This is a genomic window from Modestobacter excelsi (genome assembly GCF_005930495.1).
Classification (GTDB): Bacteria; Actinomycetota; Actinomycetes; order Mycobacteriales; family Geodermatophilaceae; genus Modestobacter; species Modestobacter excelsi.
Genome location: NZ_SJEX01000032.1, coordinates 1 through 48,913, shown reverse-complemented (window position 1 = coordinate 48,913; position 48,913 = coordinate 1). Strand labels below are relative to the sequence as shown.

Genomic DNA, 48,913 nt, shown 5'->3' with positions numbered 1-48,913 from the left:
GGATTCGCGACGGCGGCGGACGGGCGGAACGAGCGTGGCCGCTACACGGGCCGACTCCACAGCCACGCCGAGCGCGCCTACTCCCAGGCCGGCTGCGCCATCACATCGCCGCACGCGTCAGCGCCCTCCGCCGTGACACAAGTGAGTGACGTCGAACGCGTGCCATCCAGGTCTCCTGAGCTGAGCTGGCGCCGGCAGTGTGACGACGACCTGTCGTGACACTCCGCCCACGGACACCGGGCTCCGCCGGCGTCGGTCACCGCAGGCAGGTCGGTGCGCTGCCGACCGCAGCGCGCCGGCCACAGGCTCCGCCCGGCGGCCGACTTGCGCGCGGCGGGAGTGCACGTCCGCGATCCGCGCGCGGGCGTCGGCCCGCTCTCGGCGGTGGTAGGTCTGCAACATCATTCCGTTGGTCGACAGTTCAGCGCAAAGTGCCCTCAGGCGCGCCGAGGCAGACCGTCACGTTCCGGCACGAGCAGCAAGGACCCGACCTGCCGCCTCGGGGGCGTCGCGGGTGAAGCCCGCGCGAACGGATCTTGCTTCGCTCGTCGGCGAGGCAGCTCGGACCACGCTCCCCCCGACGTCGGAGCAACACGACCGTCGCCCCGAGCCGCATCTCGTGAGCCGTCGCGATCGAACCCGAGGTAGTACTGGGACGGCAAGACCCGCCCGCGAACCCTCTGGCAGTCCCGCACGGACGACCCACCACCGACGACGGCACTAGTCCGCAGCGACCCTCATTCGTGCACGCTCGGTACCCGCTGGTTGTGCAGCCGGTCACGCGCTGCACGACCAGCGGGATGTCACCAGGATGGCTCGCGGCCAGCCACGGCACCCTTCCCCTGTCACGGATGCTGCCGCTCAGGAAGCAGCCCCCTGGGTGCTCAGCGTCGGTACAGCTTGTCGCGCAGCGTTCCGCTGCTGTAGTTCCGCTGCATCAGACCCCGCTCCTGCAAGACGGGCACCGCCTGCTCGATGAAGTCGTACGTGCCCTGCACACCGTCGAGGCAGCTCAGGTTGATCCCGTCAACGCCAGCTGCGCGCCACTTTTCCAGCTCGTCAGCGACTTGCGGTGGGGTGCCGATGAATCGCATCGTGCCGATGCGCGAGACGACGTCGCGGAACGTCCAGGTCTTGTCGCTGGCAGCCTCCGCGAGCATTTTGAAAGACCCCTGCAGCCCGTCGGTCTTGAAGTCCCCGATCGGCTTGTCCAGGTCGATCTGCGACAGGTCGGTGCCCATGGTCGAGCTGTTGAACGCCAGCGCAGCCTCCGAGCTGAGGTGCTCATCCAGCTCCTCGTTCTTACGCTTCACCTCGTCCTCCGTGCTCGCGACGCTCATGCTCAGGTACTGGAACGCCAGCAGGTCGGCCCGCGTGCGGCCGTTCGCCTCCAGCCGGCCAGCCATGTCGTTCAGCAGCTTCTCGGCGCCTTCCGGGCTGCGCGAGCCGACGAAGATGGCCTCGGCGTTGCGAGCGGAGAAGTCGCGCCCATCGTCTGACGTCCCGGCCTGGACGACGACGGGCATGCGCTGCGGAGAAGGCTCGGTCAACGCGATGCCAGGGACTCGGAAACGCTCTCCGGCATGCGCGATCGGGTGGACGAGGGAGGGGTCCGCGTAGACCCGCCGCTCGGTGTCCCGGACGACGGCCCCGTCCTCCCAGGACTCGGTCAGCAGCTTCCGGACGACATCGATGTACTCCTGCGCACGACCGTAACGGTTGGCGTGCGCCTCGAGAGAATCGAAGCCCAGGTTGCGCCAGGCGGATTGTTGGTAAGAGGTGACGACGTTCCACGCCACCCTGCCCTTCGTGAGGTGGTCGAGCGTCGCGACGCGTCGAGCGAACGCGTACGGGTGATCTTGGATGATGTTCGAACTGAACGCGAAGCCGAGGTTCTCCGTCGCGCCTGCGAGAGCAGCGGTCAGGATGAGCGGGTCGCCGAGGGGAAACTGCACGGCTTCCCGAATCGCGGTGTCGGGCGAACTCTTGTAGATGTCGTGGACCCCGCTGAAGTCCGCCCAGAAAATCGCGTCGAAGCATGCGACTTCGAGGGCCTGCGCCAGCCTTGTCTGGTGGTCGAGGTTGAGGTAATCGAACCCCACCGCCCCAGGGTGGTGCCAGGGTGCGCCCACGGGTCCACCTGGGGTGAAGGCCGTGAAGAGGAAGAACCTCAAATCGGGTCGCTGCGTCGTTGTCATCGTTGCTCCGATCCGTGCTTGTTGGACATGTCCTCGTGCGCCTCGAGCGGCGTACGGTTGTCACGATCTGGGCCGTCAGGCACCAGCGCGGTGCTCGTTGTCTTCGTGCTCGAGCACCGCGAACCGGCTGGCTCTGCGTCCGAGCCCCGGGTGCTGAGGACGCGGGCTCGCGCCTCGCGGGTCGATGCCTCGACATAGCCCCTGCGGAGGATGTCTGGCCGTTGTCCTGCGCTCGGGCGGCTGGTCCTGGCGCAGGTCGGGAGCAGGGGCGCCCCAGACGTGCAGAGGGCTCGCCGACGCTCGTAGCCATGGCGACTGGGATCCGGCCTGCCGCGAGCTCGACCCGCCATGATGTGACAGCCAAAACTCTTGATGTCCCATCCCCACCGGCGCTCCGCGGCCCGACGGACGTCCCTGTCCTGGGTCACCGGGCGTGGTCGCCAGCTCGTCGAGGCCGCTCCTGCAGGAGGAACCGGCGCTGCACGGCCTCCCATGAGCCCCCCCCGTGCGGGTCGTATCGCCGATGTGCTGCAAACAGGCTACCATTTGCGGTCAACATGCGCACCAAGGAGGAAGCACCTGATGCGACGCGTGGTCGTAGGGACGAACGAAGAAGGCAAGTCGCTCGTGTTGAGCGAATCCGTGGTGGGTAGCGCGGACGGTCCGGCCGCCTTCCGCGTCGGTGGTGGTCTGCCGAACGTCAAGGTCCCCGGCATCCCCGAGGAGATCCGCACCGAGGACGTACTGATCGTCAACCTGTGGAAGAGCGGCAGCTCGGCCGCGGCCGACGTGGCCGTCGACGAGGCGTCTGATGCGACCGACTTCGCCATGGAACCCGGAGCCGGCGGGCTCTACTGGAGGTACCACGTCTGGGGGGCAGGTCACACCGCCGAGCCGCACAAGACCAACACCCTCGACCTGATGCACGTGCTGAGTGGAGACATCACGCTGCGCCTGGACACGGGGGACGTCACCCTCCAGGCGGGAGACGCCCTCGTCTTGCAAGCTGCCCAGCACGGCTGGAAGGCCGGGGACCAGGGCTGCACGTTCGTGCACCTGATGCGCGCACTGGAGTGACGGCGCGCTGCAACAGAGCGGAGTGGGAGGGCTCGACGCTGTCTCTTACGTCTTCGCCTCCACGCGGTCCGAGCGGGGCGAGATCCACCCGGCGCCGTGAGGACGATGGTCGGCGGACCGTTGCTCGGTCCTCCCCAGCGAGGCGGACCGGGCGCGTGCGTCCTTGGATCCTCGTACGGCGACTGACGACTCGGGCGCCGCTGTGGCCGCGTGGAGGACCGTGGTCAGAACCCGTGATCTGCGGGGTCGGCCGGGTTTCGTGCCTGTAGGGCCCCAGCACGGCGGTCGTCAGCGGGATCGGCCCCCCGGAGCGCGGGCAGTCCGAGCCGATGAACCGCTCCGCGCCCAGAGTCGGCAGGCACACCGGGCGGAGACCTCGTGCCTGTGGGATCAGCACCGGCTCGCCGTCCCCTCGGCGCCCAGCGGCCTCTCGGGGCGAGCCGTCGTCGCGCATGACCGAAGCCGTACGAGTCCCCTGAGGGCGCTTCGTGCTCGCCCAGCACAGGACACCCGTTGCCCAGTTGCGCTGACAGCAGCACCGCTCACCGCGGAGGTGGACCGGGGTGACCTCCGCGCAGTGGCGGCATGCGCACGGGCCCTAAAAGGGACGTCCCGACCCCTCACCAGGACGCTTCGTAGATCGGATCGTCTGGAGCGGCCGCCGAGTGTCGCGCCTTCTCCATGCCGAAGGACTTCCACGCCGGCTCGTACGGCGTCAAAGACGACGTGTCGTACACGACGGTCCGGTGGAGGACCCGCCACTCCCCGTTGCGCTTCTCGAAGAGGTCGCGGTATCGACCGGTGAGCGTGCCGAGCGCCAACCCCTCGTTCCACTCTCGGGTGCAGACGTACAGGAAGTAGGACTCGACCTTGGCTTGGTGACCACCCACGAACTCGACGGATGCGGGGCCGAGGTTGTGGTACGCCGTCAGGATCCCTCGGGGGTTCGCGAGCACGGATGCCAGGAAGCCCTCCGCGGAGCCCTTGTGCAGGCCGTGGTCGTCGGTCCCCTCCTCCCAGAAGATCGTTCTGCTCAGCTGCGGATCCCTGCGGTCGATGAGTCGCGCATAGCGCGTCATGACGTCCTGGATGGCCTGTTTGTCCAGGAGCTCGCGGAGGGCCGTCACCTCGGTCGCGGACAGTGAGTCGGTCATGGTCGCCCTTTCGTTGATCTTGGTCGTTCTTGCTCGTCGTCTGTGCACCCGCGGGCGTGAGCGGGTCATGTCGCCCATCCAGTGCTGCCCCTCGCCAACGCCCCTGGTGGACAGGTCGGTGACGACACGGTCGGGAGGTGGGACCTGGGCCCCGTCTGCGCGTCCGGGTGCAGCCCGTTCCGCGACGGATAGGAAGCCGGCCCGGGCCTCACTGCGACGTGCTGGCACCCCGGTCGTCCGAGCGCGGTGTCTCCCGCGCGACGTGGGCATCGGCGTCCAAGTATTCGAGGATCGCCCGTGCCCCCGAGTGCACGCTGGGGTGGGACTCGAAGTAGCCGCTTGCCTTCCCGGTGGTCGCCAGGACGGCCGCAACCTGGTGGATGGCCGTCATCGAGGCCTCGAGGAGTTCCGTCGGGTGGATCACCATCGAGAACCCGATGGTGGTCATGTCCGTCGCCGTGTAGCCCTCCGGCGGGGCGGTGGTCGCCAACGGGCCGTCGATCGCCGTGGCCAGCTCGGCCAGGATCTCCATCTGGCGGTCGGGCGCCAGGGACCGCCGTGCTCGGCCTTCGAACGTCTGCATGATGGGAAGGACCACCTGCGCGCCCGCCGTCAGGTAGAGGTTGCACCGCTCGACGACCTCGTCCAGACCCAGCTCGTCGGCGTCGGTCCGGGCGATCACGAGGAACTCCTCGTCGTCAGCGGCGTCGACGACGGTGGCGACCCGGTCCACCCCCTCCGACCGCGAGGTGACGATGCGTCCTGGGAGCACGGGGCAGCGCTTGGGATTGGCTTGGTCCTCCACCTGGAGGCCGGCCGCACCGGCGCGATGCACCTCACGGGTGGTCCGCCACACGTTGTTCAGTCCGCCGAATCCAGCGTCGATGTCGCAGAGCACCGGCAGGTCGACCGCCGAGGTGATGCGAGACAGCTGTCCGACCAGTTCGGTGCACGTGACCAGTCCGACGTCCGGCGCCGCCAGCTGGGAGGCCTCCAGGGCGAACCCGGAGAGGAACGCGAAGTCCATCCCGACGGTCTCCACGATCTTCGCCGTCATCGCGTCGTAAACGCCGGCACCGTGCACACCCTCCCCGAGCCGTGAGATCAACCCCGGGGAGCGCGGAGCCCGTCCTGCAACGTCATCGGTCCGTATGCCCACGACTCACCAGTACCCATCCCGGGCGACAGCCCGAACGATCGTGAGCCCAGGTCTCCTCCGGCGAGGTGCCGTCCCCTGGGCAGGACGGTTCGTGCCCCGCCGCGGCCCTGCTGGCCGACGACGATGGCTGTGACGACCCGGCTCACCCAGGCGGTGTGGCGGCTCGCTCATCAGCAGAGAGCGCCTCGGACAGCTCGTCCTGCAGCCTCTGGAGCAGATCGGTCTTCCTGATCTTCGTGGCCGACATCGGCCACTCCGTCGTGAACCGCAGGTGTCGCGGCACCTTGTAGCGCGCCAGCTCCCGCCGGCAGTGCGCCAGGATTTCCTCGGGGTCCACGACCGATCCGGGCACCAGTTCCACGAAAGCAGCGAGCACATGGCCCAGTCGCGCGTCGGGCACGCCCACCACGGCCGCCATGTGGACCGCTGGGTGGGACACCAGGACGGTCTCCACCTCCAGGGCGGCGACGTTCTCCCCGCCGACCTTGATCATGTCCTTCAGTCGACCGGTGAACGTGAGTCGCCCGTCGTGGTCGACCACGCCCAGGTCACCGGTACGCACGAAGCCCTCCGGCGTCCGCACCGACGCAGTCTGGGCCGTGTCTCCCCAGTAGCCGTCGAAGGTGCTCCAGCCTCGGACGGCGATCTCGCCGACGGCACCCTGGTCGAGGACCTCTCCGGTCGCTGGGTCCAGGACGACCAGTTCCACGCCGTCCAGAGGTCTGCCCTGGGTGACCATCCGGCTCTCCACGTCGTCCTCGAGCTCGCTGACGACGCAGACCCCGCCCGTCTCGGTGCTGCCGTAGCACCCGATGACGGTGGATTCGGGCATCTCGTCCTGCAGTTCACGCATGGTGCTGGGGTTCGCGACGGACAGCATGACCCTCAGGTCCGCGAACAGCGACGGGTCCTCCCGCCGCGCGCGCACGATCGCGTCGTTGAACGCGGGGAAACCCGCCCACGTGATCGTGACCTGCTCGCGGACCAGGGCCGCCACCGCGCGCTCGGGCACGAAGTGCGACTGGGTGACGATCGCGGCGCCCGCTGAGAAGGCGCCCACCATCGGGATGAAGAACCCGATGTGGAACACCGGGAGCGGGGCCCAGATCCGCTCGTGCTGCTGCACGCGCAACCGACAGGTGCCGATCGACGTCGCCGTGCGGACCACAGCCTCGTGGCTGATCGAGCAGCCCTTCGGCAGTGCGGTGGTCCCGGACGTGTAGATCATGATCGCGGAGGATCGGACCGGCACCCGGGCACGCGCCGCATCGACGCGTGCGCGCAGTTGCGGCGAGAGGTCGCGCACGTCCATGCGCAGTTCGCCGAAGCCGTGGTCGGAGGCGCGACCGATGACGAGCACCGGCACCGAGAAGTCGGCGGGCAGGGCCTCGCGGACCTGGCGCTCGAAGTCCACGCGGTCGTTCCGCATGCCGGACACCAGGACGACGTCGGGGCGGGAGTCGGTGAGGACATGCCGGAGCTCTCGCGCCGCGAACCGCGTGTTGACCACGACGGTCAGGGCGCCGACGAAGGCACTGCCGAAGAGCACCTGGACGGCCGCCAGGGAGTTCGGCGCCACGACGGCCACCCGTGAGCCCGGACCGACACCCGCGTCCAGGAGCTGGTCGGCGACGAGCTCCGCGGCGGTGACAAGTTCCGCGTAGGTGCTGCGCGAGGTGTCGTCGACCACGGCAAGCTCGTCGGGCCACCGGTTCGAGGCCTCGACGAGGACGTCGCCCAATGTCGCGACACGGCTCCACGCTGGTCTGGGGGACACGGCGGACTCTCCTGTGGTCTCGGCTGTGGTGTGGGGCGTGCGGTGGCTCGGATGCACCAGCGTGGCGTCGGCAGGTCAGGACACCGGCTGGTCAGCCCGCGGCCCACGACGACTGACCTCTGCGGCGCGGTCTACCTGCGCCTGCTCTCGGCCGGAGACCCGGTACGGTCCCGGGCCGGTTTCCCGCATGCACACCACCGTGCCGGCCTTCACCGACCCTCGCCCGAGTGGCTGGCCGCCGCGGGCCGGGGAGCGGGGCGTACGGATGCCCCGTGTGACGACCCCCCGGCACCACACAGGTCCATTCCGCAGGCGGGCAGTCAGTGCGCGGGGGAGGGGCGGTCATGAGTCACTCCGTCGGATCGGAACAGGGGCCTATTAAAGGTGACCGTGATGGTGATGTCCAGCCCACGCCGTCCTGCCGCTCGTCGGCGATGGGTGCCTGAGGCGTCTGTCCGAAGTGGTGTCGGCCGCCGCGTCGCTGGCGGACCCGCACGTCGAGCGCGCCACTGCCGCGGCCGGGGAGGATCCCGAGTCGACACGTCTCGGGCCGCCGGCCGTGGTCTATTCTCATGACGACATGGGCAGCCCCGAGGCGTCAGCCGGCAACGGATCGGATGGAGTTGCGCCCGTGGTGCAGAGAGTCCCCGACGAGCGGTCGCACGATCTGAAGCTCGGCGAGGAGATCGCCATGCGAATCGAGCGGGACATCGTGGCCCGCGGGTGGCCCGTCGGTGAGCTGTTCGCGACCGAGGCCGAGCTGCTGGAGACTTACGGCGTGAGTCGGGGTGTCCTGCGCGAAGCAATCCGGCTGCTGGAGCACCATCGCGTGGCCCGGTCACGTCGTGGGCGTGGCGGGGGACTGATGGTCACGGAGCCGGACTCCTACAGCGCGGTCCGCTCGCTGGCACTCCTCCTGCAGTACCAGGGCGCGAGCATCGCCGATCTCTTCGAAGCGCGTAAGTCCATAGAGGTGACCGCGGTGGAGCTCGCAGCCAGCCGCATCGACCCCGCCGGCGCGGCCCGCTTGAGGGAGGCGGTGTCGAGCGAGCAGCAGTACGCCGACGACCTGGAGCGTCGGCAGGTGGGTGGGCCCAGGTCCCCGGGGTTCCACGACGTCCATGTACTGATCGCCGAACTCAGCGGGAACCCGATGATTCGGCTCTTCGGCGACGTGTCCGCCCGGATGTTCAGTGACCTCCTCTTCACCTGGGCCGCCGGACACGGCGCCGAGGAAATCCGTGACGCCAGCGCCGAGGGCAGCCACGTGCACGAGCGCATCGTCGAGGCGATCATCGCCGGCGACGCCGAGGTGGCGCGGCGTCGCATGCTGCGTCACCTGGACGCACAGGAGCGGTTCTTCCTCTCGGCGGACTGGTCGCGGTTCGAGAGCTGGCTCCCGCTGAGCGAGGTCCGGACAGCCCGCTAGTCCCCACGCGCGGTAGCGGTCGAGGGTCCGTCGACCAGCGCCGCTCGGCCGGATACGTGGGTGCTCGTCGCCCCGTCGGCGCATCGTGAGCCGGTGACCCCGCGGCGCCGGCGGCGTGCGGCCCGCCCGCTGCCGGCGGTTCACCGGGTCGCCGCTCCGCGGTCGACCTCGTCGGCGTCGGTGTGCGGGGGCCGCCGCCCTCGTGTTGTCGGGGTGGTGGACACCGCATAGTTCATGGTCTTTAATAGGAGTCTATTCACGACCGGACCTGAGAGGCGTGCCTGGCACACGCGCTCGACGGCCGGTACGTGGAGTCCGGCAGTACGTCCGTCGGCCGAGCGAGGCCGGCACCTGCGAGCCGTGCCGGGCCCGATCCTGCGTCGCTGCGGCCCTGATCGTCCCCCCGGTGCCACTGCCACTCGGTAAAAGCACCCCACCGTCACTTCTCGAACCCATCGACTGCCCACGAGAGCGAGCCCATGGTCAACGACGTGCGCGCACTCGTCTCGGAGCTGGACACCCGAGGCGAGATGTTCCGAGAGAACCGCGAGTTCATGCTCGACCGCCTCGAGGGGCTGCAGGAGCTGTTGGACCAGGCCGCGCTCGGCGGGGGCGTGAAGGCACAGCAGCGGCACGCGGCCCGGGGAAAGCTGTCGATCCGGGAGCGCATCTCGCTGGTGCTCGACCCGGGCGCACCCTTCCTGGAGATCAGCCCACTCGCGGCGTGGGAGTCGCCCTACGCCATCGGCGGCGGGTTCGTCGTCGGCATCGGTGTGATCGCCGGCGTGGAGTGCGTGATCTGCGGCAACGACCCCACGGTGGTGGGCGGCGCACTGCAGCCGTACTCCACCAAGAAGTGGATGCGCGCCCTGGAGATCGCGCGCGCGAACCGCATCCCTTACGTGAGCTTCGTCGAGTCGGCGGGGGCGGACCTGCGCCGGGGGGGTGGCGCGGACCCGGGCTCGGAGATCAGGACGAGTCACTTCGCCGAGACCGGGCGCTACTTCCACGACATGGCACAGCTGTCCAAGTCCGGGATCCCGACGATATGCGTGGTGTTCGGCTCTGCGACCGCCGGCGGCGCCTACCAACCGGGGATGTCCGACTACACGATCCTGATCGAGGGAAAGTCCAAGGCGTTCCTCGCCGGTCCTCCCCTGGTCAAGATGGCGACCGGCGAGGAGTCCGATGACGAGACGCTGGGCGGTGCCCGGATGCACGCGGAGGTCTCCGGCCTGGCCGACTACCTCGCCAAGGACGAACCCGACGCGATCCGGATGTGCCGAGAGGTCGTGAGTCACCTCAACTGGCGCAAGCAGGGCCCCGCGCCCATCGCCCAGGCAGAGGCACCGCGCTCAGATCCCGAAGAGTTGCTCGGCCTGTTCGGTGAGGGCCTGGCGACGCCGGTGGAGGTCAGGGACGTCATCGCGCGGATCGCCGACGGATCCCGGTTCGAGGAGTTCAAGCGCGAGTACGGGTCCACGCTGGTGTGCGGGTGGGCCACCATCCACGGCTACCGGGTGGGCATCCTGGGGAACAACGGGGTGATCCTGCCCGACTCCGCGTCCAAGGGCGCGCAGTTCATCCAGCTGTGCAACCAGGTGGACGTCCCGCTGGTGTTCTTGCAGAACCTCACGGGGTTCATGGTCGGACGCGACTTCGAGCGGGACGGCATCATCAAGAAGGGCTCGCAGCTGGTGAATGCCGTCTCGACCTCGGCGGTCCCGCACGTCACCGTCATCATCGGTGCCTCCTACGGCGCGGGCACCTACGGGATGTCGGGCCGGTCGTTCGGCAACCGCTTCACCTTCCTGTGGCCCTCGGCCCGGATCGGCGTGATGGGACCGAAGCAGATCGCCGGGGTCATGTCCATCGTGCGCCGTGAGCAGGCTGCCCGGGCCGGTCGGCCGTTCGACGAAGACGAGGACCGTCAACTCGTGGCGGCCGCCGAAGCACGTCAGGAACGGGCTTCGCTGGCCCTCGAGGCCACCGGCGCGGTGAGCGACGACGGAATCATCGACCCCCGGGACACCCGGGACGTCATCGGCATGTGCCTGTCGGTCAGCGCGAACGCGGCTGTCGAGGGCACCCGGACCTACGGGGTGTTCAGACTGTGATGATGAAGCTCCTGATCGCCAACCGCGGAGAGATCGCCCGCCGCATCATGCGCACGGCGCGTGAGATGGGCGTGAGCACCGTGGCCGCCTACGTCGACGCCGACGCCTCGTCCCCCTTCGTGCGGGAGGCGGACGAGGCCTACCGGTTGACGCGTGGCTCCTACCTCGACGCCGAGGAACTGGTGGGGATCGCGGTGGCGGCCGGGGCGGACGCCGTGCACCCCGGCTACGGCTTCCTGTCCGAACGACCGGGGTTCGCGACCGCGGTGGTCGAGGCTGGCCTGACCTGGGTGGGCCCTGAGCCGGCGGTCATCTCCGCCATGGGCGACAAGATCCGGGCCCGTGAGCTCGCCGTGGCGGCCGGTGTACCCGTGCTGCCTGCCGCGTCGTCGGCGGACGACGTCAGCTCGGTCGGTTTCCCGGTCCTGGTGAAGGCCTCCGCCGGCGGCGGCGGCAAGGGCATGCGCATCGTCTGGACCCCCGACGAGCTCCAGGACGCGGTGGCCGCCGCCCAACGGGAGGCGAAAGCGAGCTTCGGCGACGAGACGGTGTTCGTCGAGCGGTACGTGGCGCGCTCCCGGCACATCGAGATCCAGGTCCTCGGTGACCAGCACGGTTCGGTGGTCCACCTGGGCGAGCGTGAGTGTTCGATCCAGCGGCGACACCAGAAGATCATCGAGGAGTCGCCTGCCGCACGGCTGCACCCCGACACACGCGAGCGGATGATCGACTCGGCGGTCAGCCTCGCCCGCTCTCTCGGGTACACCTCTGCGGGCACCGTCGAGTTCCTGGTCGAGGACGACGCCGAGTCGGAGGGGCCGCAGGAGTACTACTTCCTGGAGGTCAACACCCGTCTGCAGGTGGAGCACCCCGTGACCGAGGCGGTCTTCGGCGTCGACCTGGTCCGCGAACAGCTGCGCATCGCCGACGGCGAGCCGCTGGGGTATGAGCAGGACGACCTGGTGCAGCGCGGCCACGCGATCGAGGCCCGAATCTATGCCGAGGACCCGCGCAACGAGTTCCTGCCGGCCACCGGCACGCTCGTGGGCTGGCAACCGGACACCGACGGCATCAGGTGGGATTCGGGTGTGGAGGAGGGCTTCGTCCTCAGCACGCACTTCGACCCGATGCTGGCCAAGGTCATCGCCTACGCACCGACGCGGACGGCGGCGGCCCTGCGGCTGGCGCGGGCCCTGGCCCACTCGCAGATCGCCGGCGTGACGACGAACCGGGAGTTCCTGGTCGACACCCTCCGGCAGGACGCCTTCCTGGCCGGGGACACGACCACGGACTTCATCGAGCGGATCGGTCCCGCGCCGCGGCTCGCGCTGCGTCCGACCGATCTGCGGAACGCCGCGTGCGCGGCGGTCATGTGGGAGCAGGAGCGCCGACGCCGGCAGCAGCCGGTGCTCGGGTTCATGCGGCCGGGTTGGCGGAACTCCAGCATGGGACCCCAGCGGACCCGCTTCAGCGTGGACGACGAGACACTGGAGATCGCACACACCACCCAGCGGGACGGGTCCGCCCGGCTGGAGGACGGCACGACGGTGCGGGTGCTCGTGACCGACGACCGCTCCATCACGGTCCAGGTCGGTGACGAGCTGGTCCGGGCCAGGATCGCCGTGCAGGACGACGTGGTCCATGTCGACGGGGGCGCCGGCCAGGTGGTGCTGCGGACCGTCAGCCCGTTCCCCACCGGGGAGTCGTCCCAGTCCTCCGGGGCGGTGCGCGCCCCGATGCCCGGCTCGGTCATCGGGCTCCTCGTGGGCCCCGCCGACCCGGTGGAGAAGGGCCAAGTGGTCGCCATCCTCGAGGCGATGAAGATGGAGCACCGGCTCAAGGCCGGCGCTGCCGGGGCGGTCACGGCCGTCCACGTGTCGGTCGGCGACCAGGTCGAGCTGGGTTCGCTGCTGCTGGAGGTCGCTGCGGACGAGGTCGCCCAGTGACAGGGGCGGAGAAGCGCCCCGTCCGGATCGCGAACTGCAGCGGCTACTACGGGGACCGCTTCGAGGCCGCTCGGGAGATGGTGGACGGCGGGCAGATCGACGTCCTCACCGGCGACTGGCTCGCCGAGCTGACGATGTTCATCCTGTCCCGGGATCTCAAGAAGGACCCCCGCGGTGGGTATGCGCGCACCTTCGTGCGGCAGATGGAAGCCGTCATGGGCACGTGCCTCGAGAAGGGCATCAAGGTCGTCAGCAACGCCGGTGGGCTCAACCCCCAGGCATGTGCCGACGCGTTGCGCGAGGTCGCGGAACGGCAAGGGCTCTCGCCACGCATCGCCGTGGTCGCAGGCGACGACATCCTGCCGCGGATCGCAGATCTGCAGGCCGACGGTCATCCGCTGGCGCACATGGACACCGGTGCACCCTTGGGCGACGTCGTCCCCGTCAGTGCCAACGCCTACCTCGGAGGATGGGCCATCACCGAGGCCCTGGGGCGGGGTGCGGACATCGTGGTGACGGGGCGGGTCACCGATGCCGCGGTCGTCATCGGTCCGGCCGCCTGGTACCACGGGTGGGAGCGGTCGGACTGGGACGCGATGGCCGGTGCGTGCGCCGCGGGTCACGTCATCGAGTGCGGCTGTCAGGCCACCGGGGGCAACTACGCCTTCTTCACCGAGGTGCCGGGGCTGGAGCGGCCGGGCTTCCCCATCGCCGAGATCGCCGCCGACGGATCCGCGGTCATCACCAAGCACGAGGGGACCGGCGGCGCCGTCACGGTGGGGACGGTCACTGCGCAGTTCCTCTACGAGATCGAAGGGCCCCGGTACCCCAACCCGGACGTCGTGGCCCGCTTCGACACGGTGGTGCTCGAGCAGGAAGGACCTGACCGGGTCCGGATCAGCGGTGCCCGGGGTGAGCCGGCGCCCCCGGACGTGAAGGTCTCGATCAACCGTCACGGCGGGTACCGGTCAGGTGCCACGTTCGGGATGATGGGCCTGCAGATCGAGGAGAAGGCGGCGCTGGCCGAGCGTCAGATCTGGGCTGCCTTCGACGGCGGCACCGACCACTTCGACGTGGCGGGCTCGCGCCTGCGGTGGGTCTCCGACCGGACGGGGGAGTTCGGCGACATCCCCAGCGCCCAGTTGTCCCTGTACGTCAAGGACGCCGACGCGGCGAAGGTGGCGCGCTTCGTCCGCGTGGTCAACGAGATGTCCTTGTCGACGTACGCGGGGAAGTTCACCCAGAGCGCCCCGAGCAAGCCCACGGCGTACGCGGTCCACTGGCCCGCCCTCCTCCCGGCGACGCTGTGCTCCGCGCAGGTGGAGTTCGACGGGGAGACCTTCGAGGTCTCCGCGGTGACCCCCGCGGTGACCGCAGGGGAGATCCCCGCAGGTTCGCTCCCGCCCCGGGAGGACCACGGCCCGACGCGACCCAGCCCGCTGGGGGCCATCGTCGCGGCACGGTCGGGGGACAAGGGGGGGAACGCCAACCTCGGCCTCTGGGTGGGCCGGGACGAGCAGTGGGCCTGGTTGTGCCACACCCTGACGACCGAGGCCTTCGTCGAGCTCTACCCGGAGTTCGCCGGCTACCCGATCGACCGATTCGTGTTCCCCAACATCCGCGGGCTCAACTTCGTCATCCGGGGTCTCCTCGGCGAGGGCGTGGCCTCCAGCGTGCGCTACGACCCGCAGGCCAAGAGCCTGGGAGAGGTCGTGCGGGCGCGGGTCCTGGACATCCCGGTCGAACTGCTGCCCGAGGGGGGTCCGGCATGACCGGTCCTGATGCGTACGCCGGCCTGCTCGACGACCTCCGGGCCGAGCAGCAGGAACTGGCCGTCGTGCTCGACGGCCTCGACGACGAGCAGTGGGCACGCGACACGGCCGCCGAGGGCTGGAAGGTCCGCGACCAGGTCTTCCACCTCGCCCGGTTCGACGAGCTGGGCGCGCTGTCGGTCACGGACCCGGTTGCCTTCCGCGAGCGCCGTGACGCCTGGCAGGCCGACGTCGCCGGCTCCCGGTCCCGGGAGCTGGTGCTGGCCGAGCAGGCGTCCCGCGTGCAGACGCTGAGCTGGTGGCACGCCAACCGCGGGTTGGTCCTGGACACCCTGAGGTCGCGTGGCCCCAAGGACCGGATCGAGTGGTGGGGGCCCTCGATGTCGGCCCGCTCGTTCGCGACCGCCCGGCTCATGGAGACCTGGGTCCACGGCTGGGACGTCCAGCAGGCCGTGGGGGTGTCTCTCCCGGCGACCGACCGGCTCAAGCACACCGCGCAGCTGGGTTTCATCACCCGGGCGTGGAGCTACGCCAACCAGGGCCGGACGGCACCGGACACCCCCGTCCGGGTCCGTTTGACCGCACCCTCGGGAGCGGTGTGGGACTGGGGCCCGGCGGACGCGCGCGAGTCCATCGCGGGGTCCGCTCTCGACTTCGCCCTGGTGGTGACGCAGCGGCGGAACGTCGAGGACGTGGACCTCCAGGTGGTCGGTGCGGACGCCCACGAGTGGATGAGGATCGCCCAGTGCTTCGCCGGTCCGGCCACCACGACGCAGAGAGGACGATGATGGCTGACGAGGTCTTGATGTCGGTGGAGCGAGGGGTCGCCACGCTGACCCTGAACCGCCCCGACCAGCACAACACGCTCAGCATCGGGCTGGTCAACCTGCTGGGCGACTTTTTGGCGCAGTGCCGCGACGACCCGCGTGTCAAGGTGGTCGTCATCACGCACGCCGGGCGGACCTTCTGCGCGGGCGCGGACCTCAAGCGGTCCGCGACCGACGGCGAGGAGCGCCGGCACCGGGTGGTCGACGTCATCTCGACGATCATGGACTACCCCAAGCCGACGGTGGCCCGCATCGGGGGCAGCTGCATGGCCGGCGGCATCGGGATCGCTGCAGCGTGTGACATCTCCGTGGCCGTGGAGAGCGCCAAGTTCGGCTTCACCGAGGTGCGCATCGGCGTGGCCCCCGCGATCATTTCCGTGGTCTGCTTGGAGAAGCTCAGCCGGGCCGACGCCCTGGACCTCTTCCTGACCGGCCGACGGATCGATGCCACGCGGGCCGCCGCGATCGGGCTGATCACCGAGGCCACCGATGCTGAAGAGCTCGACGGCCGGGTCGACGCCGTCCTCACCGACTTGCTGGCGGGAGGCCCGTCCGCGCTCATGGCCGTCAAGGAGCTGGTCCGGGAGGTCCCGCGCCGAAGCCGCGAAGACGCCTTCGAGTGGGCCGCCGACCTGTCGGCGCGGCTGTTCAGCTCGGAGGAGGCCCGGGAGGGCATGCAGGCATTCCGGGAGAAGCGGCCCGCACCGTGGACCACCACCGCGACGGGTCAGGAACGAGGAGCGACGTGATCCGTCCCGAGACATACCAGGCCATCGAGATCGACAAGAGGGCGAGCGGCGTCACCGTCGCAACGCTGAACAGGCCGCACCGGCTCAACGCGGTCGATGCCACCATGCACTCGGAGCTGGCCCGGATCGCCCGTGAGGCACACCTGGACAGCGAGGTCCGGGTGCTGGTCCTCACCTCCGCCGGCCGCGCGTTCAGCGCGGGCGGTGACGTGAGCCCCGACGGCGGGCTCGACACCTCGCCCGGATCGGTGCTGTGGAAGGAGGTGCGCCTGATCGTCGACGACTTCCTCGGGTGCGAGAAGCCGATCATCTCCGCCGTCCGGGGGCACGCCCTCGGACTGGGGGCCACGGTGGCCCTCCTCGCCGACGTGGTCTACGCCGGCAGATCGGCGGTGTTCGCCGACACACACGTCAAAATGGGCCTCGGGGCCGGTGACGGTGGTCAGTTCCTGTGGCCGTTGCTGATCGGACCCAACCGCGCCAAGTACTACCTGATGACCGGTGACCCGGTGACGGCCGACGACGCCCAGCGCCTCGGGTTGGTCAACTTCGTCGTGGACGACGACGACCTCCTGGATGCCACCCTCGCCCTGGCCGAGCGGCTGGCACGCGGATCACAACAGGCCATCGCCGCCTCCAAGGTGGGGGTCAATGCCCAGCTGCGAGCCATCGCCAACCTCGTGATGCCGGTCGCGGTTGCGGCGGAGTCCGCCACCATGCAGGGCGCAGACTACGCCGAGGCGGCACGGGCGTTCGCGGAGAAGCGGGACCCACGATTCTCTTGATCGCTCTCACTGCCCGGTGAACGTCGGCGGACGCTTGTCCTGGAAGGCCGCGACACCTTCCGCGTAGTCTGCGGTCTGCAGCAGGACCACCTGCGTGGCCGACTCGTACTCGAGTGCTTCGTCCAGGCCGGGCAGCGCTACCGAGTTGATCGCACGCTTGGTCGCGGCGATGCCCATGACCGGCCCGGTGGCGAAGCGGTGCACGACGGTCGCGGCTTCCTCGAGGAACCGGTCATCGGGCCACACCCGGGCGACGAGGCCGAACCGTTGGGCGTCGTGAGCCGGGAGCCGGTCCCCGAGCAGGGCGTACTGCATGGCCCGGTGCCGACCGAGGCTGACCGTGAGAAAGGCCGTGGCCCCACCGTCGGGCATGATTCCCAGCTGGTCGAACCCCAGCTTGAGGAATGACGACTCGGCGGCGAGGACGAGGTCACAGGACAGCGCCAGGGCTGCGCCTATACCGGCCGCCGGCCCGTTGAGCAGCGCGATCACCGGCTTGGGAGCCCGGGCGACCGCCCGGGCGATGCGGCTGGCTGCCGCCATGGCGTCCACGCCCGCCGGCTCGGTGCTGTCCACGTCGTTGAACCCGACGAGGTCCGCGCCCGAGCAGAAGCCGCGGCCGGCGCCGGTGATGACGATGACTCGGCAGTCGTCGTCGGCGCTGGCCCGCTCGACCTCATCGGCGAGAGCTCGCAGCAGCCCGTTGGTGACCGCGTTCAGACGATCGGGTCGGTTGAGGGTGAGTCGAGTGGCCCCGCCGTCCCGATCCACCAGGAGGTGCTGGCGACCAACCCCTTCGTGGTGGCTCATCGGCCTGCTCCCGCGGCGTCCGCGAACTGGTCGGCGAGAGCCCCCCGCAGTTGCTTCATCAGGGTGGCCACATGGAGCAGGTCAGCGCTCTGCAGGACCGCGGACGGGCGGGCGCCAGGAGGGGGTGGGATCACATCGACTCCGATGACGTGCTTGTCGCGTGCTCGGGCGAGCGTCAGGACGCGCTCGTATGACTGGGTGATGACCGGCGAGTCCATGTCGACCCCGAGGTCCACGGAGAGGTCGCCCGGGCCGAACTGGACGTGGTCGATCCCATCGACATCGAGGATGGCCTCGAGGTTGTGCACCGCGAGCTCAGACTCGACGATCGGGATCACGAGGACCTCTGCGTCGACGAGGCGGCTGTGCTCCTCCCAGCCCTGACGGGAGAAGCCAGCAGCACGGATGGACGAGCACCGTCCGCGTGACCCCGCCCGGGGCAACCGGAGCGCTGCTACGGCTGCCTCGGCGTCGGCGGCCGTCTCGACGTGGGGGACCACGACGGCCTGAGCGCCGACGTCGACCGCCTGCTGGATCAGGACGGCCCGGTTCTCCGGGACGCGCACCATCGGGATCGTCCCGCGGGCTTCGGCCGCCCGGACGTGCGCCACCCACTCGGCCGGCCCGAGAGGGGCGTGCTCGCCGTCGATGACGACGAACTCGTAGCCGGCCAGCGCGACTATCTCGGTGAGGGCAGGGTCCGACGAGCTGACGATCATCCCGGCGGGCACGTTCCCGTCCTCGCGCGACCTCTGCAAGGGGGAGCGAGCTCCAGTACCCAACATCTCGACTCCCACCGGCGTGCTCCGACATCCGACTCAACACTAGGCAAGTTAACGAGGATGGACACGTAACACAACCAAGAACCGAGGAAGGCATCACCAAATAAGACCTCAATAGGCTCGTAGTTAACGAGTGTTGACATGCTGAAGGCCAGGGTCTTAGCCTCGGGAGAGAAGACGTGCGGGTCGACGTGCGTCCCCCAGGTGTCGGCGAGCCGGTGCTGCCACTGCGGCCCCGGGCAGACGAGTGAGGACAGTCCTGATGTCCGTACGTGCGCAGAGTGCACGGGAGATCGAGCTCCCGCGGTTCACCGTCACGGTTGACCGGGAGGAGCTGCGCCGCTTCGCCCGCGCGACCGGCGACGACGACCCGCGGTCCATCGACGTGGAGGCGGCGGCCGCCGCGGGTCACCGCGACCTGCCCCTGCCCTCGACCTACCTGTTCTCCCTTGAGCTGCGCCGGCCCGATCCGTACGCCGTCCTCGACGTGCTCGGTCTGGACCGCGGACAGATGCTGCACGGCGAGCAGTCCTTCACCTACCTCGCGACGTGCGTCGCGGGGGACACCCTCACCTTTTCGCCCCGGATGACCGACGACTACGTCCGCAAGGGCGGCGCCCTGCGGTTCCTCGAGCGCGAGACGACGGTGGAGCGAGACGGGGGGACCGTCGCCGTGCTCCGCAACGTGCTGGTCGTCCGACAGGCGGTGTCCGCGTGACGGCCCCTGGGGAGGTGCCCCTGCAGCCCGGTGAGGTTCTGACGCGTGTTCGCGGGCCGGTCATCACCCGCGAGGTGATCGCCGAGTTCGCGCAAGCCTCCGGGGACCACAACCCGATCCACCTGGATCGGGACGCGGCGGTCGCCGCCGGCCACGACGACGTGATCGTGCACGGCATGTACGTCATGGCCCTGGTCGGCAACCACCTCCGCCGCGTCGTTGATCCGTCCCTTATCCGCGCTTTCACGGTGCGGTTCGCCGCCGTGACGTCGGTCAACTCGTCGCTGGACGTCACGATCACGGTGGCCGACCGGTCGGTCGGCGAACCGGAAGACGTGGTGGAGCTCGCGGTGGACGCCACCCGCGATGACGGGACCAGGGTGGTGGTGGGGACCGCGCGCGTCGCGGTGCCCGTCGGAGATGGCAGGTCGGCAAACGAGACTGCGCTAAGAGGAGCGAGATGACATCAGGTCTTGAAGGGGCGGCGTTGAGCGGTCACGTCGCGCTGATCACCGGAGGTGGCGGCGGACTGGGACGCCAGGCGGCACTGACGCTGGGGTCGCAGGGCGCAGCTGTCGTCCTGGCGGACGTGGACAAGGAGCGGCTGGAGACGGTCGTGCAGTGGCTTGCGACCGAGGGTGTCACCGCCGAGGCGCGGGTTGTCGACGTCTGCGCCTCCGGCAGTGTCGACCAGGCGGTCGACGAGGTGCTGGCCCGTCACGGTCGGCTCGACGTCGTCCTCACCAGCCATGGGTTTCCCAAGGACGCGCGGCTGGTGGACATGTCCGACGCCGATTGGGCGTCGGTGATCGACGTCTGCCTGACCGGCACCTTCTACACGCTGCGCAGCGCGGCGCGACCCATGATCGAGGCCGGGTACGGGCGCATCATCACCCTTGCTTCCCGCGCGTGGCACGGGAATCCGGGTCAGGCCAACTACTCGGCGGCCAAGGCCGGTGTGGTGGGGCTCACGCGCTCGGTGGCCAAGGAGCTGGGCCGGTACGGCATCACCGCGAACTCCCTTGCCCCGGGACTGGTGGACACCGAGTCCCTCCGCAAGCTGCCGACGTTCGAGTCCATTCAGGACCGGGCGATCAAGGCCTCGAGCATCAAGCGACTGGGGACGGCCGACGACGTCGCCGGAGCAGTCGCCTTCCTCGCATCACCCACCTCGGGCTTCATCACCGGTGAGGTCATCCACGTCTCAGGGGGACGTTTTGCCTAGCACGATCTCGAACGGCGGCGGCTACGGGCCGCTGGGTCTGCTGGACAGCGACACCACCGCGTTCACCAAGGACGTCCGGTCCTACCTGGACAAGAACGTGGCGCCGCTGATCGCCGAGGCGGAGCGGACAAAGACGTTCCCCGTAGACATCTTGCCCGGTCTGATCGAACTCGGGTACGTCCGGGGTGGCCTGCCCGAGAACGACGGCGGGTACGGCATGTCGCACCTGCAGTCTGCCGTCCTGATGGAGGAGGCGGGCCGCTGCTGGGGCAGCCTTCGCACCACGCTGAACATCCTGTCGATGGTCGCCGAGCTGCTCTCCAAGCACGGCACCGACGACCAGAAGGAGCGGTTCCTGGCCCCTCTCCTGGAGGGACGGCGCCGCGGCTGGTTTGCGCTCACCGAACCGGAGTCCGGATCGGACGCGGGGGCGCTGAGGACGCGCGCCACCGAGCGCGAGGACGGCTCTTGGGTGCTGAACGGCCAGAAGGTGTGGATCACGAACGCGTCCTACGGCGACTTCGGGGTCGTGCTCGCCACCGTCGACCGGTCGCTCGGGCACAAGGGGATCGGCGCCTTCCTCGTGGAGACCTCGACGCCGGGTCTCGAGATCAACGAGATCCCGCACATGCCGGTGCGGGCGAGTTCGAGCTGCGAGGTCGTCCTCACCGAGGTGGTCGTGCCCGCCCAGAACCTGCTCGGGCAGGTCGGGCGCGGCCTCTCGGTGGCCATGTCGGCCGTCAACGGCGGCCGTCTGAACATCGCCGCCGGCGCGGTGGGGCTGATGCAGGCGGCCCTGGAGGCCGCGCAAGGACACGTGCTTGCCCGCGAGCAGTTCGGCCGGCCACTGGCGGGCTTCCAACTCGTCCAGGAGCTCATCGTCAAGATGGCGGTGCAGACCCAAGCCGGTCGCCTCCTGTACCAGAACGCTGCGAGCACCCTGGATGCCGGTCAGCCCGGTCGGCTGGAGTGCTCGATCGCGAAGTACTTCTGCAGCGAGGCCGCCGTGGTGGCGACGAGTCAGGCCATCCAGCTCTTCGGTGGATCCGGACTCATGGAGGAGTTCCCGGTGGAACGACTCTTCCGGGACGCACGCGAGAGCACCATCCCAGAAGGCACCTCGGAGATCCAGGTGCTGCAGATCGGTGACGCGCTCCTCGGCGTCTCGGCACTCCGGTAGGGGGAGAGATGACCACTGACAAGAGTGTCGCGCTGACCCGGTTCAGCGCCTACGTGCCCAAGTACCGCGTCTCGCGCGCCCAGATCGGCGCACTGGTCGGTCAGTCCGGGCGCGGGAAGCGCGCCATCGCGAACTTCGACGAGGACTCGACCACCATGGCGGTCGAGGCCGCGGCGCCGATCGTCGCCGACGGGACGCAGCCCGACTCGCTGTGGTTCGCGACGACGTCGCCGGCCTACGTGGACAAGGTCAACGCCACAGCTGTGCACGCGGCACTCGGCTTGCCGAGCGAGACCGCGGCCTACGACCTGGGGGCCAACTTCCGGTCCGGCTTCGCGTCGATCCTCGCCGCCAGCCGGTCCGGTGGGCTCGCGGTGATGGCCGACGTCCGGGAGGGCAAGGCCGGCGGGCCCGACGACAAGGACAGCGCGGACCTCGCGGCGGCCTTCTCCTTCGCCCCCGACGACGGCGACCCGGCCGCGACCGTCCTCGCGACGGCCTCTCGGTCCGCCGAGTTCCTCGACCGGTGGCGGCTGCCCGGATCCATGACCGGGACGACCTGGGAGGAGCGCTTCGGTCAAGGCGTCTACGGCGGCTTGGGCGATGCGGTGGTCCGCGACGTGCTCGAGCGCGCCGAGGTCGCTCTCTCCGACGTCGCCGCGGTGGTGGTGACCAGCCCCAACGCGCGGGCTGCGCGCCAGTACGCGGCCGGCTTGCAGAAGCGGGTCGGTGGCGCGCGAAGCTCCTCGGACCTGCTGGACCTGCTTGGCAACTCGGGGACGGCACAGTTCGGCGTCGAGTTGGTCGACCAGCTCGAGCGGGCGTCGGCGGGCGATCTGGTCCTGGCCGTCTCGCTCGCCGACGGTGCTGATGCCCTGCTCCTGCGGGTGGGAGAGCGGTCGGCGTCCGCTTCCCTCCCCGTCCGGCAGCAGCTGGAGCAGGTGATCGAGGTCGACTACGCCAAGTACCTGCTCTGGAGGGGGCGCTTCGCGGGGGAGTCGGCGCGGCGCCCGGACCCCACGCGTCCGTCCTCGCCGTTCGCGTCGCGCAACGTCGACTTCAAGTTCGGCCTCCAGGGAGGACGCTGCCGGAAGTGCGGGACGGTGCAGTTCCCGCGGCCGAGGGTCTGCCTGTCCTGCAAGGCGATGGACGACTTCGACGACGTCTCGACGGCCGGCCGCACCGCCACGGTCGCGACGTACACCATCGACCGCCTGGCATTCACCGCCAGCCCACCGCTCGTCGGCGCGGTCCTGGACCTGGAGGGCGGCGGTCGACTCCAGTGCGAACTCACGGATGTGGACGCGAACAGCATCGCCGTCGGCAACGTCGTCCAGATGACGTTCCGGCTCATCAACACCGTAGAAGGCATCCGCAACTACTTCTGGAAAGCCCGCCCGGCGGACGCCGTGGCGACGACTGAGGAGTCCTGAATGGCCACGCACTCGCTCAAGGACCGGGTCGCGATCATCGGTGCGGGGTGCACGCCCTTCGGTGAGCACTTCGACAAGAGCATCGATGACCTGATCGTCGACGCGGTCACCGAAACGCTGAAGGACTCGGGTCTGGACTTCGCCGACATCGACGCCTACTGGATGGGCACCTACATCTCGGGCATCAGCGGGCTCACCCTGTCCCGGCCGCTGCGGCTCGAGGGCAAGCCCGTCACCCGGGTCGAGAACATGTGCGCCACCGGATCGGACGCATTCCGCAACGCCGTGTACGCGGTGGCCTCCGGCGCCGTGGACGTCGCCATGGCCGTCGGCGCGGAGAAGCTCAAGGACAACGGGTACTCCGGGCTGATCTCGCCGCGTCCCCAGGACGACGGCACGCGGTTCGGGACATCGGCACCCGCGAGCTTCAGCCTCCTCGGCCCGGCCTACCAGGCGCGCCACGGGGTGGACGCCGAGACCTTCCGGGACGCCATGACGCACGTGGCGTGGAAGAACCACGCCAACGGGGTGCCCAACCCCCGGGCCCAGTTCCGCAAGAACATCTCCAAAGAGGCCATCGCCAACTCGCCGCTGGTCGCAGGCAACTTGGGCGTGCTCGACTGCTCGGGAGTGGCCGACGGGGCCGCCGCGGTGATCGTCGTCCGGGCGGAGGACGCGCACAAGTACACCGACAAGCCGCTGTACGTGAAGGCGCTCGCCCTCGTGGCGGGTTCCGCTGCCGGGCCCATTGACTCGACGTACGACTACACGACGTTCCCGGAGGTGCGCGCGGCGGCAGCCGACGCGTACGCGCAGGCCGGGATCACCAACCCGCGCCGTGAGCTCGCCCTCGCCGAGGTGCACGACTGCTTCACCCCGACCGAGATCCTCCTCATGGAGGACCTCGGCTTCTCCGAGGTCGGTTCGGCCTGCGACGACGTCCTCTCCGGCGCCTTCGACCACGACGGGGACCTGCCGGTCAACTGCGACGGCGGCCTCAAGAGCTTCGGGCACCCCGTCGGGGCGAGTGGCTTGCGCATGCTCTTCGAGTGCTGGTTGCAGCTGAGAGGTGAGGCAGGCGAACGGCAGATCGCCACAGCCGATCGAGGCCTGGCGCTGACCCACAACCTGGGGGGCGCGCCGGGTGACTGCGTGTCCTTCATCGGGATCGTGGGCTCGCAACTGGGATGACTGACGCGCCCTGAGACGGGTGGCCCCACCGTCGTGGTCACCGTCCTCCCGGCTCAGCTCGGGACGACGGCGGCCTCGGCGAGGACGCGCAGGTCGGTACGCAGTCCGTGCAGGTGGACCAAGCGCTCGTCGGCCACGACCTCGTTGATCAGGGCGTAGGCGGCTTGGGCGCGTAGCCGTGCTTCCAGCTCATCCAGTCCTGGCTGGGTGGCGATGACCGCTTGTGCCAGTTCGTTGACGTACATCCGCTGGCTGCGTCGACGTTCGCGCTGGTACTCGACCGGCAGGCAGCGCAGTTCGGTCATGTTGATCACCACCAGGTCCGCGCTGCGCAGGGCGAGCTCGGTGTAGTCGTCGATCATCTGGGACAGCCGCACGAGGGGCGCCACGTCAGCGGTGATCTGCCGGTAGATGCGCTCGGTGATGTTGTCGGCGAGTCGGGAGAACGAGGCCTCGAGCAACCCCTCCTTGCTGGTGAAGTGACGCATCACCGCACTGCCGGTGATCCCCACCATCGCACCGATGTCACCGAGGCTCGTGCCGTGGAAACCCTTGTCGGCGAACTGCCGGGCGGCGACGGCGAGGATCGCCTCCCGCCGCAGCGCCCCGGTCAGGGACGCGAGGTCGCGGGGGGCGCCGCGGAGGTCGGGATCGGGCGGGGTGAGCGGCTCCGTCAGGTCGATCGACAGGATGCGGCTGGTGATGTCCTCCGCGAGCCCTGTCCGCAATGAGAGCGCGCCCGACTTCGCGAAGGACAGTCCGACCACGGCGCCTGCCGCGGCCCGGAGACGGACGGCTGAGGTCGGTTGGTCCTCGTGCGGGTGACGGGCGGACTCATGGCGAGCCCAGAGGTCCTGAAGCCGCGCGGTCCTGACCCGCAGCTGGTCAGGGGCGCGCTGGTGATCCAGGTGCCGCGCCTGGCGCAGCGCCACGGCGAGGGCGTCGCCGTGCGCCATGACTGCCGCGATCACCCGGCCGAGGTCGACCTTCTCGTCGTCGTCGACGGCCTCGAGGAGGGTCCGCTGGAGCTGGTCGACGACTGCCGCGAGGAGCTCCTGCTTGCTCCGGAAGTGGCGGTACAGCGCCGGCCCGCTCATGCCGACTGCGGCACCGATGTCGTCCATGCCTGCGCCGTTGAAACCGCGGGTGGCAAACAGTCTGGCTGCAGCGGCTGTGATGGCCGCTCCCCGCTCGGACTGTTCGGTGCTGTATACCACTGAGGAGCCCTCTCGCCGATGATGTGGGGACACAGCATCGCGTGCCCGCCTCGAGGGTCACCCATCCCAGGACGGGTCGGCGCGGCCATGCCACTCTGGTCCCCGTTCGCCTGAACAGGTTACTGTTCACCTGCCCGGGCGCCGGTCATGTGTTCGGCGTTGGAACACACCCTGGGGGTTGCGTGCGGACTGGACCGATGTCTCTTGCCGCGTTCGCGTCCGCGTCGACTACGAGGACGTCGTTGGGCGCGTGGATGCACCCGGCCACCGACCAGCGACTCTTGACGGCGCGCTAACTACGTCGACCTGGCGCAGAGCCTGGAGGACGGCGGTTTCGACCTCGTGTTCTTCGACGACCGCCTCGCCATGCCGGGGGCCTACGGGAACTCGGTGGCCGGGACCGTCGAGCGAGGGGCCCGGGCCGTCAAGCTCGACCTCGTCGCCATCCTCGGCGCGTCGCGGCGACCACGACGACCATCGGGCTCGGCGCGACGTACTCAACGACTTACCACAACCCCTATCACGTGGCCCGGGTGTTCGCGACCATCGACCACCTGTCCGGCGGGCGGGCTGTGTGGAACATCGTGACCTCGCTGAACAGCAACGAGGCGGAGAACGTTGGGGTCGAGTTCACCGACCCCGCCGGCCGGTACGACCGGGCGGACGAGTTCCTGGAGGTGGTGACCGGGTTGTGGGAGACCTGGGACCGTGACGCCCTCCAGATGGACCGGGGGACCGGGGTGTTCGCGGATCCGACGAAGGTGCGCGAGCTCGGCTTCGAGGGGCAGTGGTTCCGCTCTCGTGGTCCACTCACCGTCCCCCGCCCACCGCAAGGATGGCCGCTGCTGCTGCAGGCCGGGCAGTCCGGTCGAGGGATGCGGTTCGCCGCGCGCTGGGCCGACCTGACCTTCACCAGTCCTCGCGGCCGCGCCGACGCGCAGACCCACTACGAGGCGCAGCGGGCTGCGGTCACCGCCGAGGGGCGCGACCCGGACACGGTCGCCGTCCTGCCCGCGGTGATGCCGATCGTCGCGGAGACCCGGGAGATGGCCCAGGCCAAGGAGGCGTACTTCCAGTCGCTGTCCGATCCCACCGAGCAGCTGATCTTCATGTCCGAGCAGACCAACTTCGACTTTTCCCAGCTGCCCATGGACGAACCGGTCAAGGACGAGTGGGTCGACGTCGTCACTGGTTCCCAGGGCCTGATGAAGTCCTTCATCGCCGGCGCGCGCAGCCTGTTCGGTCCAGATGCCACCCTCCGTGACCTCGCCCGGGCGCGGACCATCCAGAGCGGTGTCCGATTCGTCGGGACCGCCGTTGACGTGGCCGACCAGATGGAGGAGTGGTTCACCGGTGGCGCGTGCGACGGCTTCGCGATCATGCCGACGGACGTCCCCGGGTCCTTCGAGGACTTCACCCGGTTGGTCGTGCCTGAGCTGCGGCGCCGTGGCCTGCCGCGGACTGCGAACTCGGCCGGCACCCTGCGGGAGCGGATGGAGATCGCCGAACGGTCGTCGTCGGGTGCCTGACAGGGCCGCTGCGAACCCACCCCAGGAGGGTCGCAGCGTGGGTCAGCACGCGCCGGCCGGCCGGGCCGTCGGGTAGGTCCGCCTGCCGTGAACCTGCGGACGGGCACCGAGACGACCGGCCCGGTCGGTGTACGAGCATGTGTCCTGGCCCTCTCGACCGGCTCTTCGGCGAAGAGTTCGACGCCGCCGTCCTGGAGAGGTCCGCGGCGGCGTTCACCGGCATCCGCTGTCGGCATCCGCACGGCGACAGGGCGCTGTCATCAGCGGAAGCCCCTCGGCGCCCGGAGCCGGCCCCACATCCCGGCCAGAGCAACGACGTGACCGTCGCGCCGTGGCGGAGAGCTGTGACTGGACCTGCGGACACCGGTGTCGTCGTCGTGCGGGCGGCGGTCCAGCGCAGGGGAGGCCCGGATGGCTGGCGACCGAGGTGGTGGGCGAGGCGGAAAGTTCAGCAGTGCAGTGGTCTCGATCCTGGCGCCCGCCGTGGTCCGTGGTGTGGGCGGCCACTTGTCCGGACCTGCCCGGGACGGACTGGCGGGCAGTACTCCGCCGAGGCATGTGAATCGGTTCCTCTCGCTAGGCTGCCCTCCGCCTGTATCGCTCGTGCGACCGCGGGTGACGACGCGTCGACGAGGCCCGACCTGGGTCCTGGAGCTGCGCTCCCTGCGGAATGGCATGCCGCACCGCGTCCGACTGACGCCGATCTGACCAGTCGGACACCGGGATCCCTGCGCGGAGCCCACCGCCGTCCCGGCGCAGCAGAACACCCCTACGGGTCCCGCACCGCGTTGGGACGCCCACCGACCGACGATGAGAAGGGGCGTCAGCCTGGGGACGTCGGTCCTGGTCCTGGGGAGCGGTCAGCGCGGTCTGGCCAACGTTGTTGCGTCCAGGAGCGTGGGCGCCGGCCTGGTCATCACCACCGGACTCGCGGTTGATCGGCACAAGCTCGACCTGGCCCTGGAGCTCGGTGCTGATGCCGTCATCGACGTCGAGTCCGAGAGCACGGTGGACAGGGTGCTCGAGCTGACCGGCGGCCGCGGTGTCGACGTGGTGGTCGACACGACTCCGCGCGCCACCGCCCCGATCAGCGATGCCCTGGACGTGCTGCGCCCGGGCGGGCGGATCGTCCTGGCCGGCATCAAGAGCCGGCTCATGGACGGAGTCCCGGTCGACAAGGTCGTCGCCCGAGCGGGTCACCATCATCGGTGCGACGAGCCAGAGCACCGACGCCAACGCGGCGGCGGCCAAGCTGGTCGCGGCGGCGGCGGTCCCGCTGCACAAGATGCGGACCCACGTGGTCGGTTACGACGAACTGCCCTACGCGATCGACCTGCTGACCAACAAGGTGCCCGGTGAGAAGGCCATCAACGTCGTCGTCACCCCCACGACCGGGGCGGACACTGACGGTTCGGCGCCTCCGCGACGTCTGGCCCCGACCACTCGATCCCGGTCAGACGTCGTCCGGCGTCCTTCCTGGTGTTGTCTGCTGCTGCGCGGCTGACCGGTGGACGATCAACGGACGCCGACGGCCCCGGGCGCGACAGTGCGGTGGCCGGACTGCCCGGGTCGTCAGGCCCCGGGAGTGCGTGTGGCGACGTCCCACCGGGGGGTCAAAGTCTGTCCGGGAAGTCCGTGCCGGCTGTCGAGCTGTAGAGGGCCGGCGTCGCCTGGGCTCGAGGTGGCCGTTGAGCTCCTGGTTCTCCCGCATCCCCTCCTGCTCGATCCTGACCACCGTCAGACGCGATCGCTGGAGGATCAGCATGTCGGGGCGGGCATGTCCGTGGCTCTCCAGTCGCGCAGCCACGTCCTGCACGAACGCCTCGGCACCCGGAAGTGGCGGGTCGAGACGAAAGACGCCTCCGCGGTGCGAGCGGGAAGTCCAGGCCGTCATCAGAGCCGCCGGCCTGGAAGAGCACGGGCATCCGCTGCGGTAAGGGTTCTGTCAGCCCGATGCCCGGGCCGCGGTAGCGGAGTCGTCGTGATCGACGGGTGGACGCGGCCGAGCTCGGCGTAGAGCCGCCGGTCGACGTCCCGGACGACCGCTCCGTCCTCCATGAGTCGACGAGGAGCTCGTGCACCACGTCGACGTACTCCTGCGCCCGGGCGTAGCGCTCGGCGTAGTCCTCCATCGTGTCGTACCTGAGGTGGCGTGGGCGGAGGCTGGTAGGACGGCACGATGGTCGAGGCGACCCACCCGCGGGTCAGGTGGTCCAGGGGTGGCCACCCGACGCGCGAAGGCATGCGGCTGGTCCTCGATGACGCCTGCGCTGGAGGCGAAGCCGATCGCCTCCGTCGCGCTGGCCGGCGCAGCGGTGCCGATGAGCGGGTCACCGAGCGGGAGCTGGACCGCGTGGCGCCGTGAGGCCTCTGGTGAGGACTCGATGACGTCGTGGACACCGCGGACGTCGGCCCAGAAGACGCCCGTCGAAGCGAGCGGCCTCCATGGCCTGCACGAGGCGGGTCCGGTGGCCGAGGTCTAGGAAGTCGAAGTGGGTGGCGCCGGGATGGTGCCGTGGTGCGCCGACCGGTCCGCTGGGGGTCAGGGCGGGAAGAGGGAGAACCGCAGCGGTACTGGTCGACCGTCCTCGGTGCTCATCGTCCCGCTCCCCGGTAGTGGCGGATCATCTCGGTCAGTCCGTCCCGCAGGGTGTACTGCGGTGTAAAGCCCAGCTCCCGGGCGGCGAGGGCACCGTCGGTCACGGGTGTACGTGCGTAGGCGGCGGGGCGGGGCCCCAACGTGAAGTCGGCGTCCGGGACCAGGTCCCGGATCTCGTCGGCGATCTCCGACCAGGTGTAGTTCCGCTCGACCGGGGTGTTGTAGATGTGAGAGGAGAGCGACGTCGAGGTGAACAGCGCCGAGGAGATCAGCCGCCCATAGTCCCGGTTGTAGATCGGCTGGACCGGCTGGGAGCCCATGTCGAAGTCAGCCGTCGCCGGGAGGCCCAGGGCGATCTGCCGCACGGCGGCGTTGAACTCCCCGACCCGCCCGGTGAGCCGACCGAAGCCGTAGGCCATCTGCGGCCGGAGGCCGACGGAGCTCAGCCCCCGGGCCCGGTTGTAGACGGCGGCCACTGCCTCGCAGGCGTACTTGGAGATCCCGTACGGGGTAACCGGGGCAGCGACGAAGCTCTCGTCCACAGGGGTCCCGTCGTAGTCGGGGCCAACATTCATCGCGGCGATGGAGCTGGTCCAGACCACCCGCCGGACGTCGAGGGCGAGAGCGATGTCGAAGACGTTGGCGAGGCCGCGGACGTTGACGTGGATCGACTCCGCCGGGAGCCCGGCGCCCTCGTGGGCGATGAAGGCTGCCAGGTGAACGATGTGGTCCACATGGTGGCTCTTCGCCGTCCGGAGCAGGGAGTTGACGTCGGTGATGTCGCCTTGGACGACGGCCACGTCGTCCCGGACGGTGGCCAGGTTGTCCAGGTCAGGACTCTTGTCGTAGACGACGACGCGGTGCCCGTCCTGAGCCAGACGCTCCGTCGTCGCCCACCCGATCAGTCCGGTACCGCCGGTCACGAGGACGTTGGCCATGTACTTCCCTCCCGGTCCGCCGCCCGGCGCGCCAATGCGTCTGGCTATGCGATTCGAAACAGGATACTGTTTTGTCAAGCATCGTAGAGAGAGGTGGTTCCATGCGACGCGTCGTGGCCGGGACGAACGAAGCGGGCAGGTCCCTCGTGATCAGCGAGGCCTCGGTGGGGACGGACGGAGGTCCGGTCATCTTCCGGGTCGGTGGCGGGTTGCCGTCGGTGCAGTTGGCGACCATCCCGGACGAGGTGACCAGTTCGGACGCCGTCATCGTCCATCTGTGGGAGAGCCCGGGTGGGGCGGCAGCGGACGTCGCCACCGATCTGTCCGCCGGCGCGACGGCGTTCACCATGGAACCCGCTCCGGAGGGTCTGACCTGGCGGTACCACATCTGGGGACCGGGCCGCACGTCCAAGGCACACGCGACCTCGACGCTGGACCTGCTGTTCGTGATCAGCGGCGAGGTGGCGCTGGTCCTGGACGAGGGAGACGTCACGCTGCGGGCGGGGGACGCGCTGGTGCTCCAGGCCGCCTCGCACGGGTGGCGGGCCGGCGACGAGGGATGCACCTTCGTGAGCTCGATGCGCCGCCTCATGTGACGGCCAGCGGTCTTGCCTGGCTCCGCGCACGTCGGCCGGGGTGGAGCGTCGGGGATGGGCGGTCGACCCGCGGCGCAGTCCTGCCGTCAGGAGCCTGAGGCAGGTTACCGTCCGACAACGGTTGGTACGGGCGACGGACACACTGTCTGGGGGTCACGTGCGCACTGGTCTGATGCCTCCCGCTGGGTTCGCGCCGGGATCGACGACGAGGACGTCGCGAGGTGCGTGGGTACACCCGACCACCGACCACATGCTGCTGGCGGCGGTGCACGACGCCGATCTCGCCCAGCGCCCGGAGGCAGTGACGGTGCGGGAGTGGATGGAGATCGCCGAACTGTTGGCGGCGGGTGCGTGACACGGCCCCTGGGGGCTTGCTCCGGGGAGGTCGTCCCCGCGGCGGCCCTCAGTGCCCACCCCGACGCATGGCCGCGCACGGACTATCTACCGTGACGTCCGACCAGCGCGGCCCTAACGAGCCGATCGACTCCAAGGACGTGCTCGCCGTCGTGGACTTCTTCGACGGTCTGCTCGACGACGAGGTGGACGCGGCCGGTCTGGTGAGACAGGTGGCGTCGTTCGCCGGCTGCTCCGTCGGGATTCGCACGGCGACGGGCGCGGTCATCAGCACTGGCCCCTCGGGTGTCCGGGGGGCCAGCCAGGTCCCGGCCGGGGCCGTGAGGTCTCCGCTGCGCCGGGGGGGCGAGGTCTGGTTGGACCGGGCCGGTGGTCCTGAGCCCCGTGACGCACTGCTCCTCAGGCGTCTTGTCGTGGTGGCAGGCCTGGTGCTCGCCGCGGGGGCGGACGCGCAGGACCGGGACTCGTTGCTGGCCACGGTGCTCAGCGACCGGACCGGTGAGGTCGACCGGATCCCCGCGCTCCGGAGACTGCGTCTCACGGGCAACTCCACACTGCGGGCGTTCGCCGTGTCCGGGTCGCCAGCGGCGGTGGGAGCCGTGGTGGACCAGATCAGGAACGTCTCGCCCACCGTGCACGCGACCGCGCTCTCCCAGGTCACGGCCGTCCTCGCCGAGGAGCCCGCCGTCCCCGGGCAGTGGAACATCCCGGTGGGTGTCCGCATGGCCTACAGCGTGCCGTGGCCCGCGGCGCAAGCGCCGCAGGCCTGGCAGCAGGCGCGTACGGGGTTCCGCTTCGCCCTCCCCAGCACGCACGCGAGCGGGCCGTACACCGACAACGAGGCCGTGGGCGTCCCGGGGGAGCGGGTAGGAGGCTTCGCGATCCTGGCGGAGGGCCTGCGGGCGGAGGACATCGCGCGTGTGCCCGACGTGCAGGCACTGGACCGGATCGTGCTCGAGTCAGGGGAGGAGGCGATCCGGGTCCTCGAGGCGGTGGCCGCGACCGAGTCGCTGCGGCGCGCGGCGAGCCTCGTGCACCTGCACCACAACTCGGTGGCGGCTCGGCTGCAGGCAGCCGAGCGGGCTCTGGGCTTCTCCACCTCGCAGCCCTACGGGCGGTTCCGGTTGCTGCTGGCGCTGGCGCTGCGGCGGGTCCGGGACTCACCTCCTATCGAGTGAGCCTTCGCCGAATGGCGCCCGGCCAGCCCTGGAATGGCGCCAATTGGAGGGTGACCTGCGTCTCACCGCGTCTCTAGGCTTCTCCCTCAAGCCGCCCGGGATGCTCCGCGCAACTCCCGGCCGGACGAGCACCTGCCAAGGCGAACCGCCCCCTCTCGAACCATCCTGCTGTCGGAGGACAACAATGCCTGCTGCCCTTGCCCAGGCTCAGTCCGGTGGGCGTTCGATCCCCCGGACCGTGGACGTCGTCGTGGTCGGGGCCGGTCTCTCCGGCCTGTACATGCTGCACAAGCTCCGCGCCCAGGGGCTGTCCACCGTCGTGCTCGAGGCCAACAGCGATGTCGGGGGGACGTGGTACGCCAACCGCTACCCCGGTGCCCGGGTCGACGTGGAGAGCTTCGGCTACTCCTACTCGTTCGATCCCGACCTGGAGCAGGAGTTCGAGTGGTCGGAGCGCTTCGCCACCCAGCCGGAGCTGCTGCGCTACTTCCAGCACGTGGCCGAGCGTTTCGACCTGCGCAAGGACATCGCCTTCGACACCAGCGTCACCTCCGCGCAGTACGACGAGAGTGGCCGCCGCTGGCAGGTGCGCACCGAGCGGGGGGACACGGTCACCACTCGTTTCCTGGTGATGGCGACCGGCTCCCTGTCAGCTGCGAAGATGCCCGAGATCCCCGGCCTGGAGTCCTTCCGGGGGGTCAGCTACCACACAGCCCAGTGGCCCGTCGAGGAAGTCGACTTCACCGGCCAGCGGGTCGGGGTGATCGGTACCGGATCCTCCGGCGTGCAGGTCATCCCGCTCATCGCCGAGCAGGCAGCAGAGCTGACGGTGTTCCAGCGGACTCCCGCCTACGCCCTCCCGGCTCACAACCGTCCCCTCCGGCCTGGGGAGGGGACGTCGGCGAAGTCCGACTACCCCGCCTACCGGAAGGCGGCGAGGGAGTCTGGCTTCGGGGTCCCGATGGAGCCGCCGACCAAGTCGGCGCTGGAGGCCTCCGCCGAGGAGCGCGAGCAAGCCTTCGAGGAGGCGTGGCAGGCGGGGGGCCTGACGGCCCTTGTCGGCACCTTCACCGACATCCAGACGGATCTGGACGCCAATGCCCTGGCGATGGAGTTCCTGCACCGCAAGATCGCCGAGGCCGCGACCGACCTGCAGACCGCTGCCGACCTCACCCCCCAGTACCCCTTCTGGTCCAAGCGGCCCTGCCTGAACACCGGCTACTACGACGCCTTCAACCGACCCAATGTCCGCCTGGTCAACCTGCAGCGTGAGCCCCTGACGGAGGTCACCGGAGCGGGCATCCGGACGTCGGCACGCGAGTACGAGCTCGACGCGATCGTGTACGCCACTGGATTCGACGCGATGACGGGCTCCTTCACCCGCGTCGACGTCCGGGGCCGAGGCGGCGTCTCGTTGCAGGAGGCCTGGGCGGCCGGGCCGCGGACCTATCTCGGACTCGGTACCGTCGGTTTCCCCAACCTCTTCATGATCGCCGGCCCCGGCAGCCCCTCCGTGCTGTCGAACATGGTGGTGTCCATCGAGCAGCACGTGGACTGGGTGTCCGACGCGATCGCGTACATGGAGCGCCGGGGCCTGGCCACGATCGAGGCAACCCCGACCGCGCAGGACGAATGGGTCGACCACGTCAACGTCCTCGCCTCCTACACGCTGTTCCCGGGGACCGACTCCTGGTTTCTGGGGGCGAACGTGCCGGGCAAGGCCCGGGTCTTCATGCCCTACGCGGGGGGTGTGGGCGCTTACCGGCAGAAGTGCGACGAGGTCGCCGCGAGCGGTTACGCGGGCTTCCAGTTCAGCTCTTGAGACACCCGACTCCCGGTGCAGCGACGACGTCGTCCAGAAGGGGCACATCGTGCACCACGTCTACGTGAGCCGCCAGCTCAGCCCCGGCGCCATGGAGGCGGCCGTTTCCCTCGGTCATCCGCTGGTCGTCCACGACGACCCGGACGCGCCTCCGTCGCGCCGCCAGCTCCTCGACGCGGTGCGCGGCGCCGTGGCCATCATCTCGCTGCTCACGGAGAAGATCGACGAGGAGTTGCTCGACGCCACCGGGAGTGGGCTGCGCATCGTCGCGAACTGCGCCGTCGGTTACGACAACATCGCAGTCTCGGCGGCGATGTCCCGGGGAGTGGCGGTCACCAACACCCCGGGAGTGCTGGACGAGGCCACCGCCGACTGCACCTTCGGGCTGATCCTCGCGGCAGCACGCAGGCTCGTCGAGGCGGACAGGTTCATCCGAAGCGGTGCCGACTGGATCTGGGGCCCACAGGCTTTCGTGGGTCTGGACGTCAGCGCCGGGGCGACGCTGGGGATCATCGGCCTGGGCCGGATCGGGATGGCGGTGGCACGGCGGGCCGCAGCGTTCAACATGCGAGTCGTGGCGACCGGCAGCCGGGCGGCCGGCTCCGAGGCGGCGGCGCTCGGGGTGCAGGCCGTGGAGCTGGCGCAGTTGCTGGCCGTCAGCGACGTCGTCTCCGTGCACTGCCCGCTCACCGAGGCCACGCGCCACCTCATCGGTCGCGCGGAGCTGGCCGCGATGAAGCCCACCGCCATCGTGGTCAACACCGCCCGCGGGCCGATCGTCGACGAGGCCGCACTCGTGTCTGCCCTGCAGGACGGCGTCATAGCCGGTGCTGGGCTTGACGTCTACGAGGACGAGCCGGCGTTGCACCCAGGCCTCCGGCACCTCGACAACGTCGTCCTGCTGCCGCACATAGGCAGCGCCGGCGACGCGACGAGGGACGCCATGGGCCGGCTGGCCGTGGAGAACGTCCGATGCGTCCTCGACGGGTCACCGCCGCGCACGCCGGTGCCCCGATGACGGACTCGACACGACGGACCGGGGCTGGCCGCCCGGCGGAGGCTGCACGACGGGCGCACGCGCAGATCTTCCGGCCCGACGTAGAACAGGATACTGTCTTGATGTTCTCCCGGTCACACCTGCGGACCGCCCGGAAGGCGTCCGCGGCGGTGCTAGCTGGGAGCGACGAAGCGCGCCGACCAGGAGTGTCCAGGTCGGATTTGCCACGAACCCCGGCTGCAGCTGCGCTGTGCTGGCTCCCACCGGGTTGGTTCCACGAAGTGAGTGACAGCACCAGCACAAGCACCGGCGGTCGCCGGCGCTCATCAGGAGAGGGACGACCCACATGAAGACTCGAGCAGCTGTCCTCCGTAGTGCACCCGGTGCGTGGAGCATCGAGGAGCTGGAGCTCGACGACCCCCGTGACGGGGAGGTCCTGGTCGAGATGGTCGCGACCGGTCTGTGCCACAGCGACGACCACGTGGTCATGGGCGACGTCCACCCGGGTCACCTGCCGATGGTCGGCGGCCACGAAGGCGCCGGCATCGTTCGCGAGCTGGGGCCGGGTGTGCGCGGACTGGCGGTGGGCGACCACGTCCTGACTGCCTTCGTCCCCGGCTGCGGTGAGTGTCGCTGGTGCGCCATGGGGCTGCAGAACCTGTGCGACAACGGAGCGCACGTCATGATCGGCGACCAGTTGGACGGTACCTTCCGGATGCACACCGACGACGGGCTCGACGTCGCCACGCTGAGCCTGCTGGGCACCTTCTCCGAGCACCAGGTGTTCGACCAGAAGTCACTGGTCAAGATCGAGAAGGACGTCCCGCTCGAGATCGCCTGCCTGGTGGCGTGCGGCGTCCAGACCGGGTACGGGTCAGCGACCCAGGCCGGCGATGTGCAGCCCGGTGACGTGGTCCTGGTCATCGGCGTCGGTGGCGTCGGCATGAACGCCGTCCAGGGTGCGCGGGCGAGCGGCGCGGCGCACGTCATCGCCATCGACACGGTCGAGGACAAGCGCAAGTGGGCGATGGACTTCGGGGCGAGCGAGGCCTACGAGTCCATCGACGCGGCCATGGACCGCGTGCGACACCTGACCAACGGTCAGGGCGCAGACGTTGCGATCCTCAGCGTCGGCGTCGTGCACAACGACATCTTCGGCGCCGCGTTTCAGGCCATCCGCAAGGCCGGAACGCTGGTCGTGACCGGCATCGGCCCGGATGACGAGGAGGCTGTCATCCCCGGCCTCAACGCGTTCATCATCGCGATGATGCAGAAGCGCATCCAGGGCGCGCTGTACGGCATGAAGTCCCCGCGGGAGGCCATGCCGATGCTGCTGAACATGTACCGCGCCGGTCAGCTCAAGCTCGATGAGCTCGTCACCCGCGAGTACTCCCTGGACCAGGTCAACGAGGCGGCGGCCGACATGCGCAGCGGAGTGAACATCCGCGGTGTCATCCGCTTCGACAAGTGACGTCAGAACTGTCCCTGCACCCGGTCCACCCGTACTTGAGGAGAGCGGCATGACCAGCACACTTCCCCGCCCGGACACCCGGGCCTACGTGACCGTCAACCCGGCGACGGGTGAGCTCGTAAAGGAGTTCCCGTCCCTGACCGATGCCGAGACGCAGGCCGTTCTCCAGCGCGCGCACGAGGCGTTCCTGAGCTGGCGTCGCACCACAGCGGCCGAGCGTGCCGGCCTCTTCTCCACGTTGGCCGAGCTCGTCCAGGCCAACGCGGTGGAGCTGGGGCGCCTGGTGAGCCTGGAGATGGGGAAGCCTGCAGGCCAGGCGGTCTACGAAGCCGGTATGGCGTCGTCCATCGCCGGCTGGTTCGCCGAGAACGGCGAAGCGCTGCTGGCCGATGAAGAGGTCCAGGTCCCGGGCTTCAGACAAGCCGTCACCCGCCGGGAGCCCGTGGGGGTCATCCTCGCCATCGAGCCGTGGAACGCCCCGCTCTACCAGGCCATGCGGGCGGCCGCCCCGAACCTGATGCTGGGCAACACCGTCCTGCTGAAGCCGGCGGAGATCACGGCCGGGTCCACGCTGTTCCTGGTGAGCCTGTTCGAGCAGGCCGGCTTTCCCGCCGACGTCATCCAGACCGCGCTCGTCTCCACCGATCAGGTCTCGACCCTGGTCTCCGACGCTCGCGTGCGGGGGCTGACCCTCACCGGGTCCGACCGGGCTGGGTCGGCCGTCGGGGAGCAGGCCGGGCGGCACATCAAGCCGGCGGTGCTGGAGCTGGGTGGGTCGGATGCCTTCGTGGTGCTGGACTCGGCCGACGTGGCGAAGGCCGCGGGCACGGCGTCGGCATGCCGCCTGGCGTTCGGCGGGCAGGTGTGCGCGTCACCCAAGCGCGTGATCGTCACCGAGAAGGTCGCCGACGACTTCATCGCCCAGTTCAACGCTGCCTTCGGCAACCAGCAGGTCGGTGACCCGTTCGACCCCTCGACGACCATCGGGCCGCTGTCCAGTCAGGCAGCAGTCGACCTCTTGCAGGACCAGTACCAGGACGCCATCGACAAGGGCGCGACCGTGCTGGTGGAGGGCGGCCGGGTCGACGGTATCGGGGCGTACTTCAAGCCGGCCGTGATCACCGACATCACCCCGGAGATGCGGCTGTACTCCGAGGAGGCGTTCGGTCCGCTCGCGATGATCTTCCGGGTGCCCGACGCCGACGGCGCCATCCAGCTGGCCAACGACAGCATCTACGGGCTGGGCGGGACGGTCTTCGGCGAAGACGTCGAGGAGGCCCGCGCCGTCGCTGGTCAGCTCGACACCGGCATGGTCGGAGTCAACAACTTCCTCGGCGGACCGATCGAGATCCCGTTCGGGGGAACCAAGCGGTCGGGCTACGGCCGGGAGCTCGGCAAGTCCGCGATGGACCAGTTCGCGAACATCAAGACCTACGGCATCGCCTGACGGTCTGCCGGTCCCGCTCCGTGCGTGGCGGGACCGGCACAGCGCCGGTCACCCGGACCGGCAGGACCTGGAGCCTCGTCGACCGAGCCGGCTGTGGCCGACATAAGGTCCCCGCCCCTGCAGGTCTCTCCTGGGGTCAGTACGACCATCCCGCCGATCAGACCGTGTCGAACTGCGTCACGTTCTCTGGAACCCCCCTAAGCACACCAACTGATACAGGCCCGGTCCCCACCACGTTGGTGGCGCGACTGCGCCGGGCCCCAGAGGCCGGGGCTCGTCCGTGCCCCGTCGCCCGGCGGAGATCGTCTGCCCGAGCAGGGTGTCGATGTCGTCGAGGAATCGTCGCCGGGCCCAGTACGTGCCGGAACTCAGAAGTCGGTTGCGTTCAGCGTCATCGATCCAGCCCACGGATGGATCGCAACCCCGTCCGGCCGCTCCCTGCGCGTCCCGCCAGGTGACAGGGAGAGACCGCCGTTCGGCTCTCGCTCTATCGAAAGCATGTCGCCAGCCTGTGATGACGTCACGTTCGGCCACAAACATCCGAGGGGTTCTCATGACAACGACGTCGCCGACCACCAGCGGCCAGCCCGGGGTGACGGGTCCGCCGCCCCCCTTCGACCCCGAGTGTGGTGCGGTGCTGAGCGCGCTAGCCGGGGTGGTGTCGCCATCGTGGACCTTCGACCAGATCGCGACGCTGCGGACCGCCACCACCGAGGGCTGGCCCTCGCCCACCGACGAGGAACTGGCCCGCGGCGGGGCGTTCACCGTGGAGGACCGGTCAGTTCCGGGGCCGGACGGCGCGCCGGAGATTTCCCTGCTGATCTGCCGGCCGACTGCAGCGACCGCACCTGTCGCTGCGATCTACAGCATCCACGGCGGCGGCTTGATCAGCGGTGACAACCGGGCGCTCATGACCGAGGTCTTCGACTTGGCCCAGGAACTCCAGCTCGCCGTCGTGTCCGTGGAGTACCGGCTGGCACCGGAGACCCCGCACCCGGGCCCGGTCGAGGACTGCTACGCCGGCCTGGTCTGGACCGCCGAGCACGCCGAGGAGCTGGGCATCGACCCGGCCCGGATCGTGGTCGCCGGGTCCAGCGCGGGCGGTGGCCTGGCGGCCGCCGTGGCTCTGCTGGCGCGTGACCGGGGCGGGCCGGCGTTGGCCGCTCAGATGCTGATGTGCCCCATGCTCGACGACCGCAACGACACGGTGTCCGCGCAGCAGATGGCCGGCATCGGCATGTGGGACCGAATCAGCAACGAGACCGGCTGGACGGCCTTGCTCGGTGAGTCCCGTGGCGGCCCTGACGTCTCGCCCTACGCTGCGCCAGCGCGGGCCACAGACCTGTCCGGACTGCCGGCGGCGTTCATCGACGTCGGCTCGGCGGAGACCTTCCGCGACGAGGACGTCACCTATGCCAGCCGCATCTGGCAAGCCGGAGGTGTGGCCGAGCTGCACGTCTGGCCCGGCGGGTTCCACGGCTTCACCACCACCGTGCCGCACGCCCAGATCTCCCAGGACGCCGGAGCCGTCCGCCTGCGGTGGTTGCGGCGGGTGCTCGCACCGTGAGACCGGGCCGGGGACCATGAGCCCGTGGACGACCTAGCGATCCGGCTCGCTGCGCTCGATCCGGAAGCAGCCTCGGCAGTGCGGGTCATCGCCCACTTCGACGCCCTGCAGGAGGCCCGCGCCGGTCTGCAGTCCATCGTCCGCGCTGCTGCCGTGCTCGCCGGTTGCCCGGTCCGGCTCCGCGACCCCGCCCGGCGGCTGCCGTCCGCGTCCCGGTCGACGGTGTCGCTGTCGGTGCCGACCGGGAGCCGGACCAGTCGTGGCCCTCGGCGTCCCTCACCGAGACGGTGCCGCAGTCTGGCTCGAGCAGTCGGGCCCACCCGGCACCGCCGGGGCGGTGGTGCTGGAGCGTGCGGCGGCCGTCGTCCGCAGGGTCCTGGCCCGCACCCGCGGACGGAATGTCGACGACCCCGCCCTGGTCGAAGTGCTCCTGGACGCCCCAGCCCCGAGGCTGACCGGTTGCCGGCGGCTCGTCGTATGGGTCTGCCGCCAATGGTCCGCGCTGTGGCCGTCGCAGATGGCGCCCCCCGCGGGTGGTGCCCGCCGATGCCTGCGAGGTGGCCGCCCGGCCAGGTCGGTTTCGGGTCAGCGGTCACCGTCGGTGAGCTGCCGGCCTCCTCGCGGGACGCCCAGCTGGCGTTGAGTCTGACCGCTGCAGGTACCCCCGACGATCCCGGCCCCTCCGTGGTGCGGGCCGACGACCTCGGGGCGCTGCCCCTGTGGTCCGGGCGGCCGTGCTGAGCGCGCGCCGATCCCGACGTACGGGCGCTCGAGCGAGCGTCAATCTCCGGTGCATGGGTGCTCGCCACCCTGGACGCCGTCGCCGGCGCTCACAGCCTGCGGGATGCGGCGCGAACGCTGCGGGTCCACCACTCGACCTTGTAGGACCGGCTCACCCACGCCGAATCATTGCTGGGATGGAAGGTGCGCGAGCCGCACGGCCTGCTCAGGTTGCAGCTGGCTCTCGTGCTCCGGCGCGCGATGCGACACCGCTGAGCGGCGGGACCGGTCCCTACTCGAACTGACGCGGACGGGGCGCCCGCCACACCGGACACGCTCCGCCCGGAGGCGGTTTTAGATGTACTGACTGGAGACGTTGGTCGAGGAGCTGTGACGACAGGGTCTGATTGAGGATCTTGTCCGGGGAGAACCCCCGGCGTGGAGTGGAGCTGCTGAAGGCACCCGTTCCACGAAGCACCGGAGGTCCTCGCGCTCTACGCTGATGCCGCGCTCACTCCTCGTCAGCGGCTTCGGATGGCGCGGCTGATCGTGCCAGACAGCTGGAAACGGCGAGACATCAGCCGCGATCAGCGGTCAGGCGGGCTGTCCTCCATGGACTGCCTGTCCTCGGGCAGGCATGACGACGAGCACGAGTCGGCGGAATCTGCCCGCCACCTGGCGAGCCTCGACTTGTCACCGGCCCTCAGCCGTATGCGTTCAGGAGTCCGCACGGCCAGCAACAACCCGCGTGGCCGCAGCCGACGGGGTCCGGTTCGTTGCCTGGACGCCCAGGCGCGCGCCCCGTGCCGACGACGCCCTGCGCCTCTCCGGTAGGACTCCGACACTGGGAATTCGTGGGTGGCGGTGTCATGGCGGGCCGCGCCGCCCGAGGCGCCCCACCCGTCTGATGTGGACCACTTTCTGTTCCCGGGCGCTCCACGTCCGCGCCGGGAGACCCCACGGCGGGTCGCCGAGGATGTTCCCCGGCGGCCCGGGATGAGCCACCCGGACAGCCTCTCGTCCAGCGGGCCGAGGCCGTGGACTGTCCTCCGAGCCGCAGACGCCGTGTAGTGCACCGCCTCAGCTACTGGCTTGCTCATCAGGTCTGCCGCCGGTCATCGCCCTCTCCATGGCCTTGATGTAGCGGCTCAGGGCGTCACAGTTGTGCTGGAGGATCGCGATGCGCTCCTCCATCTTGTCCCGCTGGTCGATCAACACTGCTCGCAGCTGTGGGTCGGCGTCCACGACGAGGACCTGCTCGCGGTTCAGGCAGGGCAGGATGTCGGCGATGATCCTCGTGGGGATGCCAGAGTCGAGGAGCCCGCGGATCTTGCGCACGCGGTCGACGAGGTAGTCGTCGTACTCACGAAACCCGTTCTCCCGCCGTCCCACGGTGATGAGCCCCTGGTCCTCGTAGTACCGCAGCATCCGAGGCGAGACGCCGGTCCTGTGTGAGAGATCACCAATCTGCACCGGCCCATCCTCCTTGACCCTGACATGGATGTGAAGGTCCGACGATCTGTGCGTGACCCACCCGCCTGCTCGATCCCGACGGGGGGCGTCCAGGGTGCGGCGGCCCCGGACCGTCCGTGGGCCCAGGTGCTGCCCGGGTGGCGGGGTGCCTGACGTCGCATCGCCCGCCAGCGCCGCCGGGCTCCCGCGGGTGGGACCGAGGGGCGGGAGCAGCCGCGGGGGCCCGCCTCGGCACGCGCCCGCGGACCACCGGCGCTGAGCATCCGACTGCACGAAGCACCATCGACGAGAGGCGCTCACGATGACGGACAAGAAGATCATCCTCGGCATGGGGATGAACGACGGATACGGCGCGATGGGCCTCGCCTGGCGCGCGCCCGACGTCGGGGTCGACAACTACACCGACATCGCGGCCAACATCCGGTACGCCCGGGCGGCCGAACGCGGCAAGTTCGCGTTCCTCTTCACGCCCGACTTCCCGGCCGTGCGGGCTGATGTCGGGCCCAGCCCCATCCGCAACATCATCGAACCGATGCTGTCGCTGACGGCGATCTCGCAGGCGACATCCCGCATCGGTCTGGTTGCGACGGGCTCGACCACCTTCCAGGAACCGTTCAACCACGCCCGTCAGTTCAAAGCGCTCGACGTGATGAGCCACGGTCGCGCCGGCTGGAACGCCGTCACGACCAGCGACCCGGCCGTGGCCGCCAACTACGGCCGAGCGGTCGCCTCCCGCGCCGAGCGGTACGGACGGGCTCACGAGTCTGTCCAGATCGTGCAGGCCCTGTGGGGGAGCTGGGCAGCGGACGCCTGGATCAAGGACAAGGAGTCCGGGCAGTTCATCGACCTTGACGGGCTCCAGCCGGTGAACATGCAGGGCCAGTACGTCGCCTCACGTGGCCCCCTGGCCATCCCGCCCTCGGAACAGGGGCAGCCGGTCATCTTCAGCTCCGGTGGCCCCAGCCCCCACCTGCTGGCCCTCGCAGGCCGTTACGCCAGCGGCTTCATCGGCGAGGTGTGGACCATCGACGAGGGACGGGCTCAGCGCGACATGGTGCGCCGTGCCGCACAGGACGCCGGCCGCGATCCCGACGAGATCAAGTACTTTCCGGGGCTGATGACGACGATTGCTCCCAGCGTGCGCGAAGGACTGGATCGGAGGATGGCGATCGCTGGGGACTCACTAGCCGCGCAGCTGCCGCACCTGTCGGCCATGCTCGGCGTCGGGCTCCACCACGGCCAGCTCGACCAGCCGCTGTCACCGGCGCAGCTCGCCGAGGCCCACGCTTCGCCCATGGACCCCCGCTCGGTGCCCGCGCTGGAGGTGGCGCGGCAGGGGTGGACGGTCCGCGAGATCCTGGCGCACGGCGTCATCGATTACCACCCCGTCACCGTCGGACCTCCTGAGGTCCATGCGGACCACCTGCAGCGGTGGTTCGAGGCCGGGGCCGCCGATGGGTTCTGGCTCAACCCGGATGTGTTCGAGGACGGCGTCGACGCCTTCGTCGACCAGGTGGTGCCCCTGCTGCAGCAGCGAGGCATCTACCCGACGGACTACCCGGGCCGGACCCTGCGCCAGAACCTCGGCGTGCCTGAGCAGTACGGTCTCGACGCGCGCGTCGCCCCTGCAGGGGGCATCTGAGTCCGTAGCCGGGACCGGGCCATCGCCGCCGCCGCCACCCGGGCAGGAACCGGTCTCGAGGTCGGGACGGTTGCCGCACCTCTGCCGGCGTTCGCCGGGTCCGTGCTCCGACCTCGTGCGCTGTCCTGTCCACACCGCGGGTTGCGGCACGGCTCAGGCGACCTGTTCCGCGCCCGGAGGGACGCCGCAGCGCGGAGCGTCATGAGCGCGAAGATGCCCGGCGCCTCGGGCCCGAACGAGCAGAGAGCGAGATGGGTATGCGGAACGAGCACATGGTCCTGGCCATGGCCATGGGGAACAACTTCGGCAGCCATCCGGGGGCCTGGCGCATGCCGCATGCAGACGTCGGCTCCTTCACCGACATCGATGCGGCGGTCCGACAGGCACTGACCGCAGAGAGGGGGGACTGCAGTTCGTCTTCCTGCCGGACCGCCTCTTCCTGCACGGGGACCTGGCTTTCGCACCCCCCGTGTTCGTCATGGACCCGGTCGTGACGCTGTCCGCGCTGGCTCAGGCGACCGAACGGATCGGACTCGTCGGGACCGTGTCGACCTCCTTCACCGAGCCGTACGTGCTGGCACGTCAGCTCAAGGCCCTGGACGTCATCAGCCACGGTCGGGCCGGGTGGAACGCCGTACCGAGCTACGAGCCCGATGCCTTCGCCAACTTCGGTCGGCCGTTGCCTCCCCGGGAGAAGAAGTACGAACGCCTGCACGAGGTCCTGCACATCGTGCAGGCACTCTGGGGGAGTTGGGGGGAGGGGGCGGGCCGACCGGACAAGGCCGGCGCGTTCGCCGATCCTGCGCAGGTCCGCCCGATCGACCTGCAGGGTAGGCACGTCGCGGCGCGTGGTCCGCTCCCCGTCCCGCCTTCGGAGCAGGGCCAGCCCGTCGTCGTCATGCCGGCCAGCAGCGGGTACGGCCTGCAAGCTGCCGGCATGTACGCCGACGTCGTGATCGGCATGCCGATGACGGTCGAGGAGGGGCGAGCCCAACGGGACGTCGTCCGGCACCCAGCTGATGCATCAGGGCGCGACCCGGATGAGGTCACGTTTATCGCGTTCACGGGCTACGCGCTCGGGGGCAGCACGCGCGAGGCGCTGGACCGCCGTCGTGCGCTCGATGACCGGGCCGATCCGCGGCAGGCGCTGGCTCGGCTGGGCGCACTGCTCGGGCTGGGCCAGCACTTCGCTCGGCCCGACGAAGCTTTGAGTCCGTCGGAGCTCGCGCTCGCCAGTGCACACCCCGGCTGCGCGCGTTCGGCTCAGGCGCTCCAACTGGCGCGCGCCGGGTGGTCGCCGCGGGACATCCTCGCCCACGGGGTGCTGGACCCCCACCCCTCCGTGACGGGCACCGCGGAACAAGCCGCCGACCACCTGCAGGAATGGTTCCAAGCCGGCGCCGTCGACGGCTTCATGCTCAGCGTGGACGACTTCCACGACGGGATCGACGACGTCGTCGACCAGGTCGTCCCGATCCTGCGCGAGCGCGGTCTCTTCCCGAACGGCTACGTGGGGACCACCCTGCGAGACCACCTGGGGCTGCCGCGGCGGTACGGACTAGACCCCCGCGTCATGAGCAGCCCTGCCTGAGCCACGCCACTCGGTGGGTGCGCCTCTGCTCGGGCACCGGAGGCAAGTGGTCGCGCAACCAGGTCCTGTCCAGCTTCGCTCGCCGCCCCGGTGTCCTACGTGGCACTCCGGGAGACGGCTCGGGGGAGAACGGTTCCGGGAAGTCGACCTTGGTCGAGATCTCACCGGTGTCCACACTTCCGACGAGGGCGGGGTGGTCGACCTGTGGGGAGAGGAATTCACCTTCCCGATCGACGCCGGGGGCATCATGGTCATCCACCGGAACCCCGGGCTCGCCGACGAGCTCATGGTCGCCAAGCACATCAGGATCCCGTCGGCCTTTGGCACGCGTGCGTGAGGCCCTGAGCTGGCGGCATGAGCGAGCTGTGGTCCTCGAGCTCTGCGCGAAGTGCGGAATCCGGCTGGACCCGCGGCGCCGAACCCTGACGACGACGTGCGGCACGAACACCAGCGAGCCGGTGAGCGCGGTGCCAGCGGGGTGGCGGTGTAGACGCTGATGAAACGGATGCCGACCGCGCAGACCGCCGCTTTCCCGCCGACGAGCGTGGTCACCAGCGCCCAGCAAGGTTGTACCGCCGTCAGACCGCTCGGTGACCAGGCCGGTGACACCATTGCGCGGAGCGGCCACGCGTGAAGGAAGCCGGCGCTGGGACCGACGACATCGCCAGCCGGCCGAGCCCGCCGGCCAGCACCGGCAGGCCCATCGGGACCAGGGTCAGAACAGCAGCATCGCCAGGAAGCCGCGGCGGGCGCTGAGGATCGCGCCGGCCAGCATCACGCCCATCTAATGGGCGGTGAGCGGCACCGGCACCATCGGCACCGGGACGCCGGCATCAGCCCCCGGACGGCGGTGATGGCAGCGAACACCGGGACATGAGCGAGATTGCGGGTCCTACGGCGCTCCGCAGCACATGGCTCCCTTGCCGGCGAGCCGGTCGGTTGCCGTTCCCGACGTCAGGTGCTGCCAGGTCTTCATCTACTGCTCCCGTCAGCCGGTTCGGGCCTCCACCGTCTGGCTAACCCCCTGAGGGCAGGACGAGTCGGATTGCCGCCGAGGCCGCCGCCGCGGTCTCCAGGAGCTCGGCCCCCCAGCGCTCGATCTCCCCTCCGGTCAACACCCCGGGAGGACCCCAGAAGGAGAGCATGAACGCGACCTGGCCGTCCGGGTGGAAGACGGGGGCCGACAGAAGTCGCAGCTCGTAAGGCTCGTCCTCGGCCAGCACCTCTGGGTTGTACTCGCTGAGCAGCCTCGTGATCGCGTCGCGTAGCGCGGTCGGGGATGCATCTGGGTCCCCCGCCGCGAAACGGGCCAATATTTCCTCAAGTCGGGCGTGCTTCTCGTGGCCGATGGCCAGCGCGTACCCGCGGGCTCGAACGCGCTGCACCGCTCTGCGGCACTCATCCTCCACGTCATCGGGCGCCCCGGACCTCAGGATCTTGGAGAGCCACAGCTGGAGCACCGACTCCCCACCCCAGGCGGCGAGCGCGCTGCCGAGGGGAGGCATGAAGGGCATGCGCAGGCCGACGCGCGTCGGTGCCACGGCAGTGCGCGCTTGCCCGGCGGCAGCCGCAAGCACGAGTTCGTCCCGGACGAGCGCAACGGCCGTGACCTCGGTCGCAAAACGAGCAGCCAGGCTGTCCATGTGAGGACGCGCCAGATCCACCAGGCGGAGGTGGCCCAACAGATCGGCGTCGACGGCTGCCAAGGACAGGGGTGTGAAGGAGCCGTACCCACCACGGAAGAAGAGAAGGGGGTGGGACTGATTTTCGACGTCCAGGTGCTGGACCCGGCCCACGACGATGTGATGGTCCCCCGAGTCGTGGATCACCTCGGTTGTGCAGTCGATGAAGGCGACGCAGCCGGTGATGACGGGGTTGCCGCCCGGTGACCGCCACCAGTCCACGTCGGCGAACTTGTCGGTCTTCCGGACCGCGATCGTCCGACAGACGCGCTCCTGATCCGCTCCCAGGACGTTCACGCAGAACGCGGCGCCGGACTCCCGGATGGCTCGCCAGGAGTTCGACTTCTTGTCCGGCAGGAAGGCTACGAGGGGTGGATCCAGCGAGACCGACGTGAACGATCCGACGGTCATCCCCAGTGGCTGGCCCTCGGGGCTCATGGCCGTGACGATTACCACTCCAGTCGGGTACTGCCCCAACACCTGCCGGAAGAGCGCAGGATCGATCGGCTCAGTTGCTCTGGCGGTCACGTGTTCCCTCTCCGATGGTCTCCGTTGTCTTGTGTGCGATCGTCCGCCACCCTCGCGAGCTGAACTGCGACTGTGATCGGGCAATCCGTCGGGTCACCTCTGCGGGGTCATCGAACGGGATCCCCACCTCGGACCCTCCAGCCGCGCGCGAGGTGAGCCCACCCGCGGGTGGGCTCACCTCATGCGTCGCCGAGGGACATGACGCCCCCGAATTCTCCGCAGGCGCCAGCGGATCCCGCCGCCTGTGACGGCCTCGCCGCCGCACCGTAACATCGAATAGTAACCCATTTGCCAACGGAGCCGCCCCGGACGCCGCTCGCTGGACGGTGGCCGGAGGACGATCACTCAGTCGCTCGGCTCGTCAGCCACTCGGAGAGAGCGGTAAGGCCAGCCGTGCAGCACCTGTCGAGAGCGTCGCGGAGCCGGGCTGACGGTGCGGCAGTACGAGGGGGTGGTGAGCGCTCGTCAGCGTGCGGGTCGCCTCGGGAAAGCCAGCTCGGGTGGGCCCGCCGGCGCCGCCGTGGAACTTCGCGAACGACACTCAGTATGGGTTGGGTGGCGGTGTTCGGGGAGGGCCTCGATGAGGCGCGTGCGGTCGCCGGACAGCTGGACACGGCATGATCGGTGTCAACAACTCCCTGGTGTGCCCGTCGAGATCCGACGCAATGGCCGCACGAGCGGAGATACCGACTCTTCACTCATCACGACGCCGTCCATCAGGACAACGATCGGCGTGTACCGCCGCAGCTCCGTGCAGAAGCGATACTGATCCGCCCAGCTGTCAGGACCCCTGGCGCCTGTACCGGCATCGTCGAACAAGGCGTTGACGCCCTTCCCCGCGCAGTGTCCGCGGCCACCCGGTCCGGGGGGCGGGGCAGTCGGTCGATTCGCCGCGGCCGAGCCCGCCGGCGAGCACTGACCGGTTTCGGTCGCTAGTTCGCCGACATCAGGACGTACGGCATCGCCAGAGCGTTTGCCAACTCTGTCGCGCGCGTCAACTGGGCGGGGCGCATGGTCGCGTTCTGGGTCGCCGGGCGGCGATTCAAGCGCCGCCCCGGCGGCTCGGTTGAGTGGTGACGGTGCAGGCAGGCCGTCGATGCGCCGTGGGTCAAGTCCGCTGGGGTGGTGTGTGACGGGGTCCGCGTGATCTTCCTGGTTGGTCAGGCGCTGAGCGCCGGGATGGTGGTCTGTGCGGTCACCTCCTCGCTGGTGTCGGTGTCGGTGACGGGTCGG

Annotated in this window: 35 protein-coding genes and 1 pseudogene; 26 read left to right on the top strand and 10 right to left on the bottom strand. The window is 69.8% G+C overall.

The annotated features are described in order from the left end of the window. Nucleotides 1–884 precede the first annotated feature (884 nt). Nucleotides 885–2,198 carry an NtaA/DmoA family FMN-dependent monooxygenase gene (locus tag FHL80_RS12480; protein ID WP_138733737.1) on the bottom strand — a complete coding sequence of 438 codons (1,314 nt, stop codon included), beginning with the start codon at nt 2,196–2,198 and terminating at the stop codon, nt 885–887. A 582-nt stretch (nt 2,199–2,780) separates the two neighbouring features. On the opposite strand from FHL80_RS12480, the gene FHL80_RS12475 reads away from it, so the two are divergent. Next, nucleotides 2,781–3,275: a cupin domain-containing protein gene (locus FHL80_RS12475; protein ID WP_138733736.1), complete on the top strand. Its 495-nt coding sequence runs from the start codon at nt 2,781–2,783 to the stop codon at nt 3,273–3,275. A gap of 620 nt (nt 3,276–3,895) precedes the next feature. Here the strand turns inward: FHL80_RS12475 and FHL80_RS12470 are convergent. From FHL80_RS12470 to FHL80_RS12460, 3 genes are all read right to left on the bottom strand, one after another. Then, nucleotides 3,896–4,429, bottom strand: coding sequence for a nuclear transport factor 2 family protein (locus FHL80_RS12470; protein WP_216870672.1), 534 nt, complete (start codon nt 4,427–4,429; stop codon nt 3,896–3,898). A gap of 208 nt (nt 4,430–4,637) precedes the next feature. Beyond that, the gene (locus FHL80_RS12465) at nt 4,638–5,486 is read right to left on the bottom strand and encodes an isocitrate lyase/PEP mutase family protein (protein ID WP_138733734.1); all 849 of its coding nucleotides are present in this window, start codon (nt 5,484–5,486) and stop codon (nt 4,638–4,640) included. Between the two features lie 244 nt (nt 5,487–5,730). Next, nucleotides 5,731–7,365: a class I adenylate-forming enzyme family protein gene (locus FHL80_RS12460; RefSeq protein WP_281283471.1), complete on the bottom strand. Its 1,635-nt coding sequence runs from the start codon at nt 7,363–7,365 to the stop codon at nt 5,731–5,733. A 460-nt stretch (nt 7,366–7,825) separates the two neighbouring features. Between FHL80_RS12460 and FHL80_RS12455 the strand changes: the two genes are divergently transcribed. The 7 genes from FHL80_RS12455 to FHL80_RS12425 all read left to right on the top strand — a co-directional run bounded on the left by FHL80_RS12455 (nt 7,826) and on the right by FHL80_RS12425 (nt 16,990). Continuing rightward, the gene (locus tag FHL80_RS12455) at nt 7,826–8,794 is read left to right on the top strand and encodes a FadR/GntR family transcriptional regulator (RefSeq protein ID WP_138733732.1); all 969 of its coding nucleotides are present in this window, start codon (nt 7,826–7,828) and stop codon (nt 8,792–8,794) included. 491 nt (nt 8,795–9,285) lie between these two features. Beyond that, entirely contained in the window at nt 9,286–10,911 is a 1,626-nt protein-coding gene (locus FHL80_RS12450; RefSeq protein ID WP_216870671.1) for an acyl-CoA carboxylase subunit beta, read from the top strand. 2 nt (nt 10,912–10,913) lie between these two features. Next, the gene (locus tag FHL80_RS12445) at nt 10,914–12,857 is read left to right on the top strand and encodes an acetyl/propionyl/methylcrotonyl-CoA carboxylase subunit alpha (protein WP_216870670.1); all 1,944 of its coding nucleotides are present in this window, start codon (nt 10,914–10,916) and stop codon (nt 12,855–12,857) included. Next, the gene (locus FHL80_RS12440) at nt 12,854–14,629 is read left to right on the top strand and encodes an acyclic terpene utilization AtuA family protein (RefSeq protein ID WP_138733729.1); all 1,776 of its coding nucleotides are present in this window, start codon (nt 12,854–12,856) and stop codon (nt 14,627–14,629) included. The genes FHL80_RS12445 and FHL80_RS12440 overlap by 4 nt, the downstream gene beginning before the upstream one ends. Next, on the top strand, nt 14,626–15,417 hold the full coding sequence (locus tag FHL80_RS12435) for a TIGR03084 family metal-binding protein (protein WP_138733728.1): 792 nt from the start codon (nt 14,626–14,628) through the stop codon (nt 15,415–15,417). Before FHL80_RS12440 ends, FHL80_RS12435 begins: the two co-directional genes overlap by 4 nt. Further along, entirely contained in the window at nt 15,417–16,205 is a 789-nt protein-coding gene (locus FHL80_RS12430) for an enoyl-CoA hydratase/isomerase family protein (RefSeq protein ID WP_216870669.1), read from the top strand. The genes FHL80_RS12435 and FHL80_RS12430 overlap by 1 nt, the downstream gene beginning before the upstream one ends. After that, nucleotides 16,202–16,990: an enoyl-CoA hydratase-related protein gene (locus FHL80_RS12425; RefSeq protein WP_216870668.1), complete on the top strand. Its 789-nt coding sequence runs from the start codon at nt 16,202–16,204 to the stop codon at nt 16,988–16,990. The genes FHL80_RS12430 and FHL80_RS12425 overlap by 4 nt, the downstream gene beginning before the upstream one ends. A gap of 6 nt (nt 16,991–16,996) precedes the next feature. On the opposite strand, the gene FHL80_RS12420 is transcribed toward FHL80_RS12425, so the two are convergent. Further along, the gene (locus tag FHL80_RS12420) at nt 16,997–17,800 is read right to left on the bottom strand and encodes an enoyl-CoA hydratase-related protein (protein ID WP_138733725.1); all 804 of its coding nucleotides are present in this window, start codon (nt 17,798–17,800) and stop codon (nt 16,997–16,999) included. Further along, nucleotides 17,797–18,531, bottom strand: coding sequence for an HpcH/HpaI aldolase family protein (locus tag FHL80_RS12415; RefSeq protein ID WP_216870667.1), 735 nt, complete (start codon nt 18,529–18,531; stop codon nt 17,797–17,799). Before FHL80_RS12415 ends, FHL80_RS12420 begins: the two co-directional genes overlap by 4 nt. 313 nt (nt 18,532–18,844) lie before the next feature. On the opposite strand from FHL80_RS12415, the gene FHL80_RS12410 reads away from it, so the two are divergent. From FHL80_RS12410 to FHL80_RS12385, 6 genes are read left to right on the top strand one after another with little or no spacing between them, the layout of a single operon-like run. After that, the gene (locus tag FHL80_RS12410) at nt 18,845–19,300 is read left to right on the top strand and encodes an FAS1-like dehydratase domain-containing protein (RefSeq protein ID WP_138733723.1); all 456 of its coding nucleotides are present in this window, start codon (nt 18,845–18,847) and stop codon (nt 19,298–19,300) included. 14 nt (nt 19,301–19,314) lie between these two features. Further along, nucleotides 19,315–19,764 carry a MaoC family dehydratase gene (locus FHL80_RS12405; protein ID WP_216870666.1) on the top strand — a complete coding sequence of 150 codons (450 nt, stop codon included), beginning with the start codon at nt 19,315–19,317 and terminating at the stop codon, nt 19,762–19,764. Further along, nucleotides 19,761–20,525 (top strand): SDR family oxidoreductase, encoded by a 765-nt coding sequence (locus FHL80_RS12400; RefSeq protein ID WP_138733721.1) that lies wholly within the window; start codon nt 19,761–19,763, stop codon nt 20,523–20,525. Before FHL80_RS12405 ends, FHL80_RS12400 begins: the two co-directional genes overlap by 4 nt. After that, on the top strand, nt 20,518–21,705 hold the full coding sequence (locus tag FHL80_RS12395; RefSeq protein WP_216870665.1) for an acyl-CoA dehydrogenase family protein: 1,188 nt from the start codon (nt 20,518–20,520) through the stop codon (nt 21,703–21,705). The genes FHL80_RS12400 and FHL80_RS12395 overlap by 8 nt, the downstream gene beginning before the upstream one ends. 8 nt (nt 21,706–21,713) lie before the next feature. Then, entirely contained in the window at nt 21,714–23,138 is a 1,425-nt protein-coding gene (locus tag FHL80_RS12390) for an OB-fold domain-containing protein (RefSeq protein WP_138733720.1), read from the top strand. Next, nucleotides 23,139–24,329, top strand: a complete 1,191-nt coding sequence (locus tag FHL80_RS12385; protein ID WP_138733719.1) for an acetyl-CoA acetyltransferase — start codon at nt 23,139–23,141, stop codon at nt 24,327–24,329. Nucleotides 24,330–24,382: 53 nt separating this feature from the next. On the opposite strand, the gene FHL80_RS12380 is transcribed toward FHL80_RS12385, so the two are convergent. Beyond that, nucleotides 24,383–25,546, bottom strand: coding sequence for a TetR/AcrR family transcriptional regulator (locus FHL80_RS12380; protein ID WP_216870664.1), 1,164 nt, complete (start codon nt 25,544–25,546; stop codon nt 24,383–24,385). 467 nt (nt 25,547–26,013) lie between these two features. On the opposite strand from FHL80_RS12380, the pseudogene FHL80_RS12375 reads away from it, so the two are divergent. Both FHL80_RS12375 and FHL80_RS12370 read left to right on the top strand, forming a co-directional pair. After that, nucleotides 26,014–27,075: pseudogene (locus FHL80_RS12375) on the top strand (NtaA/DmoA family FMN-dependent monooxygenase); the annotation flags it as partial. A gap of 810 nt (nt 27,076–27,885) precedes the next feature. Then, nucleotides 27,886–28,434, top strand: coding sequence for a zinc-binding dehydrogenase (locus FHL80_RS12370; RefSeq protein WP_138733717.1), 549 nt, complete (start codon nt 27,886–27,888; stop codon nt 28,432–28,434). Between the two features lie 1,236 nt (nt 28,435–29,670). On the opposite strand, the gene FHL80_RS12365 is transcribed toward FHL80_RS12370, so the two are convergent. Continuing rightward, entirely contained in the window at nt 29,671–30,612 is a 942-nt protein-coding gene (locus FHL80_RS12365; protein ID WP_138733716.1) for an NAD-dependent epimerase/dehydratase family protein, read from the bottom strand. A 101-nt stretch (nt 30,613–30,713) separates the two neighbouring features. Here FHL80_RS12365 and FHL80_RS12360 point away from each other — a divergent pair, with 101 nt between their 5' ends. From FHL80_RS12360 to FHL80_RS12330, 7 genes are all read left to right on the top strand, one after another. After that, nucleotides 30,714–31,208, top strand: a complete 495-nt coding sequence (locus FHL80_RS12360) for a cupin domain-containing protein (protein WP_138733715.1) — start codon at nt 30,714–30,716, stop codon at nt 31,206–31,208. Between the two features lie 446 nt (nt 31,209–31,654). Beyond that, nucleotides 31,655–32,740 (top strand): helix-turn-helix domain-containing protein, encoded by a 1,086-nt coding sequence (locus FHL80_RS12355; RefSeq protein WP_138733714.1) that lies wholly within the window; start codon nt 31,655–31,657, stop codon nt 32,738–32,740. Between the two features lie 238 nt (nt 32,741–32,978). Beyond that, the gene (locus FHL80_RS12350; RefSeq protein ID WP_246078643.1) at nt 32,979–34,562 is read left to right on the top strand and encodes a flavin-containing monooxygenase; all 1,584 of its coding nucleotides are present in this window, start codon (nt 32,979–32,981) and stop codon (nt 34,560–34,562) included. Between the two features lie 64 nt (nt 34,563–34,626). Then, complete coding sequence (locus tag FHL80_RS12345; RefSeq protein WP_246078642.1) at nt 34,627–35,580, top strand: 2-hydroxyacid dehydrogenase; 954 nt, start codon at nt 34,627–34,629, stop codon at nt 35,578–35,580. Between the two features lie 325 nt (nt 35,581–35,905). After that, entirely contained in the window at nt 35,906–37,030 is a 1,125-nt protein-coding gene (locus FHL80_RS12340) for an NDMA-dependent alcohol dehydrogenase (RefSeq protein ID WP_138733711.1), read from the top strand. A gap of 49 nt (nt 37,031–37,079) precedes the next feature. Next, complete coding sequence (locus FHL80_RS12335) at nt 37,080–38,477, top strand: aldehyde dehydrogenase family protein (RefSeq protein ID WP_138733710.1); 1,398 nt, start codon at nt 37,080–37,082, stop codon at nt 38,475–38,477. Nucleotides 38,478–39,111: 634 nt separating this feature from the next. Continuing rightward, nucleotides 39,112–40,044 (top strand): alpha/beta hydrolase, encoded by a 933-nt coding sequence (locus FHL80_RS12330; protein ID WP_246078641.1) that lies wholly within the window; start codon nt 39,112–39,114, stop codon nt 40,042–40,044. Nucleotides 40,045–41,844: 1,800 nt separating this feature from the next. Here the strand turns inward: FHL80_RS12330 and FHL80_RS12320 are convergent. Continuing rightward, nucleotides 41,845–42,237 carry a MerR family transcriptional regulator gene (locus tag FHL80_RS12320; RefSeq protein ID WP_138733708.1) on the bottom strand — a complete coding sequence of 131 codons (393 nt, stop codon included), beginning with the start codon at nt 42,235–42,237 and terminating at the stop codon, nt 41,845–41,847. Between the two features lie 301 nt (nt 42,238–42,538). On the opposite strand from FHL80_RS12320, the gene FHL80_RS12315 reads away from it, so the two are divergent. The 3 genes from FHL80_RS12315 (at nt 42,539) to FHL80_RS25505 (ending at nt 45,807) form a co-directional block, all read left to right on the top strand. Then, complete coding sequence (locus FHL80_RS12315) at nt 42,539–43,879, top strand: NtaA/DmoA family FMN-dependent monooxygenase (RefSeq protein WP_138733707.1); 1,341 nt, start codon at nt 42,539–42,541, stop codon at nt 43,877–43,879. A 322-nt stretch (nt 43,880–44,201) separates the two neighbouring features. Next, nucleotides 44,202–45,470 (top strand): NtaA/DmoA family FMN-dependent monooxygenase, encoded by a 1,269-nt coding sequence (locus FHL80_RS12310; protein ID WP_216870674.1) that lies wholly within the window; start codon nt 44,202–44,204, stop codon nt 45,468–45,470. 193 nt (nt 45,471–45,663) lie between these two features. Then, on the top strand, nt 45,664–45,807 hold the full coding sequence (locus FHL80_RS25505; protein ID WP_216870662.1) for a hypothetical protein: 144 nt from the start codon (nt 45,664–45,666) through the stop codon (nt 45,805–45,807). A 679-nt stretch (nt 45,808–46,486) separates the two neighbouring features. Here FHL80_RS25505 and FHL80_RS12305 read toward each other — a convergent pair. After that, nucleotides 46,487–47,680 carry a flavin reductase gene (locus FHL80_RS12305; protein WP_216870661.1) on the bottom strand — a complete coding sequence of 398 codons (1,194 nt, stop codon included), beginning with the start codon at nt 47,678–47,680 and terminating at the stop codon, nt 46,487–46,489. Nucleotides 47,681–48,913 lie beyond the last annotated feature (1,233 nt).

Bases quoted from the DNA above. Each gene is read 5' to 3' on its own strand.
- FHL80_RS12480 (WP_138733737.1), bottom strand. From the start codon at position 2,198: ATGACAACGACGCAGCGACCCGATTTGAGGTTCTTCCTCTTCACGGCC.
- FHL80_RS12475 (WP_138733736.1), top strand. From the start codon at position 2,781: ATGCGACGCGTGGTCGTAGGGACGAACGAAGAAGGCAAGTCGCTCGTG.
- FHL80_RS12470 (WP_216870672.1), bottom strand. From the start codon at position 4,429: ATGACCGACTCACTGTCCGCGACCGAGGTGACGGCCCTCCGCGAGCTC.
- FHL80_RS12465 (WP_138733734.1), bottom strand. From the start codon at position 5,486: ATGACGGCGAAGATCGTGGAGACCGTCGGGATGGACTTCGCGTTCCTC.
- FHL80_RS12445 (WP_216870670.1), top strand. From the start codon at position 10,914: ATGAAGCTCCTGATCGCCAACCGCGGAGAGATCGCCCGCCGCATCATG.
- FHL80_RS12435 (WP_138733728.1), top strand. From the start codon at position 14,626: ATGACCGGTCCTGATGCGTACGCCGGCCTGCTCGACGACCTCCGGGCC.
- FHL80_RS12430 (WP_216870669.1), top strand. From the start codon at position 15,417: ATGGCTGACGAGGTCTTGATGTCGGTGGAGCGAGGGGTCGCCACGCTG.
- FHL80_RS12420 (WP_138733725.1), bottom strand. From the start codon at position 17,800: ATGAGCCACCACGAAGGGGTTGGTCGCCAGCACCTCCTGGTGGATCGG.
- FHL80_RS12410 (WP_138733723.1), top strand. From the start codon at position 18,845: ATGTCCGTACGTGCGCAGAGTGCACGGGAGATCGAGCTCCCGCGGTTC.
- FHL80_RS12400 (WP_138733721.1), top strand. From the start codon at position 19,761: ATGACATCAGGTCTTGAAGGGGCGGCGTTGAGCGGTCACGTCGCGCTG.
- FHL80_RS12390 (WP_138733720.1), top strand. From the start codon at position 21,714: ATGACCACTGACAAGAGTGTCGCGCTGACCCGGTTCAGCGCCTACGTG.
- FHL80_RS12385 (WP_138733719.1), top strand. From the start codon at position 23,139: ATGGCCACGCACTCGCTCAAGGACCGGGTCGCGATCATCGGTGCGGGG.
- FHL80_RS12370 (WP_138733717.1), top strand. From the start codon at position 27,886: ATGAGAAGGGGCGTCAGCCTGGGGACGTCGGTCCTGGTCCTGGGGAGC.
- FHL80_RS12365 (WP_138733716.1), bottom strand. From the start codon at position 30,612: ATGGCCAACGTCCTCGTGACCGGCGGTACCGGACTGATCGGGTGGGCG.
- FHL80_RS12360 (WP_138733715.1), top strand. From the start codon at position 30,714: ATGCGACGCGTCGTGGCCGGGACGAACGAAGCGGGCAGGTCCCTCGTG.
- FHL80_RS12340 (WP_138733711.1), top strand. From the start codon at position 35,906: ATGAAGACTCGAGCAGCTGTCCTCCGTAGTGCACCCGGTGCGTGGAGC.
- FHL80_RS12335 (WP_138733710.1), top strand. From the start codon at position 37,080: ATGACCAGCACACTTCCCCGCCCGGACACCCGGGCCTACGTGACCGTC.
- FHL80_RS12315 (WP_138733707.1), top strand. From the start codon at position 42,539: ATGACGGACAAGAAGATCATCCTCGGCATGGGGATGAACGACGGATAC.